General features: G+C 65.2%; 53 protein-coding genes (2 of these 53 cut by a window edge). 36 read left to right on the top strand and 17 right to left on the bottom strand.

Annotated elements, in window-relative coordinates; genetic code table 11:
- Positions 1–28, bottom strand: partial view of an asparaginase gene (locus IAU68_RS07890; protein ID WP_171192764.1) — the beginning only. Its footprint begins 866 nt before the window's first position; only the first 28 of its 894 coding nucleotides appear in the window; it begins with the start codon at positions 26–28; its stop codon lies off the left edge, out of view.
- A gap of 75 nt (positions 29–103) precedes the next feature.
- Here IAU68_RS07890 and IAU68_RS07885 point away from each other — a divergent pair, with 75 nt between their 5' ends.
- A complete protein-coding gene (locus tag IAU68_RS07885; protein ID WP_171192763.1) occupies positions 104–697 on the top strand; it encodes a hypothetical protein in 594 nt (197 codons plus the stop codon).
- Here IAU68_RS07885 and IAU68_RS07880 read toward each other — a convergent pair.
- Positions 694–1,596 carry an oxidoreductase gene (locus IAU68_RS07880; RefSeq protein ID WP_171192762.1) on the bottom strand — a complete coding sequence of 301 codons (903 nt, stop codon included), beginning with the start codon at positions 1,594–1,596 and terminating at the stop codon, positions 694–696. The genes IAU68_RS07885 and IAU68_RS07880 overlap by 4 nt on opposite strands.
- 42 nt (positions 1,597–1,638) lie before the next feature.
- Between IAU68_RS07880 and lspA the strand changes: the two genes are divergently transcribed.
- The 7 genes from lspA to dnaE all read left to right on the top strand — a co-directional run bounded on the left by lspA (position 1,639) and on the right by dnaE (position 10,920).
- A complete protein-coding gene (lspA, locus tag IAU68_RS07875) occupies positions 1,639–2,148 on the top strand; it encodes a signal peptidase II (RefSeq protein WP_171192761.1) in 510 nt (169 codons plus the stop codon).
- Positions 2,138–3,061 (top strand): RluA family pseudouridine synthase, encoded by a 924-nt coding sequence (locus IAU68_RS07870; protein ID WP_171192760.1) that lies wholly within the window; start codon positions 2,138–2,140, stop codon positions 3,059–3,061. The genes lspA and IAU68_RS07870 overlap by 11 nt, the downstream gene beginning before the upstream one ends.
- A complete protein-coding gene (locus IAU68_RS07865; RefSeq protein WP_171192759.1) occupies positions 3,036–3,524 on the top strand; it encodes a hypothetical protein in 489 nt (162 codons plus the stop codon). The genes IAU68_RS07870 and IAU68_RS07865 overlap by 26 nt, the downstream gene beginning before the upstream one ends.
- A 38-nt stretch (positions 3,525–3,562) precedes the next feature.
- Positions 3,563–5,188 (top strand): efflux RND transporter periplasmic adaptor subunit, encoded by a 1,626-nt coding sequence (locus tag IAU68_RS07860; RefSeq protein ID WP_171192758.1) that lies wholly within the window; start codon positions 3,563–3,565, stop codon positions 5,186–5,188.
- 153 nt (positions 5,189–5,341) lie between these two features.
- Positions 5,342–6,052: an ABC transporter ATP-binding protein gene (locus IAU68_RS07855; protein WP_171193000.1), complete on the top strand. Its 711-nt coding sequence runs from the start codon at positions 5,342–5,344 to the stop codon at positions 6,050–6,052.
- Positions 6,053–7,324 (top strand): ABC transporter permease, encoded by a 1,272-nt coding sequence (locus IAU68_RS07850; protein WP_171192757.1) that lies wholly within the window; start codon positions 6,053–6,055, stop codon positions 7,322–7,324. It abuts the gene before it with no gap.
- Between the two features lie 35 nt (positions 7,325–7,359).
- A complete protein-coding gene (gene dnaE, locus IAU68_RS07845; RefSeq protein WP_171192756.1) occupies positions 7,360–10,920 on the top strand; it encodes a DNA polymerase III subunit alpha in 3,561 nt (1,186 codons plus the stop codon).
- 322 nt (positions 10,921–11,242) lie between these two features.
- Here dnaE and IAU68_RS07840 read toward each other — a convergent pair whose 3' ends face one another.
- The 3 genes from IAU68_RS07840 to IAU68_RS07830 form a co-directional block, all read right to left on the bottom strand.
- Positions 11,243–11,716, bottom strand: a complete 474-nt coding sequence (locus tag IAU68_RS07840; protein WP_171192755.1) for a hypothetical protein — start codon at positions 11,714–11,716, stop codon at positions 11,243–11,245.
- Between the two features lie 30 nt (positions 11,717–11,746).
- Positions 11,747–12,211 carry a hypothetical protein gene (locus tag IAU68_RS07835; RefSeq protein ID WP_171192754.1) on the bottom strand — a complete coding sequence of 155 codons (465 nt, stop codon included), beginning with the start codon at positions 12,209–12,211 and terminating at the stop codon, positions 11,747–11,749.
- A gap of 143 nt (positions 12,212–12,354) precedes the next feature.
- Positions 12,355–14,172, bottom strand: coding sequence for a choice-of-anchor I family protein (locus tag IAU68_RS07830; protein WP_231698995.1), 1,818 nt, complete (start codon positions 14,170–14,172; stop codon positions 12,355–12,357).
- 121 nt (positions 14,173–14,293) lie between these two features.
- Here IAU68_RS07830 and ilvA point away from each other — a divergent pair, with 121 nt between their 5' ends.
- The 4 genes from ilvA to IAU68_RS07810 are packed head-to-tail and all read left to right on the top strand — an operon-like array spanning position 14,294 to position 16,852.
- Complete coding sequence (ilvA, locus tag IAU68_RS07825; protein ID WP_171192752.1) at positions 14,294–15,571, top strand: threonine ammonia-lyase IlvA; 1,278 nt, start codon at positions 14,294–14,296, stop codon at positions 15,569–15,571.
- Complete coding sequence (locus tag IAU68_RS07820; protein WP_171192751.1) at positions 15,572–16,210, top strand: YigZ family protein; 639 nt, start codon at positions 15,572–15,574, stop codon at positions 16,208–16,210.
- Positions 16,211–16,233: 23 nt separating this feature from the next.
- On the top strand, positions 16,234–16,467 hold the full coding sequence (locus tag IAU68_RS07815; RefSeq protein ID WP_171192750.1) for a hypothetical protein: 234 nt from the start codon (positions 16,234–16,236) through the stop codon (positions 16,465–16,467).
- 1 nt (position 16,468) lies between these two features.
- Complete coding sequence (locus tag IAU68_RS07810; protein WP_171192749.1) at positions 16,469–16,852, top strand: RNA-binding S4 domain-containing protein; 384 nt, start codon at positions 16,469–16,471, stop codon at positions 16,850–16,852.
- Here the strand turns inward: IAU68_RS07810 and IAU68_RS07805 are convergent.
- Genes IAU68_RS07805 through IAU68_RS07780 form a run of 6 tightly spaced genes read right to left on the bottom strand, consistent with a single transcriptional unit; the run spans position 16,849 to position 24,855 of the window.
- Positions 16,849–17,880 (bottom strand): GTP pyrophosphokinase, encoded by a 1,032-nt coding sequence (locus IAU68_RS07805; protein WP_171192748.1) that lies wholly within the window; start codon positions 17,878–17,880, stop codon positions 16,849–16,851. The genes IAU68_RS07810 and IAU68_RS07805 overlap by 4 nt on opposite strands.
- A 14-nt stretch (positions 17,881–17,894) precedes the next feature.
- The gene (gene treY, locus IAU68_RS07800; protein ID WP_171192747.1) at positions 17,895–20,120 is read right to left on the bottom strand and encodes a malto-oligosyltrehalose synthase; all 2,226 of its coding nucleotides are present in this window, start codon (positions 20,118–20,120) and stop codon (positions 17,895–17,897) included.
- Positions 20,121–20,130: 10 nt separating this feature from the next.
- Positions 20,131–20,691 (bottom strand): hypothetical protein, encoded by a 561-nt coding sequence (locus IAU68_RS07795; protein ID WP_171192746.1) that lies wholly within the window; start codon positions 20,689–20,691, stop codon positions 20,131–20,133.
- 48 nt (positions 20,692–20,739) lie between these two features.
- On the bottom strand, positions 20,740–22,104 hold the full coding sequence (locus IAU68_RS07790; protein ID WP_171192745.1) for an exonuclease domain-containing protein: 1,365 nt from the start codon (positions 22,102–22,104) through the stop codon (positions 20,740–20,742).
- The gene (gene glgX / locus IAU68_RS07785) at positions 22,105–24,267 is read right to left on the bottom strand and encodes a glycogen debranching protein GlgX (RefSeq protein ID WP_171192744.1); all 2,163 of its coding nucleotides are present in this window, start codon (positions 24,265–24,267) and stop codon (positions 22,105–22,107) included. It lies immediately after the preceding gene.
- A gap of 39 nt (positions 24,268–24,306) precedes the next feature.
- Complete coding sequence (locus IAU68_RS07780; protein WP_171192743.1) at positions 24,307–24,855, bottom strand: TetR family transcriptional regulator; 549 nt, start codon at positions 24,853–24,855, stop codon at positions 24,307–24,309.
- 209 nt (positions 24,856–25,064) lie between these two features.
- On the opposite strand from IAU68_RS07780, the gene IAU68_RS07775 reads away from it, so the two are divergent.
- The 11 genes from IAU68_RS07775 to IAU68_RS07725 are packed head-to-tail and all read left to right on the top strand — an operon-like array spanning position 25,065 to position 35,615.
- A complete protein-coding gene (locus tag IAU68_RS07775) occupies positions 25,065–25,799 on the top strand; it encodes a hypothetical protein (RefSeq protein ID WP_171192742.1) in 735 nt (244 codons plus the stop codon).
- Complete coding sequence (locus IAU68_RS07770) at positions 25,799–26,326, top strand: hypothetical protein (protein WP_171192741.1); 528 nt, start codon at positions 25,799–25,801, stop codon at positions 26,324–26,326. Before IAU68_RS07775 ends, IAU68_RS07770 begins: the two co-directional genes overlap by 1 nt.
- A gap of 29 nt (positions 26,327–26,355) precedes the next feature.
- Positions 26,356–26,532, top strand: coding sequence for a hypothetical protein (locus tag IAU68_RS07765; protein WP_171192740.1), 177 nt, complete (start codon positions 26,356–26,358; stop codon positions 26,530–26,532).
- A 1-nt stretch (position 26,533) separates the two neighbouring features.
- Positions 26,534–27,826, top strand: coding sequence for an MFS transporter (locus IAU68_RS07760; protein WP_171192739.1), 1,293 nt, complete (start codon positions 26,534–26,536; stop codon positions 27,824–27,826).
- 11 nt (positions 27,827–27,837) lie between these two features.
- A complete protein-coding gene (locus IAU68_RS07755) occupies positions 27,838–28,482 on the top strand; it encodes a type 1 glutamine amidotransferase family protein (RefSeq protein ID WP_171192738.1) in 645 nt (214 codons plus the stop codon).
- The gene (locus IAU68_RS07750; RefSeq protein WP_171192737.1) at positions 28,475–29,284 is read left to right on the top strand and encodes an inositol monophosphatase family protein; all 810 of its coding nucleotides are present in this window, start codon (positions 28,475–28,477) and stop codon (positions 29,282–29,284) included. Before IAU68_RS07755 ends, IAU68_RS07750 begins: the two co-directional genes overlap by 8 nt.
- Positions 29,274–29,933, top strand: a complete 660-nt coding sequence (locus IAU68_RS07745) for a TIGR02234 family membrane protein (protein ID WP_171192736.1) — start codon at positions 29,274–29,276, stop codon at positions 29,931–29,933. Before IAU68_RS07750 ends, IAU68_RS07745 begins: the two co-directional genes overlap by 11 nt.
- A gap of 38 nt (positions 29,934–29,971) precedes the next feature.
- Positions 29,972–30,790, top strand: coding sequence for an indole-3-glycerol phosphate synthase TrpC (locus IAU68_RS07740; RefSeq protein ID WP_171192735.1), 819 nt, complete (start codon positions 29,972–29,974; stop codon positions 30,788–30,790).
- A gap of 18 nt (positions 30,791–30,808) precedes the next feature.
- Positions 30,809–31,768 (top strand): prolipoprotein diacylglyceryl transferase, encoded by a 960-nt coding sequence (lgt, locus tag IAU68_RS07735; RefSeq protein ID WP_171192734.1) that lies wholly within the window; start codon positions 30,809–30,811, stop codon positions 31,766–31,768.
- Positions 31,761–33,185, top strand: coding sequence for a pyruvate kinase (gene pyk, locus IAU68_RS07730; RefSeq protein WP_186337523.1), 1,425 nt, complete (start codon positions 31,761–31,763; stop codon positions 33,183–33,185). The genes lgt and pyk overlap by 8 nt, the downstream gene beginning before the upstream one ends.
- Positions 33,186–33,203: 18 nt before the next feature.
- Positions 33,204–35,615, top strand: a complete 2,412-nt coding sequence (locus tag IAU68_RS07725; RefSeq protein ID WP_171192732.1) for an excinuclease ABC subunit UvrA — start codon at positions 33,204–33,206, stop codon at positions 35,613–35,615.
- 393 nt (positions 35,616–36,008) lie between these two features.
- On the opposite strand, the gene IAU68_RS07720 is transcribed toward IAU68_RS07725, so the two are convergent.
- Together IAU68_RS07720 and IAU68_RS07715 are read right to left on the bottom strand one after the other, a co-directional pair.
- Entirely contained in the window at positions 36,009–36,761 is a 753-nt protein-coding gene (locus tag IAU68_RS07720) for an aminotransferase class IV (protein WP_171192731.1), read from the bottom strand.
- Entirely contained in the window at positions 36,754–38,598 is a 1,845-nt protein-coding gene (locus tag IAU68_RS07715) for a chorismate-binding protein (protein ID WP_171192730.1), read from the bottom strand. The genes IAU68_RS07720 and IAU68_RS07715 overlap by 8 nt, the downstream gene beginning before the upstream one ends.
- A gap of 29 nt (positions 38,599–38,627) precedes the next feature.
- On the opposite strand from IAU68_RS07715, the gene IAU68_RS07710 reads away from it, so the two are divergent.
- Positions 38,628–39,086, top strand: coding sequence for a GNAT family N-acetyltransferase (locus tag IAU68_RS07710; RefSeq protein WP_171192729.1), 459 nt, complete (start codon positions 38,628–38,630; stop codon positions 39,084–39,086).
- Here the strand turns inward: IAU68_RS07710 and IAU68_RS07705 are convergent.
- From IAU68_RS07705 to IAU68_RS07695, 3 genes are read right to left on the bottom strand one after another with little or no spacing between them, the layout of a single operon-like run.
- Entirely contained in the window at positions 39,083–41,473 is a 2,391-nt protein-coding gene (locus IAU68_RS07705; protein ID WP_171192728.1) for a glycogen/starch/alpha-glucan phosphorylase, read from the bottom strand. The two genes, IAU68_RS07710 and IAU68_RS07705, sit on opposite strands and share 4 nt — an antisense overlap.
- A 21-nt stretch (positions 41,474–41,494) precedes the next feature.
- Complete coding sequence (locus tag IAU68_RS07700; RefSeq protein ID WP_171192727.1) at positions 41,495–42,748, bottom strand: amidohydrolase; 1,254 nt, start codon at positions 42,746–42,748, stop codon at positions 41,495–41,497.
- A 10-nt stretch (positions 42,749–42,758) separates the two neighbouring features.
- On the bottom strand, positions 42,759–44,099 hold the full coding sequence (locus IAU68_RS07695; protein WP_231698994.1) for a DUF4921 family protein: 1,341 nt from the start codon (positions 44,097–44,099) through the stop codon (positions 42,759–42,761).
- 31 nt (positions 44,100–44,130) lie between these two features.
- Here IAU68_RS07695 and IAU68_RS07690 point away from each other — a divergent pair, with 31 nt between their 5' ends.
- Positions 44,131–44,520, top strand: a complete 390-nt coding sequence (locus IAU68_RS07690) for a hypothetical protein (RefSeq protein WP_171192726.1) — start codon at positions 44,131–44,133, stop codon at positions 44,518–44,520.
- Here the strand turns inward: IAU68_RS07690 and IAU68_RS07685 are convergent.
- The gene (locus IAU68_RS07685; RefSeq protein ID WP_171192725.1) at positions 44,490–45,620 is read right to left on the bottom strand and encodes a glycerate kinase; all 1,131 of its coding nucleotides are present in this window, start codon (positions 45,618–45,620) and stop codon (positions 44,490–44,492) included. The two genes, IAU68_RS07690 and IAU68_RS07685, sit on opposite strands and share 31 nt — an antisense overlap.
- Positions 45,621–45,729: 109 nt before the next feature.
- Here IAU68_RS07685 and gdhA point away from each other — a divergent pair, with 109 nt between their 5' ends.
- The 11 genes in view from gdhA to ftsY are tightly spaced (at most 56 nt apart) and all read left to right on the top strand, a layout consistent with a single transcriptional unit that may run on beyond the window.
- Positions 45,730–47,076 carry an NADP-specific glutamate dehydrogenase gene (gdhA, locus tag IAU68_RS07680; RefSeq protein WP_171192724.1) on the top strand — a complete coding sequence of 449 codons (1,347 nt, stop codon included), beginning with the start codon at positions 45,730–45,732 and terminating at the stop codon, positions 47,074–47,076.
- Between the two features lie 25 nt (positions 47,077–47,101).
- Positions 47,102–47,848: a DivIVA domain-containing protein gene (locus tag IAU68_RS07675; RefSeq protein ID WP_171192723.1), complete on the top strand. Its 747-nt coding sequence runs from the start codon at positions 47,102–47,104 to the stop codon at positions 47,846–47,848.
- A 34-nt stretch (positions 47,849–47,882) separates the two neighbouring features.
- A complete protein-coding gene (locus IAU68_RS07670) occupies positions 47,883–48,419 on the top strand; it encodes a YceD family protein (RefSeq protein ID WP_171192722.1) in 537 nt (178 codons plus the stop codon).
- Positions 48,416–49,183 (top strand): ribonuclease III, encoded by a 768-nt coding sequence (rnc, locus tag IAU68_RS07665; protein WP_171192721.1) that lies wholly within the window; start codon positions 48,416–48,418, stop codon positions 49,181–49,183. The genes IAU68_RS07670 and rnc overlap by 4 nt, the downstream gene beginning before the upstream one ends.
- Positions 49,176–49,997 (top strand): bifunctional DNA-formamidopyrimidine glycosylase/DNA-(apurinic or apyrimidinic site) lyase, encoded by an 822-nt coding sequence (mutM, locus tag IAU68_RS07660; protein ID WP_171192720.1) that lies wholly within the window; start codon positions 49,176–49,178, stop codon positions 49,995–49,997. Before rnc ends, mutM begins: the two co-directional genes overlap by 8 nt.
- 10 nt (positions 49,998–50,007) lie before the next feature.
- The gene (locus tag IAU68_RS07655) at positions 50,008–50,514 is read left to right on the top strand and encodes a flavin reductase family protein (protein WP_171192719.1); all 507 of its coding nucleotides are present in this window, start codon (positions 50,008–50,010) and stop codon (positions 50,512–50,514) included.
- Positions 50,515–50,567: 53 nt separating this feature from the next.
- Entirely contained in the window at positions 50,568–52,049 is a 1,482-nt protein-coding gene (locus IAU68_RS07650; protein WP_171192718.1) for an alanine/glycine:cation symporter family protein, read from the top strand.
- A gap of 18 nt (positions 52,050–52,067) precedes the next feature.
- A complete protein-coding gene (locus tag IAU68_RS07645; protein WP_171192717.1) occupies positions 52,068–52,352 on the top strand; it encodes an acylphosphatase in 285 nt (94 codons plus the stop codon).
- A gap of 25 nt (positions 52,353–52,377) precedes the next feature.
- Positions 52,378–55,836, top strand: a complete 3,459-nt coding sequence (smc, locus tag IAU68_RS07640) for a chromosome segregation protein SMC (RefSeq protein WP_171192716.1) — start codon at positions 52,378–52,380, stop codon at positions 55,834–55,836.
- Between the two features lie 24 nt (positions 55,837–55,860).
- Positions 55,861–56,208 (top strand): hypothetical protein, encoded by a 348-nt coding sequence (locus IAU68_RS07635; RefSeq protein ID WP_171192715.1) that lies wholly within the window; start codon positions 55,861–55,863, stop codon positions 56,206–56,208.
- Positions 56,209–56,264: 56 nt separating this feature from the next.
- A protein-coding gene (ftsY, locus tag IAU68_RS07630; RefSeq protein WP_171192714.1) for a signal recognition particle-docking protein FtsY crosses the window boundary here: on the top strand, positions 56,265–57,299 show its 5' portion. The gene runs 531 nt beyond the window's last position; 1,035 of the gene's 1,566 nt are visible here — the first part of the coding sequence; the start codon lies at positions 56,265–56,267; its stop codon lies beyond the right edge, outside the window.

Here is a 57,299-nt window from a genome sequence, read left to right as displayed (position 1 = left end):
CCCCGGTTGAGACAACGAAGACGGTCATGCGCACCAGAGTGCCAGAAATGACGCATGGTGCAGTAACGTTGAGCGGGTCAATCAAGGTACGCAAGGAGAACACGTGAAAGCACAGCGATTTGCCGCGGCGCTTGCAGCGGCGGGCCTCGCACTGGGCCTGACCGCCTGCTCCGACGACGCCGCCGAGAACACCGACGAGTCGACCGCACCCGCCGAGCAGGCGAGCGCAACTGAGGCCGCGCCGGCGGCTGAGATGCCGACGGCGGACGAGCTCAACGCCGTCCTGCAGCGCGCTGCTGATCCGAACCTGCCGGCCGCGGAGCGCGCCAACACCGTCCAGGGCGGCGAGACGACGCCGGAGTTGTTCGACCTGATGTCGCAGTCCCAGCAGGAGTCCGGCGCGAACTTCCAGGTGGTCAACCCGGTGCTGCCGGGTTACACGGCCAACTCGGTGCTGGCGACGGTGAACTTCACCCGCCCTGACGCGGAGTCGCAGCTGGCTGAGGACGTGGAGTTCGTCTACGAGGACGGCAACTGGAAGATCTCCCAGTCTTGGGCGTGCTTCCTGGTCAGCAATACGCTGCCGCCGGAGCAGGTGCCGGAGATGTGCAACAGTGGTGCCCCGGCAGCCCCGGCCGAGCAAGCCCCGGCCGAGCAAGCCCCGGCCGAGCAGCCGCCGGCAGCGCCCGCGCTCTAATCGCCGTATTTCACAGCCCGCGTGACGTCTTGGATCACGCGGGTTGTTTGCTGCCCGCCGGAATACACCAGGCGGGTTGTCGCCTCGACTTCACCGGCGACCGGCAGCGGGCGAGCGAGATCGACGGTGAGGTGGCCCTCCGAGGTGGTGGAGGAGGATTCGACGTCGATTTCTTGCCCGTCGTCGAGGGTGAGCGACTGCTCGGTGGGGCGCTCCTCGACGTCGACTGCCAGATCGACGGTCTGGTCCGCTATGGACTCGACCGTGTAGGTAGTGGTGCGCACGGTGGAGTTGTCGCCGGCGACGCGGTTTTCCACCTTCCACACCCCGCCGGTGCCGATCGGCTCGGTGGGAAAGACCACGTTCTGGGTGACCAGGGCGAGCAAGGCCGGCTCGACCGTTTGCAGGCCGCGCTCTGGGGCCTCCGGCGGGGCGAGCAACTTTAAGGTGGAGAGGTTGCCGGAGTCGTCGCCACGCCAGCTCATGCGGAAACCCTCGGCGGCGGCGACATCCTGGCCGATGTCCAGGTTGGAGTGCTTGCCGGAACCGACGGTGAAGTCGATTCGTCGGGAGGCTTCTGCCTCGCTATCTTCGGGGGCGGGGGCCTCAGAAACAGCAATGTCGAGCGGCAGGGTGGTGATGTTGACGTCGCCGCCGCTCACGTCGTCGCCGACCTGCTGCGCGGTGCCAGACGACACGGCAATGGTGGTGGACCACGGCTCGTCGGCAATGTCGGCATAGGACAGCACGCGGGCGTCGTCGCCGGTTTCGACGACGGTGATTGCGGGCTCGTCGACAGGGAACGCGGGGATGCCGGCGACGGGATCGCCCTCGCTGGAGCACGCGGCGAGCGTGAGCGTGAGACCTACGGTTACGGCGGTGGAGGTAAAGCGGGACATCTTTAAGAACGTACCGCACGAAGACGCTAAGGTGGTTCGGCGATGGAGAAGGCAAGCAAACCCCGCTCGACACCCCGCTACCTCGGTGCCGTGGTCGCGGTCATGCTCGCTGTTGCGGCGCTGGACCAGGTGGTCAAGGCCGTCATGGTTTCCTGGCTCGAGCCGGGCGTGCCGCAGCCGGTGATCGGGGACTGGTTCCGCTTCTACCTGTTGTTCAACCCCGGCGCAGCGTTTTCCATGGGGCAGGACTCCACCTGGCTGTTTACCACCATCCAGCTCGTGTTTGTCCTCGGCGCGCTGTGGTTCGGCCCGCGCATGTCCACCCGGTGGGAGGCGCTCGGGCTGGCGCTTGTCGCCGGCGGCGCGCTGGGCAACCTGTGCGACCGCTTGTTCCGCCCGCCGGGCTTCTGGTTTGGGCACGTGGTGGATTACATCTCCGTGGGCGGTTTCGCGGTGTTCAATTTGGCGGATGCGGCGATTACGGTCGGTGTGGTGATCTTCGTCGTCGCCACGTTAATCGCCGAGCGGAAGGAGGCTGGACATGACGGGTAAATTCCGTGCGCTGCCGGTGCCGGAAGGGCTCGAGGGCATGCGTGTCGACGCCGCCATGTCGAAGCTCTTCGGCGTCTCCCGCTCCGTCGCCGCTGAAATCGCGGCCGCGGGCGACGTGCTTGTCGACGGCTCCGCGCCGCAAAAATCCGACCGTGTCCGCGCCGGCGCGATACTGGAGGTCACCCTCCCGGAGCCGAAGCAGGCGCCCCAGCCGGTCACCGAGCTGGTCGAGGGCCTGGAGATCCTGTACCGCGACGCCGACATCATCGCGGTGAACAAGCCCGTCGGTGTCGCCGCCCACCCCACACTCGGCTGGGAGGGGCCGGACGTGGTCGGTGGCCTGCAGGCAATGGGCGTTACGCTTCCCGACGCCGGCCCGCCGGAGCGCAAAGGCATCGTGCAGCGTCTCGACGTCGGCACGTCCGGCGTGATGATCGTCGCCGCAAGCGTGCCCGCGTACTCGGCGCTGAAGCGCGCGTTCAAGGGGCGCACCGTGGACAAGACCTACCACGCGCTGGTGCAGGGGCTGCCGGACCCGATCGTCGGTACGATCGATGCCCCCATCGGACGCCACCCGTCCGCGGGCTGGAAGTTCGCCGTCACCCAGGACGGCCGCCCGAGCGTGACCCACTACGAGGTCGCAGAAGCTTTTCGACGAGCCAGCCTGCTCAAAATCCACCTCGAAACCGGCCGCACCCACCAGATCCGGGTGCACATGTCCTCGATCGGGCATCCTTGCGTGGGCGATCCCATGTACGGCTCCGACCCGAACTTGGCGCGCGAACTCGGGCTGAAGCGGCAGTGGCTGCACGCCACCAGCCTGGGGTTCGTGCACCCGCGCACCGGCGAATACATGGAGGTCACCTCCGACTACCCGGAGGATCTCCGTGCGGCGCTGGATACTATTCGCTAGCGCTGCGCTGCTGCTGTTCTGGGGCGTGGGGCTGGCCAACCCTCCCGTGCCGCCGGTGCTGCAGGGCGACACGCTCGGCCCGGAAGACGGGGAGCGCGAGTACCTCGTGCGTGCGGAGGTATCGGTGGCGGCCGCGGAGGAGCCTGCATTTGCACTTGTGACGTTCCGCGAACCGTTGCCCGCGCGAGAGGCCGCCGATGCAGTGTCTGCGGCGCGCCGGGCGAGTGCCGTCCTCGCCGGGGCGCTGAATCCAGTGGGGGAGCCACCAGCGGGCGAGTCTCGCGACGCAATTTTTGCGCTGGCAACCGACGAGCCGATCGACGCCGTGGTGGTCTACGGCAGCGGCGAGGAGCTGCGTCAGGTGGCTCGTCGCCCGGAGGTTTGGGCTGTGGAGGCGCTGCCTTCCGACGCTGTGTGGGGCGCATTTACGCTCACCCGGAACGCGTTGGGTGGACGTGTATAGTTTTGCGGAGTTGCACGCCTTTGACGCGAGGAGAACTCTTGGCTTCCCAAACCTCACACTCCACCGGCCGACGCCGTCTCGCGCGCGCGAGTTTGGCAATCGTGACCTCTTCGGCGCTGCTGTTGAGCGCCTGCGGTTTCGGTGGTGGCGGCGAGGACGACGCCGCGGATGGCGGCCTGCAGCCCGGCGACTACACCGTCGCATCGGCTGAAGGTGTCACCGACAGCGTTGTCGTCACCGGCAAGATTGAGCCGGTGCGCCAGATCAACATCACCTCCGCGGTGCAATCCGAGGTGAAAAACGTTGCCGTGAAGGCCGGCGACCGCGTCAAGGCGGAGCAGTTCCTCGTCGCGATGGACACCGAACAGCTCGAGCGCCAGCTCGAAGTGCAGCAAAAACAGCAGGCGAATGCCCAGGCCGACGCGCAGGCGCAGGCTGAGCAGGCGCAGGCTCAGCTCGATGCCCTTCGCGCCAGCATCAACAACGGCACCCACCCGGGCATCCGTGCCGCCCAGGCACAGGTTGATCAGGCGCAGGCTGCATACAACGCCGTAGCGGGCGGTGCCGGCCCGCGCTTGGTCAACCGGGGGCTTGCCGCTGCGGAGCAGGTCGCCGGGAAGCTTTCCTCGCACGGTAACGCGACGGCGAAGCCGGGCGCGCCGAAGCCGCAGGCACCTGCGCCGATACCCGCACCCGCGCCAGGTGCGCCGGCACCGGGGTCGCAGGAAGCCGCAGTGGAGCAGTTGCTCGGCGGCGGTGGCGGTGGTGCCCCGGCCGCGAGCAAGGAAGAGGCGTACGCGGCGTTGCAGAACGCTCAGGCGGAACTCGAGGCTGCCCGCGCACAGGCGGCGCAGGAGCGCGACCAGCTCAAGGCGCAGGCCGAGGCGGCCTGGCGGCAGGCGGAGACGGCGCAGCTTGGCGACGGCGACGGCACCCTCGAATACCAAGTCCAGGAGGGCACCGTGTATTCGCCGATCGCCGGTTTGATCACCGATGTAGCCGTCCACGAGGGCGACATTCCGCAGGGCAAGCTGCTTACCGTCGCAGACGATTCCCGTTTGGTCATCCGCGCCGAAGTCCGCGAGTCCGACGTGCCGAACATTTCCACTGGCGACCGCGTGGAGTTCACCTCCACCGCCACCGGCAAAAAGAAGTACAAGGGCAAGGTCACCCGCATTGCCCCGGCCGCGAACGAGGACGGCGCGCCGTCGATGCCGGGGATGCAGGCAGGAGGAGGCGGTGGCTCGCAGGGCTCGTCCGAGGTGACGTTCCCGGTCGAGATCGAGATCACCGGCAACAAGGAGGGCCTGCTGCTCGGCGGCAGCGCCCGCGCCGAGATCGTCACCGCCGAGGCGAAGGACGCGCTCAACGTCCCGCTCGACGCTGTCTACGAGGACGGGGACGCGAAGAAGGTGCTTGTTTTGGCCACCGACGGCGACGAAGCGACCTCAGGCAAGGTTGAGGAGCGCACCGTGAAAACGGGTGCCTCCAACGACGTCGACATCGCCGTGACAGGCGGCGACCTGAAGGCCGGCGACATCGTGGTCAACTGGCCCGACGAGTACCGCGAGCGAATTGGCGAGACCGTGTCCATCAACGATCCGGGCTTCTCCGCGGACAAGGTGCGCGAAGCGCGCGATTCGGACGGCAAGAAGGAGCAGTAATTGTTCCGTAAACCGAAGCACTCGCGTGACGGCGACACCTTCGACGACGCCCCTGACACCACCGACCCGTTCTTCCTCGAGGAAGAGGACGCGGAGGAAGAAGAGGTAGAAGAAGCACCGGCGCCGGCTCCGGTCGTCGATACGCAACCGCGCATGGACAACACGGGCCGTCTCATCGACATGCGGCGGGTGGTGAAGACATACAACGTCGGAGAACCCAGCGAGCTGACCGTGCTGCACGGGGTGGATTTCTACGCCGACCAGCACGAGTTCGTGTCCATTGTCGGCCCGTCCGGCTGCGGCAAGTCCACGCTGATGAACCTGATCGGCATGCTCGACCGGCCCACTGAGGGCGCATACGCGTTCAACGGAGAACCCGTCTACGCCAAAGAAGACAAGGAATTGGCGCAGTACCGCAGCCGCAACATCGGGTTCATCTTCCAAAACTTCAATCTCATCGGTCGCATCGACGCGCTGCAGAACGTGGCCATGCCGATGATGTACGCCGGCGTGCCCCGCAAGGAACGCGAGGAGCGCGCAGCGGAGCTGCTCGACAGGATGGGCATGGGCGATCGCCTGCACCACAACCCCAACGAGCTCTCCGGCGGCCAGAAGCAGCGCGTAGCCATTGCGCGCAGCTTGGCTAACGATCCGGACTTGTTGCTTGCCGACGAGCCAACCGGCGCCCTCGACTCCAAAACCGGGCGCATGGTGATGGACCTGTTCCACGAACTCAACCAGGATTTGGGCAAGGCGATCGTGTTCATTACCCACAACCCGGACCTCGCTGAGGAGACCTCGCGTGTGGTGGAGATGATGGACGGCCAGATCGCCGGTGTGCGCCGGCCGGACGGGGTGAAATAGGTGAATATCCGCGAATCGCTGCGCCTTGCGCTGTCGAGCCTGAACGCCAACAAACTGCGTTCGCTGCTCACGCTGCTCGGCATCATCATCGGCATCATGGCCGTGATCATCATCATGACGCTCGGCCGCGCGCTGGAAAACGACGTGATGGGCGGGCTGGAGGACGCCGGCACCACCACCTACCCGGTGATGGTGCACGAGCGGCCCGAAGACGGCGAGGAGAATTCCGACGACCCGTTCGCTGGGTTCAACCTCGCCCCGCCGACGGACGAGAACAACGCAGTCACCTTCGACGAACTCGACGAGCTGCAGGCCTCGTTCGGCGACCGCGTCCGGGGTGTGGACTTGGACATGTCGGGCGACGGCGAAGCGCAGTTGGACGATGAGACCGCCAGCGTGTCGGTGTACCCGTCGCTGGCGAGCTCGCTAGACATGCGTGGCCTCGACGTGCAGTTCGGCCGCGGGTTCGACCAGGACATCATCGACAGCCGCCGCCCCGTCGCGGTGGTTTCGCCGGAACTTGTCGAGGCGCTGTTTAACAACGACGCTTCGCAGGCCCTCGGCTCGCGCGTCGACTTGAATGTCGACGGCACACCGGCCGTGTTCACCATCATCGGTGTGCTCGACCGCTCCGACAGTGAGCCGGCGTTCGGCCAGTCGTCGTTCGCGGACGTGTACATTCCCGCCACCGCCGCGGACCGGGTGGGGTTGGAGACCAACTGGGTGGCGTCGTTTAGCGTGCGCTCCTCGCCCGAGGAGGACCCAGAGGTGTTCCGCAACGACCTGCAGGCGTACCTCGACCGCATGTACGCAGGTAACGAGGATTACGAGGCGGAAGTCTTCGACATTTCCGCGAGCCTGGAGGGCTTGACGACGATCTTCCGCACCCTGTCGACCGTGCTCTCGGCCATCGGCGGCATCTCGTTGCTCGTTGGCGGCATCGGCGTGATGAACATCATGCTCATCACCGTCACCGAGCGCACCCGCGAAATCGGTGTGCGCAAGGCGCTGGGCGCGACGCACAACGATATTCGCGTGCAGTTCATCGTCGAGGCGATGTTGGTCTGCCTCATCGGCGGCGTCATCGGCGTGATTCTGGGCGGCATTGTCGGCCTGATCGCGTCGTCGGCGGTGCTCGAGATGACGTGGCCGCCGGTAAGCGCGGTGGTCTTCTCACTGTTGTTCTCGTTGGCCACCGGTGTGTTCTTCGGCGCGTATCCAGCGTCGAAGGCGGCGAAGATGCAGCCTATCGACGCATTGCGCTACGAGTAATTTTCCGCGTCGGCGGGCAGTCTATGATGACCCGCATGGCGAAAAATTCCTCCTTTGTGCACCTGCATAACCACACCGAATTTTCCATGCTGGACGGCATGGCGAAGGTGGACATGCTCGCCGAGGAGGTTTCGCGTCAGGGCATGCCCGCGGTGGGCATGACCGACCACGGCAACATGTTCGGCTCGAACGCGTTCTACCGCCGCATGGTCGACGCCGGGGTGAAACCGATCATTGGCATCGAGGCGTACATGGCGCCCGAGTCGCGCTTTAACAAGAAGCGCGTGTTGTGGGGCACGCCGGATCAAAAGCGTGACGACGTCTCCGCGTCCGGCGCGTACCTCCACCAGACCATGCTCGCAGAGAATGCCACGGGGCTGCGCAACCTGTTCAAGTTGTCGTCGTTAGCTTCCTACGAAGGCCAGCTGGGCAAGTGGCCGCGCATGGACGCGGAACTCATCGCCGAGCACGCTGACGGCATCATTGCCACCACCGGCTGCCCGTCCGGCGACGTGCAGACGCGTCTGCGGCTTGGGCAGTACGACGAGGCGCTCGAGGCAGCGGCGATGTGGCAGGACATCTACGGCAAGGACAACTACTTCCTGGAGTTGATGGACCACGGCCTGCACATCGAGCGTCGCGTGCGCGAGGACCTGCTACGCATCGGCGAAACGCTCGACCTGCCGCCACTGGTGACCAACGACTGTCACTACGTGCTCGAGTCCCAGGCGCCGGCGCACGAGGCGATGCTGTGTGTGCAAACGGGCAAGACGCTGCTGGACCCGGACCGCTTCAAGTTCGACGGCTCGGGCTACTACATCAAATCGGCCGAGCAGATGCGCGAGCTTTGGGATTCCACGGTGCCGGACGGCTGCGACAACACGCTGTGGATCGCGGAGCGCGTCGGCGACTACGGCGAGCTGTGGGAGGAGCACCCGCATGACCGTATGCCGATCGCGGACGTGCCCGAAGGCCACACCCCGACTACCTGGCTGCGCGAAGAGGTCCATCGCGGCCTGACGGAGCGGTTCAACGGGGGAGAGGTGCCCAACGAGTACCTCGAGCGTGCCTCTTACGAGATCGACGTCATCGACATGAAGGGCTACCCGTCCTACTTCCTCATCGTCGCGGAGCTGATCAAGCATGCCCGCGAGATCGGCATCCGTGTGGGGCCGGGCCGTGGCTCGGCGGCAGGTTCCCTCGTCGCGTACGCATTGACGATTACCAACATCGACCCGATGGAGCACGGCCTGCTTTTTGAGCGATTCTTGAACCCGGAGCGCCCGTCCGCACCGGATATTGATATCGACTTCGACGACCGCCGCCGCGGCGAGATGATCACCTACGCCGCCGAGCGTTGGGGCGAGGACAAGATCGCGCAGGTGATCACCTTCGGCACCGTGAAGACGAAGCAGGCGATTAAGGACTCGGCCAAGGTGAACTTCGGCCAGCCCGGCTTCCAAATGGCCGACCGCATCAACGGCGCACTGCCACCGGCGATTATGGCCAAGGACATCCCGCTGTCCGGTATCACCAACCCGGAGCACGAGCGCTACGCGGAGGCCACCGAGGTGCGCTCGCTTATCGAGACCGACCCGGACGTAGCAAAGATCTACGAAACCGCGCGCGGTCTCGAAGGCGTGGTGCGCCAGGCCGGCGTCCACGCGTGTGCGGTGATTATGGCGTCCGTCCCGCTGATGGAGCACATCCCGATGTGGAAGCGCCCCGCCGACGGCGCAATCATCACCGGCTGGGACTATCCGGCTTGCGAGGCCATCGGCCTGCTGAAGATGGACTTCCTCGGTCTGCGTAACCTCACCGTCCTCGGCGACGCGTTGGAGAACGTGCAGAAAAACCGCGACGAGACCATCGACCTGGAGGCGCTGGACACCGACAACCAGGCGGTCTACGAGTTACTATCGCGCGGCGACACCCTGGGCGTGTTCCAGCTCGACTCAGGCGGCATGCAGGAGCTGCTGAAGCGCATGAAGCCAACTGGCTTCAACGATATTGTCGCCTCCCTTGCCCTGTACCGCCCGGGCCCGATGGGTGTGAACGCCCACTGGGACTACGCCGACCGCAAGAACGGTCGCAAGCCGATTACGCCGATCCACCCGGAGCTAGAAGAGCCGCTCAAGGAGATTCTCGACGAAACCTACGGCCTGATTGTCTACCAAGAGCAGATCATGAACATCTCGCAGAAGGTGGCGAACTACACAGCCGGCCAAGCAGACGGCTTCCGCAAGGCCATGGGTAAGAAGAAGCCCGAGGTGCTGGCGAAGGAGTACGAGACCTTCTCAGCCGGCATGTTCGAAAACGGCTACTCCAAGGAGGCCGTCGATGCGTTGTGGGGCACGATCGAGCCGTTCGCGTCCTACGCGTTTAACAAGTCCCACGCCGCCGGCTACGCCTTGGTGTCCTACTGGACCGCGTACATGAAGGCGAACTACACCGCCGAGTACATGGCGGCGCTGCTGACGTCTGTGGGCGACAAGAAGGACAAATCCGCCATTTACCTGTCCGACTGCCGCCACCTGGGCATCAGCGTGTTGCAGCCGGACATCAACGAGTCCGAAGAGAACTTCATGGCTGTTGGCGACGACATCCGCTACGGACTCGCCGCCGTGCGCAACGTCGGCGCGGAAGTGGTGGAATCCATCAAGGAGACCCGCAAGACGAAGGGCAATTTCACGAGCTTCTCGGACTACCTGGACAAGATCGACCTGCTGCCGTGCAATAAACGCATCACGGAATCGCTGATCAAGGCCGGCGCCTTCGACTCCCTCGAGCATCCACGCAAGGGGCTCATGCTCATCCAGGAAGACGCCGTGGACTCTGTCTTGGCGACGAAGAAAGCCGCCGACAAGGGCCAGTTCGACCTCTTCGCCGGCATCGGCGGTGACGAGGGCGGCGATAACAACGCTTTCGCGATCGAAGTGCCTGACGACGAATGGGACCGCAAGCATATGCTCGCCCTCGAGCGAGAAATGCTCGGCCTGTACGTCTCCGGCCACCCGCTCGACGGCTACGAGGAGGCCATCGACGCACAGACCGACACCCAGCTCACGACCATTTTGTCCGGCGAACTCCGCAACGGTGCTGAAGTGACCATCGGTGGTCTGATTTCGAACGTCGATAGGCGCTTCTCCAAAAAGGACGGCTCACCGTGGGCGATCGTCACCATTGAGGACCACCACGGCGCCCAGGTAGACGTGCTGCTGTTTAACAAGGTCTACGCCCTCGTCGCGCCACAGATCGTGGAGGACAACATCATCCTGGTGAAGGCACACGTGTCCATCCGCGACGAACGCATGAGCCTGTTCGGCGACGATGTGAAGGTCCCCGAACTCGGCCCCGGCAACGGTGCTGGACTGCCGCTTCGCCTCACCATGCGCACCGAGCAGTGCACTATCGACAACATTTCGAAGCTCAAGGGGGTGCTGTCCAACAACCCGGGCGATTCTGATGTGTACCTCAACCTGATCAACGGCGAGCACAGCCAGCTCATGATTCTTGGCGATCACTTGCGTGTGCACCGCAGTGCCAGCCTGATGGGCGACCTCAAAGCGGCGCTCGGTGCGGGGATTCTTGGTTAGCGACTATGCAGTGGCATAGTTCGAAGCGTCCGGCCCGGTCGGCTGGGATGTAGAGACTATGCAGTGGCATAGCGTACTGGCGCGGTGTGCGTCGTGGCGATTATGCAGACGCATACTGCGCGGACTTGTTTTGCAGTTGTGATGACTATGCAGCGGCATAGTTCGAAGCGCCCGGCCCGGTTGGCGGGGATGCAGTGACTATGCAGCGGCATAGTGTGTCGGCGTGGTGTACGTCGGGGCGACTATGCAGCGGCATAGCGCGAACGCAAAAGCCCGCTGCACCACATTGGTGCAGCGGGCTGAGCCGGTTAGAGCGTAATTCTTACTGGTTGAAGAACTTACGCAGGGCCTCACGGCCACCTGGGATCGAGTTGATGAACACGATCAGGCTGGAGATGCCGGCTGCGAGGGTCGTCACCACGATAGAGATCTTGGCGATCGCTTCGAGGATTTCCTGCTCGTTCTCTCGGGGCTGCAGCCACTTCGGGGCAGTCGAGGATGGAGCCGTCGAGGTTGCAGTGACACTGGTGGTGGTCTCGGTCGCCTTCGGTGCCGAAGTCACCGTCTCCTTTACAGTAACGGTGACGGTCGGCGCCGGCTCCTTGGCGGAGGTGGTCGTCGTCGGGGTGGTCGTCGCCGGGGTGGCGGTTGCCTTCGGCGTGGTGGTGGCCACAACGGAGGTGGTAGCCGAAGCCGAAGTGGAGGAAGTGGTCTCGGCAGCGATAGCTGCGGGACCCAGAGCGCCGGCAGCGACTGCGGTACCTGCCGTAGCGACCATCAGAGTGCGGAGCTTCATGTGTAAGCCTTCCTTGGGGAGTTGTTCGGGTTAGAACGGGAGCTGGAAGTTCGGGAGCTGAACCTGCGGCACGTGAACGTGCGGCAGACCCAGGCCGAAGTCGCGGTTCAGCGCGTCGATGATCTTGTTGATGCCGCGCGGGTCGGACAGGACGATCAGGCTGGTGGTCAGCACAGCGCCGAGGGTACCGGAGATAGCGGCAATGAGGTGGCCCTGGGAAGAACCGGAGGAGCCGCCCTGCTGCTTCTGCGGAGCCGGCTTGGTGGTCGGGGTCGGCTCGGCCGGCTTTTCGACCTCGACGGTCTTCTCGACGGTCTTTTCCGTGGTCTTCTCGGTCACAGTCGCGGTCGTGGTCGGCTCGGACGGCTGAGCGGTCGTGGTCGTCGCAGTCGTGGTCTCCGGAGCGGAGGTGGTGGCCTCCTGAGCGTGAGCCGGGGAGACTGCCAGGGTCAGCGCGGTCGCGGCGGCGACCGTAGCGGCGGTGATGCGCTTCATACTTTAAAAACTCCTCATGGAAAGTTCGGGGGTTCGTCGCTGTCGGCAATGGGCCGGACAGAGCACTCGGATGAACCTAGCAGGTTCGTGGTTAAAAATGTAGTGAAGTTGGACACTTATATCCACGTCACAGCTGTCACTTTTTAACGACGTTCCAGAAGGCTGTTCAGAATGTGACCTATCCCACCGAGAATGCCGATGCAGGCAGCCACCGCGGCCAGTGCGATCGCGATAACGCCGCCCTTGCTTAGCGACGACTGCGCCGAGTCGGTTTCCGGCGCCGCGGGTTCAGCAGGCGGCTCGATGAGCGAATCGACCTGGAACACTGTGGTGGTGCCGGACACCTCGTTGCCGACGAGCAAAAGGTTTTCCCCGTTGGGGGAGTCCTTCGCCGGTACGAAGGTGAGGCCCTCGGCGCCGAGGTCGCCGGCTTGGTTGAGGCCGGTGGTGAGGGCGTCGTCGTCAAGCGCTTCCATGTTCACGGAGAAATCGCGGTTGTTGATGTACGCCTGGTAGGTGGCGTTTGCGGGATCGGTGATGTCGTAGACCATCACGCCGCCGATGCGCTCGAAGCCGATGAAGGCGTAGGTGCGGCCGTTGATCTCGCCGACGGTGATGCCTTCCGGTTCGGGGCCCTTGTCGTCGGAACGCGACTCGAACTCGTTTTCCGTGTGGTTGGTGTTGAAGTGCTCTGGGAGCAGCTTCGCGGTGATCTTCTCGAAGTCGGCGCCGGAGTCGAAGACGCGCTTGCCGTCGGCGGTGAAGATGGAGAAGCTGCGCCCGCCGTAGGTGTAGAGGTCGTCGTAGCAGTTCTTGTCTTCGTTGAGGCCGAACGCGGTGGTGATCTTCAGCCGGCCGGCGTTTTCGTCGGACTGGAAGTCCTCGATTTCGGAGGCGGTCATGCCGGCGTAGCCCTCGCAAATCGGCGGGAGCTTCTTGCTGCCGAGTTTCTTGATGCGCTCCTCCTCGGAGTACGCCTCCCAGTCGCGGGCGTCGCCTTCGTTGGCGAGGACGAGGTAGGTGGTGCCGTCGACGTCGTAGGCAGCGATGGAGTCCGGCTGCAGGATGCCCTTGACCGGCGCGGTGCGGATGTCGATTGTGCCGTCCTTGTCGGAGGTATCCATCGGCACCTCGCGTCGGTCGGTGTAGCCCAGCGGCCAGACGTCTTCAACAGTGGCGGTAGCGATGTCGACGACTGCGATCGCGTTGTTTTCCTGCAGCGTGACGTAGGCCTTGCCGCCGGAAACGGCGATGTATTCCGGCTCGAGGTTTTGCGCCTCGGTGGTGGAGTCGCCGACCTGGCCGTAGATGTGCACGCCCTTGTCTGCCAGGGTGCCCTCGAAGGCGCGGAAGTCGGCGGTGCGCACATCGGACTGCGTGGCGGCGGCGACGGCGGAGGGGAGCTTGATTACGGAGACAGAGCCCTCCGGGTCGAAGGAGTAGTCCTCAGCCGGCTCGCCTTCGTTGGCGACGAGCGCGTACGCCCCGTCCGGGGTCACCGTCACCATGTCGGGCAGCGCGCCGACCTCGACGCGGCCAAGCACCTCGCCCGGGTTGGCGGCGTCGAAGAAGATGACGGAGCCGTTGTCCGTCTTGTTTTCCGGCTCGACGGTGGCCACAGCGAGGCCGTCTGGGCGCACCGACACCGAGTTAATGGTGGTGTTCTCGCCGCCGGAGACCTCGCCGATCTTCTTCGGCGCGGTCGGGTCGGCCGCGTCGAGGATGTCGATGCGGCCGCTGTTCGCGTTGACGGTGAGAATGCGCTTGGTTGCCGGGTGGAACGCCACGATCTCGGCGGCGGACTCGTTGAACACGCCCGTGCCGTAGGAGCCGATCACGGAGATGTCGGCGGTGGCGTCCGTGGCACGGTCGTGCACGGGCGTATCGACGACTGCGGCGTGGGCCACCGAAGTCAGCGCCAGGCTGGTGGCGCATACGGCGGCCAAGCCTGCGCGGGACATGCGGTTCATAAGAGGCCTTTCGGTTAAGGAGGGCGGTTTGAATCATGCTTACAGCCTGAATATTTGCGCAGAGTTACATCGGAATGAACAGGTAATGAACGCGCGCGTAGACTGATCGACCATGGGTTCATCCGAGCAGTTCCGAGAAGTCCACGCCGCCGACATCCAGTACGCGCAGGGGCGGATTTCTTCTGTGATTACCCCCTCGCCGCTGCAGTACTGCCCGCGACTGTCGCAGCAGTACGGGGTGGACGTGTTTCTCAAGCGTGAGGACCTGCAGGATGTGCGCTCCTACAAGATCCGCGGCGCCTACTTCGGTATCTCGCAACTTACCGCCGAGGAGCGCGAGGCCGGTGTGGTGGCGGCATCGGCCGGCAACCACGCCCAAGGCGTGGCGTACGCGTGCCGTGCGCTGGGGATCCAGGGCAAGATTTTCGTGCCCAAGCCGACGCCGAAGCAGAAGCGCGACCGTATCAGGGTCCACGGTGGCGATGCGATCGAGCTCGTCGTCACGGGCAACACGTTCGACGAGGCCGCGCAGGCCGCCCGGGAGGACGCTGAGGCGCGCGGAGCGAAGGTGATCGAGCCGTTCAACTCGCGCAACACGGTGATGGGGCAGGGCACCGTTGCAGCCGAGATCGTTGCGCAACTGTCCAGCCTGGGCAAGCAGGCCGACACCATCCTGGTGCCGGTCGGCGGCGGTGGGCTGATGGCCGGGGTGCTTTCGTATGTGGCGGACATGTCGCCGGCGACTCGGGTGGTGGGTGTTGAGCCGGCGGGGGCGTCGTCGTTACGCGCGGCGATCGACGCGGGTGAGCCGGTGACGCTGGAAACGATCGACCCTTTTGTCGACGGCGCCGCGGTCAAGCGCGTCGGCGAGGTGCCGTGGCAGGTGTTCCAGGCGCACACGGACCGCGCGCAGGTGCTCACTGCGGACGAAGGTGCGGTGTGCACTGAGATGCTCGCGCTGTACCAGAACGAGGGCATCATCGCGGAGCCGGCGGGCGCGCTGTCGGTGGCGGGGCTTGCGCAGGCGGAGCCGGGTTCGACCGTGGTGTGCATCATCTCAGGCGGTAATAACGATGTGCTGCGCTACGCCGAGGTCATGGAGCGCTCGCTTGTGCACCGCGGCCTGCGGCATTACTTTTTGGTCAACTTCCCGCAAGAGCCGGGGCAGCTGCGCAGTTTTCTGTCGGACATCCTGGGCGCTGAGGACGACATCGTGCTGTTCGAGTACCTGAAGAAGAACAACCGCGAGACGGGAGCGGCGCTTGCCGGCATCGAGCTGGCGCGCGCCGAAGACATCACGCCGCTGCTCGAGCGGATGGAAGCTTCGCCGATTGCTTGCCGACGACTCGAGCCCGGCACCCCCGAGTACGACTTCATCGTTGCAGGGTAAATGGTTACCGAGTACACGCGCCCGGTGGAAGGCGAGACAGCCACCCACGAAATTGAGATCAAGCGCTCCCGGTTCATCACCTGGATCGCGCGCGCAACCTCCGAGGAGGAAGCCCGCGCGGTCATCCACGCTGCGCGCGAAGAGTTCCCGGACGCGCGGCACCACTGTTCGGCGTTTATCGTGCACGTCGACGACGCGCAGCCGATCGAGCGCTCTTCCGACGACGGCGAGCCGTCCGGCACGGCGGGCAAACCGATGCTTGAGGTGCTCAAAGGCTCGGGTATGTACGACATCGTCGCTGTGGTGATCCGCTACTTCGGCGGCATCAAGCTGGGCACCGGCGGGCTGGTCAGCGCGTACACGAACGCGGTGTCGGAGGCGCTGCCTGCGGTGCAGACGGCCACCCGCGCGATGCGCGAGCAGGTCACGGTGGATCTGCCGCACGCGGAGGCCGGGCGCATCGAGGCGGAGCTTCGCAACGCCGGCGTGGACGTGGTCGACGTGGCCTACGGCGCGGCCGCGACGTACACGCTCGCGTTCGTGCCGGGGCAGCGCGAGCGTATCGACGACCTGTTGGCCGCCGCCACCCAAGGCCGCGCCGAAACGAAAACGCTCGGACCGCGGTGGGTCGAACTGTAGGCGGCAGGCTAGAATTGCGTGCCATGACCATGCAGCCGCGCCCCCATAATCCGATCGAGCAGCGAAAAGCAGCCGTGCGCAAGTACTCGCGCGACGCGGCGTTGTGGGCCGGCGGCGGTGTCGCCGGAGGCATCGCGCTGGGCCTGTTGATGGGCTCCTGGACCATCTTTATCCTCGGCCTCGTCGTTGCCGTTGCCGGCGGGCTGGTGAATTGGAACAAGGTCCAAAAGATCGTCAACCACCGCGACAACTACTAAATTGACCCAACCCACCGGAAAGGCAGTTCGCATCGACGCGTGGCTATGGGCCGTGCGCATCTTCAAAACGCGCAGCCTAGCGGCCGAGGCGGTGCGCGCCGGCCACGTGAGGATCGACGGCAAGGCCGTCAAACCCGCAGCCCAAATCGTGCCGGGCGAGACGGTACGGGTGTGGAAGGACCACCGCGAGTACATCCTCGAGGTCACCGCGACGGTGCAAAAGCGCGTCGGCGCCCCGGTGGCGCGGACCTGCTACATCGACAAGTCCCCGCCGCCACCGCCGCGCGAGTTGTTCGCCGCGCCGCCGGTGCGCGACCGCGGTGCGGGCCGGCCGACGAAGAAGGAGCGGCGGGAGATTGACCGGCTGATGGGGCGCCGTCGCTAAGCGGAGCCCCGCAACTTGGACAGGCGGCTGGTGAGGCGCTTGCGGCGCAGAACCGGACGGTTGCCGGCATCCCAGGTCTTGTCGATGTGCTCGGTGCCGAAGCGGTTGAGCAACAAATCGTCGATAATGCGCACCTGCCCCGGCACGAACGGGTAGTTCAGCGAATTCGACACTGCCTCGATGTCGGCGGGGTTGGTGAGCTCCGCGACGTCGGAAACCATCTCGATGCCGTGTGCGCGCAACAGTTCGGTGAGGAAGCGGTAATCGCCGGCGCGCGAGAGAGGGAACTGGCTGCCGAGCAGCACAGTGAGGATGCCCGGCAGGGTGTCGGGGGAGATCTCCGCGTCGACGTCGGTGTTGACCTTCTCGCGCGGGTCGGCGAGTGTGGAGATCTGGTCGAACTGCTGGTCAGCGAGCTCGATCAGCCCCGCGGCCAGGGTGAAGGCGCGGTCGACCTGCGGATCCAGGTTGTCGGTGGCGCGCTTGTAGCGGATGTCGTGCTCGAACTCGGCCCACGCGTGCTGCAGTACCGTGCGGATCTGCACCTCGAAAACCTGTCCGGCAAACTCCTCCAGGCCTTCCGAGTGCTCCTCGACCCGCACGACGAGGTGGTGGGAGCCGTAGCCGAACCCGCCCGCGATGCGTGTCTCTTCCGCCTTGTCCACGCTGCGCAGCACCTCGAATTGGTCGGCGAGCAGGCGCTGCACCGCCGGGATCTCAGTGGAGTGCAGCACGGTGATGCGCGCGCCGACAATGTCTTTGATGTCGTGCCACGGGTCGGGGTAGAGCAGTTCGCCGTCGTCACGCGTTTTGCGCGCCTTTTCCTTCAGCGAGGTCCAGGATTTCACGCGCGCGTCCACACGGTCGAAGTTGATGCCGGCATCGCGCATGAGCTCGTGGAGGACGTGGCGGAAGGTGGTGGCCGCGTCCTCGTGCTCGTTGACCCAAGCGAAATACGTCGAGCCGAGACGCGCGATGGTGTCGTCGGCTTCTTTGTTGCGCTTGCTGCGGTGTCTGGATGTGCTCATAACGGCCGGTGAGTTTACCCGCGCTGTACCAGTAGCGCAGTAGGCAGGTCTGCAAGCAGTTCTCGGACCGTTGTCACACCGTAAAACACATGCCCGGTGAGCTGGTCCGTCCACGTCCCGTCCAATTTGATGGTGGTGTCGCCCCAGCCGCCGCGGCGCTCGAGGGAAATCGGCAGCCGGGTAGCCACCGCGATAACGTTCGTGCGTTCCATGCCGATGAGGTGCCGGGCCGCTTCACCACAGGCCAATACTGGCCGGTAGCCGCGGAAGTACTCGGGGTGATCGCGTCGCAACGTAAGCGCTTCCCGGACGATGCGGTGCTTGGCACGATCCGCGGCTTGCTCGTGCGGTCCGTAGTCCACGAATCGCCGGTTGTCTGGGTCCACGAGCGAGAAGTCGAAGCCCTCCTGGCCCTGGTACACGTCAGGAATACCGGGGCCGACGAGGTGCAGCAACTTGCGTCCCAGCGATACCTGCTCGCCTGCGCGGTTGAGGCGCAGCGCGAAGGCTGCTACTTGGTCGCTGCCGACTACTTTCGCGACCCACTCAGTGATGTGCGCCTCGTATTCGGCATTGTTGTCGGTCCAGCTCGTGTGCCGGTCTGCCTCGCGCACGGCCTTCAGGGCGTAAGCCTGCATGCGCTCGAGGAAGTCCTTCTCGTCACCGCGCGGCCATGCGCCGAGGATGTTCTGCAGGAGAAAATGGCCAGCGGCCTCGTCTGGCGGCGGAGTTTCCGCGAAAACGTCGCCGGCGAGGCATAGGTACTCGTCGGGCAGCTCGCTAATCCCGATAATGCGGGCGCGGGTGTCTTCGGAGCGTTTCGTGTCGTGGGTGGTCAACGTGGTCATCGCGCGCGGCCAGTAGCGCTCGCGCTCCGCCTGCAGCAGGTGGAATTCGGCCGGGGAGACCCCGAAGCGTTCCGGCGCACCGCCGACTTCCTGCAGCGCGACGAGTCTGTGTAGCCGGTAGAACAGCGTGTCCTCCACGCCTTTGGCCATCACTGCGCCGCTGACCTGGGCAAAGCGGGTGGCTGCCTCGTCATTGTTCGCCAGCGCTGCGGTGATCGTGTCAAGTGCTGGGCATCGGTGCGGCTCGCGCATCGCAATGTCCGCCACGATGGTGGCGGTCACCCGGGAAAGCGACGGGTAGTCGGCGCGGTAAACGGGCAGGTGCGACAACAGCTGGATAAGGGTGTCGGTGACGTCCTCGCCACCGATCACGCGGGCAAGCCGGCGGATCTCCGGTGCGAGCTCGCTTTGCGCCATTCGGCGTTTCATCGCCGCCGCACTGGATTCGGCTTCAGGGAGCACGGTCGCGGCTGCCGGGTCCACGAACACGCCGTCGAATTCACGCAATGCGTCGTAGCCTGTGGTCCCGTCGACGGGCAGCTGCGCATCGAGTGGTTCGTCCGGGGCGAGGATTTTCTCCACGATGAGCCACCTGTCGGGCCCGATCATCTTCCGCAGCGCTTTGAGGTAGGAGAGCGGGGCCGCCAACCCGTCGGGGTGGTCGACGCGGACGCCGTCGATGAGGTTGTCGTCGAGAAGCACTCGCAGCCCCTGATGCGTCCGTTCGAACACATCCGGGTCCTCCTGCCGCAGGCCAGCGAGCCCGTTGATGGAGAAAAACCGGCGGTAGGACACGTCTCCCTCGCGCCAATACGTCAACGCGTAGGCCTGCTTTTCGTGCGCGGATTGGGCGGTGGGGTAGGTGCCGGGAGCAAGCGGGAATATGCGGTCGTGGTAGCGCAGCACCCGCTCGCCGTCGGATGTGCTGTCGATACGCAGCGCGGCCGTGTCGTCGGGGGAGCCGAGCACCGGAAGATTGATCTTGCCCGCAGACCAATCGATGTCGAAGAAGTGCGCGTACTCGGAGTCTCGGCCGTGCTTGAGCACGTCCCACCACCACCGGTTGAGGTGCGGACTTTCCACGCCGAGGTGGTTGGGCACGATATCCACGATGAGCCCCATGCCAGCCTCGTGGGTGGTTTGTGCGAGCTCGCGCAGCCCATCGATGCCTCCGAGCGCCGGGTTGACCTGGTTCGGGTCTGTGATGTCGTAGTTGTGGCTCGATGTGGGCGGTGCGGTAAAAATCGGTGACAAATAGAGGTGCGATACCCCCAGATCGCGTAGATACGGCACCTGCTCAGCGGCCTCAGCAAACCCAAACCGGCGACCGGCCGGGTCCGCGTCGGGGCCGCGCAGCTGCAGGCGGTACGTGGAAGTGATCGGTCGGCGCATGGGGCCAACACTAGTGGTGCATGAGCGGAAAACCCACGGAATACGTCAGAATGCTGGCGCGTGGGGCAAGCGCCCGCACGTCCGCAATGGGTGCGTCGAAGACAAAAAGATCGCGGTCGTTGCGTGTCACGTACATCAGCTCATTGCGAGGTTTAAGCACCGACTCGAAGTGGCGGTGCAGCACCGTAAACGTTTTCGGGTGCGCGAGCCATGACGCAGCGGGAGCCCCGTGTCCGTCCACCTCGTAGCCGCGCAGCGGGGAATGCCCGAGTGCGGCGGACGGACAGCGCACCAAAAACTCAACGCCGGTATCCACAAGCGCGCGCCGGGTGAGACGGTCCGCGGATTCGTTCCACAATTGGCGGGCGCTGGGTGCGGCTTCGCCGACCTGCTGGTGTGTCAGGGCCAATCCATCGGCGCCTGCGAAGACGCACACCAGTCCCGGGGACAGGTTGATAAACGCGGTTGACGTGCTGTACCCCGGCGTGAGCCAGGTGCGTGACGACGACTCCATCCGGGCCAGCCGGGGTTCAGCGAGTTGGGCAGTGGGGCGGGTTTCTACGACATGCATGCTCTTTAGACGCACGCAACCCGCCGCCGGTTCCATGGGAACTACAAATTAATTGATCCCGAGCGTTTCCAGCAGTTTGTGCGCCGGCCAAATCTGGATGTCTTGACCCTTATCCTGCAGTTCGCGGGCGCGTTTCTCCTTCGAGGTCATGTTCGCCCACTCGCCGACAACCAGAATGGTTGTCTTCTTGGTCACGTTCTTGCCCACCTGGGCGCCCTGCTTGGCAATTGCCTGCCACAGCTCGCCCTTGTCGTGGGGTTCGAACTCGCCGGTGAGCGTGACGTGCTCGCCGTAGAGGGGGGAGTTCGGGTCGGCATCGGCCGCCGGCTCCGGGACGGTGTCGGGGGTGGCAACCGACTGCCACGGCGCGGGCTTGCGCTCCTTTTTCACCGGTCCGGCCTGGTTCGAGCCGCGAGGCTCGGCTGTGGCAGCCACGGCGGCAGCCACGCCGCCCTGGGCAACCTGCTCAGACTGCAGGGCTCGGCCGGCGCCGGAGCGGTCGCGCAGCACCGGGGTGACGCGGGCGTCGTCGATCGAGCCGAGAGTGAAGCCGGCATCATGGACGAAGCCCATCAGGCTGCCGGTGTAGCCGGCGCCGCGGGCCAGAGCCACTATCACACCGGCGCAGGCGGCGGCGTCCTCGCATGCGTCGTGGTGGTTGTCCAAGGACAGCCCGAAGTGCTCCACCAGGGTGGGCAACTTGTGGTTTTTCACGTCCAGCTTCGTCGCGCGCGCCTGGGCGAGCGTGCAGGCGAACAGCATCTTCGGGACCGCAGTGCCGGTCGCACGGCACGCGTCGCGCAGCGCGGAGGCGTCGAACTGAGCGTTGTGGGCCACCAACGGCAAGTCGCCGACGAACTCGGTCATCTGCGCGATGCGCTCGTCCACACCCGGCGCGCCGGCGACGTCCTCGGCGGTAATGCCGTGGATGGCCACGTTGCCCGGGTCGAACTCGGCCAAGTCCTTCGGGGGTGTGCACAGCCAAGAGGCGCGGTCGACTTCCTCGCCGTCGATGATTTTGACCAGGCCGATCTGGCAGATGGAGCCCCAACGGCTGTTCGCGGTCTCCACGTCGAATCCGACGAACGAGAAGCCGGGGATGCCAGCGCCGCCGGCGACTGCGGCGGTATCGGGGGCGTTGCCGTGCTTGGCGTCGTCGAGAATCGAGCGCAATCGCGCCGCACCCTCGGTATCGCCGGGGACGAAGGATATGGTCACCGGGTCGGCCGCGGTGGTGAGCGTGACGTGGCTCGGCGACCACGCGTCACCGTCGGTAACGTCCACGCCGGTGATGTCGGCGATCGGGACGACCCGGGTGGCGGACGAGCCGCGCAGGGATGCAAACAGTGGGGTGGGAGTGACGGTGAGCTCGTCGTTGGTGACGGTCAGCGTCGCGCCGTGGGCGGAAATCATTTAGTCGTTGCCTTCCTTTCGGCCCTCACCTGCGGGCGGTTGTGTGCGGCGCAGCACGACAGTGGAGCGCTGGCCGACAGTAACAGTCGCGCCGGGTTGCACGGCATCGGCCTGATCGCGGTAGCCGAGCGGCTCAGTTGTGTCGACGACAAATTCCCATTCGCTGCCAAATTCTTCGCCGGGGACGGTGAAGTCGATGTCTTCGAAGTGCGCGTTGAACATGAGCAAAAACGAATCGTCCACCACGCGCCGGCCGCGAGCATCCGGCTCGGCGATGGCCTCGCCGTCCAAGTGGACCATGAGCGCCCGGCCGAACGGGGCGTTCCAATCGTCCTGCGTCATCAACGTGCACTCGGGCGTGAGCCAGGCGATCTCGTGGTTGTCGTCGCCAAGCGCACCGCCCGCGGGGAAACGACGCCGGCGGAACACGGGGTGTTCGCGGCGCAGCTCGATGAGCCGCCGGGTGAAATCGTGCAGGTCGGTGGCCTCATCAAGGCGCGACCAGTCCATCCAGGCGATCTCGTTGTCCTGGCAGTAGACGTTGTTGTTGCCGCCCTGAGTGCGCGCGATCTCGTCGCCGTGATTAAGCATCGGCGTGCCTTGCGACAGCATCAGCGTGGTCAGGAAATTCCGGCGCTGGCGGGCGCGCAGTTCGAGCACCTCCGGGTCGTCCGTGGGGCCTTCGACACCGCAGTTCCAGGAGCGGTTGTGGCTTTCGCCGTCCCTGTTGTCCTCGCCGTTGTCCTCGTTGTGCTTTTCGTTGTAGGACACTAAGTCGTTGAGCGTGAAGCCGTCGTGGGCGGTGATGAAGTTAATCGACGCGGTGGGGCGGCGGCCGTTGTGCTGGTACAGATCCGACGACCCGGTCAGCCGGGACGCGAACTCGCCGAGGGTGGAATCCTCGCCGCGCCAGAAATCGCGAATGGTGTCGCGGTACTTGCCGTTCCACTCGCTCCACAGGGCGGGGAAGTTGCCCACCTGGTAGCCGCCCTCGCCGACGTCCCACGGCTCGGCGATGAGCTTGACCTGGCTGACCACCGGGTCCTGCTGCACCAAGTCGAAGAAGGTGGCTAGGCGGTCCACGTCAGAAAATTCTCGTGCCAGGGTGGAGGCCAAGTCGAAGCGGAAGCCGTCGACGTGCATCTCGGTGACCCAGTAGCGCAGCGAATCCATGATGAGTTGCAGCGAGTGCGGATAGCGCACGTTAAGCGAGTTTCCGGTGCCGGTGTAGTCCATGTAGAGGAACCGGTTGTCGTCGACAAGCCTGTAGTACGCCTCGTTGTCGATGCCGCGGAACGCGATGGTCGGGCCCATGTGGTTGCCTTCGGCGGTGTGGTTGTACACCACATCCAGGATCACCTCGATGCCGGCCTCGTGGTAGGTGCGCACCATCTGCTTGAACTCGGCAACCGCATCGCCGGGGGCGTCGGAGGAGGCGTAGCTGTGCTCCGGGGCGAAAAAGCCGAACGTGTTGTAGCCCCAGTAGTTACGCAGCCCCAGGTCGCGCAGGCGGTCGTCTTGGAGGAACTGGTGCACCGGCAGCAGCTCAATCGACGTCACGCCCAAGTCTGTGAGGTAATCCACCATCACCGGGTGCGCCATGCCCGCGTACGTGCCGCGCAGCTGCTCCGGGATGTCCGGATGCGCCTGCGTCATGCCTTTGACGTGGCATTCGTAGATCACCGTTTCGTCGTCCGGGATCTTCGGCGTGCGGTCGTCGCCCCAGTCGAAAAACGGATTGATCACCACCGACAGCATCGTGTGGCCGAGCGAGTCCTCCTCGTTGCGGCCCGTGCCGGGGTCCTCGGCGTGCACGTCGTAGGAAAATAGTGAGGAGTGCTGGTCGAACGCGCCGTCGAAGGCGCGTGCGTACGGGTCGACGAGCAGCTTGTTCGGGTCGCAGCGCTTGCCATTGTCCGGGTCCCACGGACCGTGTACCCGGTAGCCGTAGCGCTGCCCGGGGTGCACTCCCGGCAGGTAGGCGTGCCAGACGTGGTTGTCCACCTCGTCGAGCGGCACGCGGGTTTCCTGGCCGGAGTCGTCGATAAGGCAGAGCTCCACTTTCTCGGCGACGCCGGAAAACAGCGCGAAGTTGGTGCCGGCGCCGTCGAACGTCGAGCCCAGCGGGTAGGCGGAGCCGGGCCACACGATGGTCTCACTCATGGCGCCAGAGCTTAGTGCACCGCCACGACACCGCCCGGGCTACGAGTGTCGTGCCAGGCCGTCGAGCAGGTAGCCCACCGCTTGTTCGTGCAGCGCGGCCGCGTCGTCGTCTGTGGGCTGGTCGCCGTGCGTCGCCTCAGCCAGTTGGGCGCCTGCTTGGTGCACGGCGGCGTCGCCGAGCGTGAGGTGCAAAATCCCCAACGCGGCTGCGCGCACATCGCTTGACGACGACCCCGCGTACGCCCCAACCGCTTCCACAAACGTCTCCGCCAGCACCGCGCGCACCTCCGCGTCCGGCTGGCTCATCGCCGCGACCAGCACTTCTGCACCGTCGCGTACGCCAAGCACCGCGTCGCGCAGTTGGCGGCTTAAATCGGCGGGGTGGGGCAGTGGGTCGTCGATAAGCGGTTGCACGATGGCGAGCCCCATCGCCGCGATCAACTCTTGCTTGTTGGCGATGTGCCAGTACAACGCGGCGGGCGCGACGGATAGTGACGAGGCGACGCGGCGCATGGACACATCGGCCAGGCCGTAGCCGGCGAGGATTTCCAGCGCGGCTTTCGTGATGCGCTCGCGGGACAGTTGCATGAGATACCACCCTAGATCCAACGGCGGGTGCGCACATCTACGAAAGCTCACAGGAACCATTCAGAGCAATCGCACCATGGTCGCACCAGTAGACAAGAATGACATTGGTACTGTTTCTCAAGAACCCCGTCGCGGTACCTTATGCCGCAGCAGACGGCTGCCCGGATTCAGCAATCGGCCGGGCGCAACCAAGGAAGGTAGTGAACACAATGAAGACGCAGACTACGACTGGCATGGCTGCCTTTATGGCGGCAGCGGTGCTCGTGCTTCCGCTTTCAGCGTGCGGTTCCTCCGACGAGGGCGAGTCTGGCGGCCTGTCCACCGCCGCCGAGGCAGCGCCTGCCGACACTGAAGTCGACGCGACCGCATCCGAGAAGTCCGACAACAAGGGCGATAAGGAAAACAAGGACGACGCCGACAAGAAGAAGGACGACAAGGCGGACAAGGAAAAGGACAAGAAGTCCTCCTCCAAGAAGCCGGAGCAGCAGGGCGGCGGCAACGAGGGCGAGGGGGCCCCGACGCTGGCGAACCCGTTTGAAAATGGCATGCCGGAAAACACCAACAAGCCGATCGAAGGCGGTGAAGAGGGCAGCGAAGAGGATGCCCGCCAGATGGAGGAGACCGGTCGCGCGGTGCTCAACCCAGAGTCCTTCGCTGGCTGGACCCGCACCATTTTGGACAACTCCTGCAAGGCTGTCGCCGACCCGATGATGGAAGAGCTCGAGCGCCAGGGCCTGACCCTGGAGCAGGTCGAGGAAGCCGGCCGCGTTGCGGAGCAGCAAGGCCAGGCGCTCGAGATTCCGCGTTCCGAGGTCAGCATTTCCGACGTGCGCGTCGACGGCAACCGTGCGTCCGCCAACCTGACCGCGAAGAACGACAGCGGCGAAGAGACCCACGTCATGATCTTCGAGAAGGAAGACGGACGCTGGAAGCTCTGTAACTAGTGATTGGTTCTGGCGCAGGGCTGCTCGCGCTCGCCCTGCTGCTCGGCATCGGCGCAGGATTCGCCTGGGGCGCGCTGCGTCCCGCCTACGTGGGTGAGGTCTCCGACGGTGGTGCCGTGATCGATCAGGCCGCAAGCCCCGCGAACGTGCAGTTCACGGGGTTTGCGTGGTTTGTGATCCTAGCCGCCCTGCTCGGGCTGGTCGTCGGCATCGTCGCCTGGCGTGCCGTGGGGCGGAAGCGCTTCCGCGGCGGTGTGTGGTGGATGGTGTGGGCGATGGTCGTAGCTGCGCTCGGTTCCATCGCGGTTTATTTGTTCGGCAACTGGTTCGCGCTGCGGCTTACCCCCGTACCCGACCACGACGCGCTGTCGGACGGCGCGCAGTTCTCGCTCGTGCCGCCGATCGCCCCGGGTGCCGCCTGGGCAGTCGCGCCGTTAGTGGCCGGGCTGGTGTACTGGTTTGCCAACCTGGCCGCCTACACCCGCGAGCGCGATGAGATCTCGGAAGTGGCTACACTGTCGGCGTAATTGACCCGGAGAGGTAGGAGGTTCACACGTTGGCAGGTGCCGGAAACTCGATATTTGTCATCTTGCTGTTCCTCCTGACCGGGATGCTCGTCGGCGGCGTGTGGTCGACCTACCAGAACGGCTCCAAGACAGCCACCGCTGTACTCGCCGTATTGGCGGTGGTGGCCGCACTGTTCGCCCTGCTGATGATGCTGGAGGTGATGTGAGGTGGCCTTTTCCCGCCGGCCATTAACCCGCCAAGAGGTCGATTCGCTGACGAATGTGTGGCGCGCCCGCGGCCTGATCCCGGTGCTCGTCGCCGTCGCAGCGGCCTTTGCCGCGTGGGCGCTTTTGCTTCCGGTGGTGCCCACCGCCGTGATCGATGCGGGCCAGCCCGCATCGCTGGCGGGGTTGTCTACCGGTGTGTTCATGCTCGCCACAGTGCTGACTCAGGTGTGCATGCCGTTGGCGCTACGTAAGTTGGGCTACCGGCTGGTCATGGCGGTGTCCTCGCTGCTGCTCGGTATCCCGGCGCTGGGCTACATGATCGGCATGGACGCGATGCCGCTACTGACCATCAGTGCGATCCGCGGCATCGGCTTCGGCGCCCTGTCTGTGGCGGAGGCCGCCATCATCGCCGAGCTTGTTCCGCTGCGTCTGCTCGGTAGCGCTACCGGCATCTTCGGCGCCGTCGTCGGTTTGGCGCAGATGGTGGCGCTGCCGTCGGGGCTCGCGCTTGTCGACGTCATCGGTTACAACGCCGTCTACGCAATCGCCGCCGCCATTGGCGGTGTCTCGCTGGTGGCCTGCATGGCAATCCCCACCATCCCGCCGCCGGAGGCTGAGCCGGAGACGGCGAACATGGTGCACGTGCCCATGTGGCACCTCGTGGTCGTGCCTGCACTGGCCTTGATGTTTGTCACCACCGCGTACGGCGCCATCACCAACTTCCTGCCGGTGTCTATGCGCGAACTCGACCCCGTCACCGGCGCCGCGCTCGGCGGGCTGATGCTGGGTGTGATGAATTTCGCCTCCATGATTTCGCGCTACATCGCTGGCAAGATCATGGACCGCCGCGGCGAGCCCGGCACCGTGCTCATCCCGTGCCAGGTCATTTGCGCGATCGGTGTGGCCATGATGGCGGGCATCCTCGCGCTGGAAATGCCGGCGTGGACGATGCTCATCGCGGCGCTGTTCTACGGAGCCGGCTTCGGAGCGGTGCAAAACGAGGCGCTGACGATGATGTTCTACCGCCTGCCGCGTTCGAAGACGTCCGAGGCGTCCGCGGTGTGGAACATCGCCTTTGACGGCGGCACCGGGTTGGGCTCGACGTTTTACGGCATGCTCATCGCTTCGATGGCGTTCGCGCCGATGTTTGGCATCGCCGCCAGCGTGATCGCGATCGGGCTTATCGTCACCCTGCTGGACCGCCAGCTGGGTCGCCACCGCGTGGTGGAGGTCAACAACCTCGCGGTGCGGCTGAAGTCCGTGCAAGCTCCGCGCCGCTACCCGCGTAAGTAAGCTACGCAACCATGACGGATACGCCTGTACGCCCCACAGTTGCGGTGCTCGAGCACTCCGCCGGGGTAGAGCCCCTTGTCGCAGCACTGTCCGCCGCAGGGGCGGACGCGTTTTCGACCACCGACCCCAACCAGGCCGCTGCGGCCAGCGGTCTCGTGCTGCCGGGCGGTGCGGATTTCGATCATGCTGTTGCGGGTCTTAAGCGCTTCAAGGGGGAGCGCATCGTCGGCCAGCGCCTCGCCGGCGGCCGCCCGTTGCTCGCGGTGGGCACCGGCATGCACGTGCTGTTCGACCGCGCAGTTCGCGGCCGGCGTGAGACAGCCGGTCTGGGGGAGTGGCCCGGCGACGTCGTCGAGATCGACTTTGCTCCGGGCGACTACGCAGTCGAGCCCGCAGCGGGATCGAGGCTGTTCGCCGATGCGGACACGTTCGCCTTCGACGGTCCCCTCGCGGTGCAGGCGTTTCCGCTCGCGGAGGACGACTTCATCGCATACCCCAAACTCACCTGGGCCGACGTTAACGGCCAGCGCGTGCTCGCCGCTGTGGAAAACGGTCCGCTGTCGGCGGTGGCCTTCAACCCGGCCGACTCCGGTGAGGCTGGCCTCAAGGTGCTGCGCAACTGGATTACGCAACTGCCGGAGCCCACCCATGCGTGATCTGGCCGGCTACCTCGAGGCCGCGAAGCGTGCGGTTGATGCGGGGCGTGAGGTGTTCGTGGACAAGCTAGGTGCCGCGCCCGCCCTGCACAAAGGCCCAGGTGACTTCGCCACCGAGGCTGACCTCGCCATCGAGCAGATCCTGCGCGAACAACTGACGGCAGCCACCGGCATCGCCGTGTACGGCGAGGAGCAAGGCGGCGCCTTCGACCCGGCTGCGTGCTGGGTGGTCGACCCGATCGACGGCACCTCGAATTACTCGTCGGGCAACCCGAATTGCGCCATTTTGTGCACGCTCATGCTCGACGGTGCGCCTGTGGTGGCCATTACCGACGCGCCGTTGCTGGACATGCGGCTCACCGCCATCGACGGTGGGCAAGTGATGCTTAACGACGACCCCCTGCCTCCGGTCAACGCCGACACCGCCGCAGCTGCCCAGGTGGGCATCGGCTCGCTCGCGTCTGCGGACCGGCAACGGTTCCCGGCGTCGTTCCGCCTTGACCTCGCGGGGGTGTTAACGGAATCGCACCTGCGCCCGCGGATTAGCGGCTCGGTCGGTGTGGACCTCGCGTTTATGGCGCAGGGGATCTACCAGGCAGCGGTGAGTTTCTCGCCGCACATCTGGGACAACGCCGCGGGTGTGCTGTTCGCGCGGTGCGCCGGGGCAACCGTGAGCGGTCTCGACGGGGCGGCGTGGACCCCGCAGACCAGCGGTGTGGTTGTTGGCACCGGCCGGGCGCACCGTACGGTGATGGACGCAATTGGCAAGTCAACCCGAGGAGGCACGGCAGATGAAGCGTAACCGGACCGGCGCGTTACTGACCGCCATCGCGGGGGCGGCGATGTGGGCGTTTTCTCGCATGTCGTGGATCTCCGCCGAGTACAACGACGACCTTTCCGGAACCGGCCAGGCCTTTATTACCGGTGCGGAGTGGTCCACCGAGATCACCGCGGTGGCGGTGCTACTCATCGCGGGCGGGGTTGCGGCGTTCGCGCTGCGCAAGGTTGGCAGGCGCGTCGTCGGCGCGATCTGTGCGTTGGCCGCCGCGGGCGCAGCTGTGCCGGCCGGCCTGCTGCTTGCGCGTGGCGCCGACCACGAGCGCATCCAGGCCATCCTGACCGCGGGTGCGGAGGAGGCGGCGACGGACACGTCGTCGTCGACAATCGCGAACTGGGCGGAGATTACTGGTGCCGATGTCGCAGCGTTAGGGCCGGTGCTCACCCTGCTCGGCTGCGTGCTGGGTCTCGTGGGTGGTGTGTACCTCGCGCTCAAGCCCGGCGACGACGCGCCGCGCCAGCACAAGTACGAAAAGGAAGCGGTGCGCAAGGAAACGATCCGTAGCGACCTGAAAGAGGAGCCGGATTCAGGCCGCGTGATGTGGGACGCGCTGGACGCGGACATCGACCCGACGGCTGAGGGGGATTTCCAGTCCCCGCGACCCACCAGCTAGCCTTAACAGGCGAACGCCGATTCCCCGGGAGGTAAGGCATGCCGGCACCGAGCGCAATGTCTGACGTTGTCGCTGGTGTGCTCCGCGATGTTGAAAAACGCGAGGCGTCCGTCTCTTTCAAAGAGATCAAGGCGCGCTCGCGCGATATGCCGCCCACCCGCGACGCTAAGGCCGCGCTGCTGCGCCACGGTTGTGGCGTGATCGTGGAGATCAAACGAAACTCGCCGGTGTTCGGCCCCACCGGGGTGAACCAGGAGAGGCTCGAGGCCGTGGCCCAAGACATCGAGCGCGGCGGCGCGCACCTCATTGCCTGCCAGACTGAGCGATTGCGTTTCGACGGGTCACTCGCCGACATGGCCCAAGCCCGCGCCGCCGTTGAGCTGCCCATGGTGTGCCGCGACGTGATCGTGGACCCGTACCAGATTCACGAGGCCCGCTGCTACGGCGCTGACGTGCTGCCGCTGCAGGTGGGTATCCTCGAGCAGGCGCGCCTGGAGGCGTTGTTGGACCGGGCGGAGTCGCTCGGCATGGTTGCGGTAGCGGAGGTGCGCAGCCCCGCCGAGGCGGACCGTGCGCTGCTTGCGGGGGTGAGCGTGGTGGCGGTGAACTCCTGGACCTTCGACACCAACGACCTCAACCGCCACGCGTTTGCGGAGATCGCGCCGGGGCTTCCTACCGAGGTGATCAAGATCAGCCTGGGTGGTGTGACCACTCCGCGCGACCTTATCGACGCCGCCGCCTGCGGGGCCGATGCCGTACTCGCGGCCGAAGCGGTGATGGCAGCCGATGATGTGTACGCCGCCACACGCTCGCTGGCGGCGGCGGGCCAGCATCCAGCCTGCCCTTCGCGGCGCTGAGCTGGCACACTGTGTGTCGTGCAAGAAACGATTTTGGCGAACATCCCGTCCCCGCCGCAGGGCGTGTGGTACCTCGGACCGATCCCGATCAGGGCGTACGCGCTGTGCATCATGGCCGGCATCGTCGTGGCGCTGATGATCTCGTTGCGTCGCTACAAGGCGCGTGGCGGCAACCCCGACACGGTGTGGGACGCCGCGATTGTGGTCATCCCGGCCGGCATCGTCGGCGGGCGTCTCTACCATGTGATCACCGACCACGATAAGTACTTCGGGGAGGGCAAGAACCCGTGGAAGGCGTTCGACGTCACCGCTGGTGGTCTTGGCATCATCGGTGCGGTCGCGCTCGGTGCCCTCGCCGTGTGGGCGCTCATGCGGCACAAGGGCCTGCCGATCGCGCCGCTTGCCGACGCCATCGCACCCACCGTCATCCTCGCCCAAGGCATCGGCCGATTAGGAAACTACTTCAACCAGGAGCTCTACGGTGCCGAAACCGATGTTCCGTGGGCGCTGGATATCTACTACCGCGTCAACGAGGCCGGCCAGTACGCCCCGCTGACCGGACGCTCCACCGGCGAGGTCATCGCGAGCGTGCACCCGACGTTCCTCTACGAACTCATTTGGAACGTCGCCGTCTTCTTCTTCCTCATCTGGATCGACCGACGCAGGCGCCTGGGCCACGGCAGCGTGTTTTGGCTCTACGTCGCCGGCTACACCCTGGGCCGGTTCTTTATCGAGCTGATGCGTAGCGACGAAGCCACGCTGATCCTCGGCCTGCGCGTGAACACCTGGGTCACTGCGATCCTGTTCATCGTCGCCGTCGTGATCTTTTTGCGCCTGCCGAAGGACCGCGAAACCCCGCAGGAGGTGGACCCGGAATACAACGCTTCGCCCACGGCAGATTCACAGGATCGGGAGTACCGTGGGAATCTGAATGACACGACGGAGACCTACGAAGGTGAGGTTGGAACACGTGGATAGGAAAACAAAGATCGTCTGCACCCTCGGCCCGGCTGTGGCCAGCAAGGAGGCGATCCTGGGGCTGGTGCGCGACGGCATGGACGTCGCGCGTCTGAACTTCTCGCACGGCGACTACCCGGACCACGAGAAGAACTACCAGTGGGTGCGCGAGGCCACAGACGAGACCGGCCACGCAGTCGGCATCCTGGCCGACCTGCAGGGCCCGAAGATCCGCCTCGGCCGCTTCGAAGGCGACGGCAAGACCTACTGGGAGACCGGCGAGACCGTCCGCATTACCGTCGACGACATCGAGGGCACCCACGACCGCGTGTCCACCACCTACAAGCAGCTGGCAGCGGACGCGAAGCCGGGGGACCGTTTGCTTGTCGACGACGGCAAGGTCGGCCTCGTCTGCACCGAGGTCGACGGCAACGACGTGGTCTGCAAGGTCACCGAGGGCGGCCCGGTGTCAAACAACAAGGGCGTCTCGCTGCCCGGCATGGACATCTCCGTCCCGGCGCTGAGCGAGAAGGACAAGGAAGACCTGCGTTTCGCCCTCAAGCTCGGCGTGGACATCATTGCGCTGTCGTTTGTCCGCTCCCCGGCGGATGTGGAGCAGGTCCACGAAATCATGGATGAGGTCGGCAGGCGTGTGCCGGTCGTAGCAAAGCTGGAAAAGCCAGAGGCCGTCGACGCGCTCGAATCGATCGTGCTGGCGTTCGACGCCGTCATGGTTGCGCGCGGCGACTTGGGCGTGGAGATCCCGCTCGAGCAGGTGCCGGCGGTGCAGAAGCGCGTGATCCAGATTGCGCGTGAGAATGCGAAGCCGGTGATCGTCGCTACGCAAATGCTCGACTCCATGATCGAGAACTCGCGCCCGACGCGCGCGGAGGCCTCCGACGTGGCCAACGCGGTGCTCGACGGCGCGGACGCCGTGATGCTCTCCGGCGAGACGTCGGTCGGCGTAGATCCGCACAACGTGGTGCGCACCATGAGCCGCATCGTGCGCTCGGCGGAGCAGATGGGCAGCGTGCCGCCGCTGAACCACATCCCGCGCACGAAGCGTGGCGTGGTGTCGTACTCCGCCAACGACATTGCGCAGCGCCTCAACGCTCGCGCGATTGTCACGTTCACCACCTCCGGCGACACGGCCCGCCGCGTGGCGCGTCTCCATCCGGACCTGCCGCTGCTCGTGTTCACCCCGGTGCAGCAGGTGCGCTCGCAACTCGCGATGACGTGGGGCGCGGAGACATTTCTTTGCGACGAGGTGCATAACACCGACGACATGATCAAGGTCGTCGATAAGCAACTGCTCGCGATGGAGCAGTACGAAGAAAACGACACCATGGTGATGGTCGCCGGAACCCCGCCGGGCATCGCGGGTACGACGAACACGATTCACGTGCACCAACTCGGGGAGAGCACGCGTCGCGCGTAAATGGTTACGCTGGTGGGCATGCCTGAAACTGGAATCCAAGTCCGCGACGCCCACCTGCACAACCTCCGCAACGTGGATGTGGACATCCCGCGCGGCACGCTCGTCGCGGTGACGGGTGTGTCCGGCTCGGGTAAGTCGTCGCTCGCCTTCGGCACCATCCACGGCGAAGGACAGCGCCGCTACCTCGAATCGGTGGCGCCGTTCGCCCGCCGCCTCATCGGCTCCGCGGTGGACCCCCAGGTCGGCTCGGTCGAGGGGCTGCCGCCGACCGTGGCGCTGGAACAGTCCACCTCCGGCGGCGGGGCGCGCTCCACCGTGGGCACCGTCTCGGCGCTGTCCAACAGTATCCGTCTGCTGTACTCGCGCTCCGGCGACAACCCGAAGGGGCTGTACTCCGACTCGTTCTCCCCAAACACGCCCGAGGGCATGTGTCCGACCTGCCAGGGCACCGGTGTGGTGCACGAGCCGACCGAAGCATCGATGGTGCCGGATCCGTCGCTATCAATCGAAGACGGCGCGATTCAGGCCTGGCCGGGTGCGTGGGCCGGAAAGAACTTCCACGACATCCTGGCCACGCTGGGCTACGACCTCGACTCGCCCTGGCAGGATCTGCCGAAGAAGGACCGCGACTGGATCCTGTTTACCGACGAGCGCCCCGTGGTCACCGTCAAGCCCCTGCGCGGCGAGGACCAGATTCAGCGCAACTACAAGGGCACGTGGCGCTCCGTGGAGTCGTACCTGACCAAGACACTCGCGGAGACGAACTCCGACACCCTGCGCAAACGCGTGCTGTCCTACATGGAGTCGCGCGTGTGCGAGACCTGCCACGGCCGTCGTCTCAACCCGGAGGCGCTCAAGGTCACCTACGCTGGCATGCCGATCGACGAACTCGGTGCGCTACCGCTGGATAAGGTCTACGACGTGCTCGCAGACCAGGAACCCTCCGAGGGCTCGGCCGAGGACCTGCTGCTCAAGCAGATCCTGCCGGCGCTGCAGTCGGCGCTCGACCTCGGCCTTGCGCACTTGAGCCTCGACCGTCCGGCCCCGACGTTGTCGGCCGGCGAGCTGCAGCGCATCCGCCTGTCGGCTCAGCTGCGTTCTGGCCTGTTCGGCGTGGCGTACGTGCTCGACGAGCCGTCGGCCGGCCTGCACCCGTCGGAACGCGGTGCCGTGCTGGATATCTGCCGCCGCTTCATCGACGCGGGAAACTCTGTTCTGCTTGTCGAGCACGACATGGAACTCGTCGCCCAGACCGACTGGCTCGTCGACGTCGGCCCACTCGCCGGCGAGCGTGGCGGCGAGGTTGTCTACTCCGGTCCCACCAGCGAGTACACCGGCGACGCACCCACTGCACAAGCGTTGGCGAACCGGGCGCCGTCGCTTAACGACGACCCCCGCACCGCCAGCGGCGAACTAACCTTGTCTGGTGTTTCAGCGCGTTCCATCGACGGCATGGATGTCTCGTTTGGGCTGGGGCAATTCACCGCAGTGGCCGGCGTGTCCGGCTCCGGCAAGTCCACGCTGGTCAGCACGGTGCTCGCCGGGGTGCTGCGCGACGCCGCGTCTTCCGTTGTTGATGAGGACGATGAGGTGGCGCAGGACGGCGAGTGGGTCGTCGATAAGCAAGAAGGCTTCGACGCTGTGAGCCGTGTCGTGCAGATCACCCAAAAGCCCATCGGGCGCACGCCGCGCTCGACGCTCGCCACGTACACCGGGTTGTTCGACGGCGTGCGCAAACTCTTCGCCAACACTGACGAGGCGAAACGTCGCAATTGGACCGTGTCGCGCTTTTCCTACAACGTGAAGCAAGGGCAGTGCCCGACCTGCGGTGGTGCTGGAAAGATCGAGGTGGAGCTGGTGTTCCTACCTGGGTCGTACACCACCTGCCCCGACTGCGGCGGCGCGCGCTACAACGACGAGACCCTCGAGGTGACCTGGGAGGGTCTCACCATCGCGGAGGTGCTGGACCTGACTGTCGACGAAGCCGCGGACGTGTTCGCCAGAGTGCCCAAGATTCTGCGCGCCGTGGAAACCCTGCAGGCGGTGGGGCTGGGTTACCTGCGTCTCGGTCAGGGCGCGCCGGAACTCTCCGGCGGCGAGGCGCAGCGCATCAAGCTGGCCACGGAGTTGCAGCGCTCCCGCAACTCGCGCCGGGGCCACACGGTGTACCTACTGGACGAGCCGACCACCGGCCTGCACCCCGCAGACATTGCACTTTTGGTGCAAGAACTCAACAGCCTGGTCGACGCGGGTCAGACCGTGATCGTGGTCGAGCACGATGTCTCCGTGATCGCGCAAGCGGACCGCGTGATTGAGATGGGCCCGGGCGCCGGCGCCGAGGGTGGGCAGATCGTCGCCACCGGCACCCCGGCGGAGCTGGCCAAGTGCGACACCGCGACCGGGAAGGTGCTCGCCGAGCGTTCGGCATAGGTCGCTGTGGGTTGTATTGACTATGCAGTGGCATAGTCGCGGTGGGCCGTTCGCTATATTTCGCGGATGTGGGTGACTAAACGAAATGTGCAAAAGTTGACAATGGGTACGGTCGTTCAGTTTTAAAACTGCAGGTCAGAAGTTTATAAGCATTGTTGCATGTAAATTCGTACAAACTCGAGCTGGCGAGAGGGCCCGCTCACTATGCAGCGGCATAGTTTTTGGGCTCGGCCGGTCCGTGTCACTGGAGATCGGTTCAGCGTCGTTGACTATGCGGCTGCATAGTCAAGCGGGGTGGGTTCGCTATGCGGCGGTATAGTCTTGCAGGCCGATTTCACTATGCGACGGCATAGTCCCCGTGGGTCCCGGCCAAGTTCCGCGTCGGCGGCGGTGCTAGTCGTCGAACTCGATGCCCTCTTCTTCGACCGTGAAGCCACCCCACCACCAGTCGCGCCACTCGTTGAAATCAGGGTGTGCCGGGGGCGTGATTACGGCGTCGCTGACGTGCAGGTCGCGAACCGGGCTGATGCCGTGCAGGGAGTTGAGGAACCACAGTGGGCGTTCGGCAGCGAGCTCGGGCGTGATACGGCACTGCTTCACGCGGGTACCTAGCCGTTCGGCCCGCGAAACAACCTGGTGCAGGGTGATGCTCGGCAGCCACACACCGTCGGGCAGACACAGGGTGTCGCCGTCCCACATCACGAGCGCGCCGGTGGTGGTCTCCAGCATGGCGCCATGCTTATCGACGATTACCGTGTCGTCCGTGCCCTCAACCTGGTACCGCGAACGGTATGCGTGAAACGCGGCGAAGTCGGGGCCTTTCACCTCGGGCTGGGTGCGCGGGTCCGGGGCAGGCGCATATGTCAGTGAAGTGGTGGGGCGAGGGGGAGGGGCGGGCCGGACGTCGAGAAGCAAAAGCCCTTGCGACAACGCGATGCGGGGAAAGAGTTCGCCGGTGCTGAGCAGCGGAAGCATCGTTTCGACGAACCCGTCGGGCAGCGGTCCAGCAGACCGGGCGAAACGCTCGAGGTGCAGGTCGAGACCGTTGGTGCGGCCGTTCAAATGGCGCCAGGAGTCGGCCACATCGAGGGGGCTGTCGGGGACGTCGCACTCGACGAAGTCGCCGCGCCAGACATAGCTACGCATCCCATGCTCCCAGCACGGATTGTGCTTTGAGGTTGCGCTCGGCAAGTTCGGACTCGGGGTCGGAGGCCAGCACGATCGCCCCGCCCGCGCCCACCGTCACGGTGTCACCTGCGCGTACGGCGGTGCGGATCACCACCGACAGATCGGCCTGACCGTCGAAGCCGAAGTAGCCCAGCGCGCCGGAGTAAACGCCGCGTGGGGAAGTCTCTAAGCGGTCGATGATCTCGCAGGTGCGCAGTTTCGGCGCACCGGTCATGGAGCCAGGCGGGAACGTCGCGCGCACGGCGTCGACGGCGGTGCACCCTTCGCGCAGGCGGCCGGTGATGGTGGAAACCAACTGGTGCACCGTCGCGTACGACTCCACCTGCATCAGCCCGGGCACGCGCACGGTGCCGGGGTCGCAGACGCGGGCAAGGTCGTTGCGCAAGAGGTCGACGATCATGAGGTTTTCGGCGCGGGTTTTGTCGTCGTTAAGCAAGTCGGGATCTTGGTCGGCCGCGATGGTGCCCTTGATCGGTTTGGCCTCCACGTCGCGGCCGCGCACGGTGAGGAAGCGTTCGGGCGAGGCGCTGGCGACCTCGACGCCGTCGAAGATGAGGTGCGCGGCGTACGGCGCGGGGTTGTGTTCGCGCAGGTTGGAGTAGATATCGCCGGTCGCTTCGGCGGTGTAGGTGTCGGTTAAGCACACCTCGTAACTCTCGCCCGCGCGCAGCAGATCCTGGGCCTCTTCGATGCTGGCGAGGTAGTCGGGGTTGCTCCAAGAGCCGTTGCTTACCGACGAACCCCCGTCCGCCGCCACCCCCTGCAGCGCCCGCTCGAGCCGGTCGAGGAGGTCGTCCGCGCCGTCGCCAGAAAGCGCGCACAGGTGGGCGGTTTCGTCCTCGTGGTCGTAGACGATAAACGACTGCGGGCGCACGAAGTAGGCGTCCGGGTACGGTGAACGGTGGCGCAGCGTGATCGGCAGCGTTAGCTCCGTGCACTCGTAGCCGAGGTAGCCGATCACGCCGCCGGTAAACGGCAGGTCGGGGGCGTCGAACACGGGCACGGCCAGTTCGCGGTCGAGGGTGGTGAGGATATCGGGGTCGTCGTCAAGCGAATAGCGGATGGAGCGCGACAGGGCGCCTGCGGTGTCGCCGAGGATGGAGTAGCGCCCGCGGGCGTCGGCGGAATCGAGGAAGAATGCGTCGTGGCCGTCGCGCTTGATCGCGTTGAACACGCGTTGGCAGTCGAGCGCGCCCGGGACTTCGCGGTGAAGCACGCGCCAGCCGCCGAGGAAGTTGCGCATGATCGCTGCGCCGTGCTGGGTGAGCACCGACTCGGGGTGGAATTGCACACCCCAGTGATCGAGCCCATCGACCTTGAGCGCCTGGATGACGCCGTCCTCGCTGCGGGCGTGCACCGTGATGCCGGGGACTTCTTCGACGTGCAGCGAGTGGTAGCGCACCACCTCGAAATCCTGCGGGAGGCCCGCGAAGATGCCCTCGCCGGAGTGGGTGAGGGTGGAGACGAACCCGTGGCGCGGCTCGGGGGAGCGGGTCACCGCCGCACCGGCGAGCATGGCCAAGCCCTGGTGGCCGAGGCACACGCCGAGCAACGGAACGTCCGCGTCGGCGGCTGCCTCAATGACGCGCCGGGATGCGCCGAAATCCTCATCGCTTTCGGGGGTGCCGGGGCCGGGGGAGATGACGACGTGGCTGAACTCGCCGCCGCGCACGCGGTCCGGCAGGTCGCAAGCCTCGCCAGCAGGCACGACGAGGGGCTCGCGCCCGGCGGCTTCGGCGATCAGGTGGGCGAGGTTGAACGTGTATGAGTCGTAGTTGTCTATGAGTAGGATCATTCTGCCGGAATCGTATAGCGTTGCACGGCATGGATACCACCATCCGCCCAGCGGGCCCCGACGACGCCGCTGCGATCGCCGACATGCACTACCGCTCCCGCAAGCAAGCCTTCCAAGGCCACATTGCCGACGAGATCCTCGACGACCTTGAGAAACTCGAGCGCGACTGGGACGCGTTTTTCCGTGCACCCGACGGGCGCGTCGCGGTGGCGGAACTGGACGGCGAAATCGTAGGCCTCGCCTACGGTATCCCCGGCGAGCGCACCGAGCTGCGAAACCTCTACCTGCTTGAGAGCGTTTCCGGCTCCGGGGTGGCGCAGCGTCTCCTCGACGGTGTGATCCACCCGGGGGAGTCCGCATTTTTGTGGGTCGCGGACTTTAACGACCGCGCTCAGGCCTTCTACACCAAGCTCGGTTTCACCTTCGACGGCGAGACGAAAAGGCACCAGGGCGACGACATCGTGGTGAGCCGGATGGTGCGCGGTTAGTCGATTGGAGTCGGGGCGATGTTCCAGACTTCTTCGGCGTAGTCGCGGATTGTGCGATCGGAGGAGAACCGGCCGGATTCGCAGATGTTGATCCAGCACCTGCGCGCCCAGTCGTCCGGGTCGGCGTAGTAGTCGGCGGCCATTGTGTCGCGGGCGTCGCGGTAGGCGGCGAAGTCGCCGAGGACGTAGAAGACGTCGCGTTCGCCGTAGCCGTTGTCGTCGAGAAGCGAAGCTCGCAGGTCGTGGAAGGCGCCGGTGCCACGGTCGTCCAAGGTGCCGTCGACGAACGCGTCGAGCGCGCGCATGAGCCCCGGCGTCTGTTCGGCGACCTGGCGCGGGTTGTAGTGCGCCTTCAGCTCCGGCAGTTCCTCTTCGCGGGCGCCGAAGATGTAGGCGTTGTCCTCGCCGACGGCGTCGACGATCTCCACGTTCGCGCCGTCCATGGTGCCAAGCGTCAGTGCACCGTTCATCATGAACTTCATGTTGGACGTGCCCGAAGCCTCCTTGCCGGCGGTGGAGATCTGCTCTGAGACGTCGGTGGCCGGGATGATGTGCTCGGCCGGCGAGACGTTGTAGTTCTCCACGAACACCACGTGGATGTATTCGGAGGCGACCGGGTCGTTGTTCACCAGCTCCCCGATGGTGTTGATGAGTTTGATGATGCCTTTCGCCGCGACGTAGCCCGGTGCCGCCTTCGCGCCGAAGATGAACGTGCGCTTCGGGATGTCACGCTCGCCGTCTTTGGTGATGCGGAAGTACAAGTCGAGGATGTACAGCGCGTTCATCAGCTGGCGCTTGTACTCGTGCAGGCGCTTGATTTGGGTGTCGAAGATGGAGTCCGGGTCAATCTCGGCGCCCTGGCGCTCGTTGATCCACTCGGCGAAGTCCCGCTTGTTCGCCGCCTTGATCTCGCGCAACTCGCGTAGAACCTCCGGGTCGTCGGCGAAGTGGCGCAGGTCCTGAAGTTTGGCCAAGTCGGTCACCCAGTCGTCGGAACCCGCGAGGCGGTCGAGCAGTGCGGACAGGCGCGGGTTGCACATCCGCAGCCAGCGGCGCGGAGTGACACCGTTGGTTTTGTTGTTGAAGCGCTGCGGGTACAGCCCGTGCCAGAAACCTAAGGTGTCGCGTTTGATGATCTCCGTGTGCAACGCGGCCACGCCGTTGACGGAGTAGGAGGCGTAGCAGGCGATCCACGCCATGTGCACACGCCCGTCGTGGACCGGGGAGTAGTAGTGGGCGGTCTCCGCGTCGACGCCACGGGCCTCCATGTCCAGGCGGTAGCGGCGATCGATCTCCTCCACGATCTCCCAGATGCGCCAGAACAGCTGCTTGAAAATCGACTCCTCCCACGTCTCCAGCGCCTCCTGCAGCACCGTGTGGTTGGTGTAGGCGAAGGTGCGGGTGGTGACCTCCCAGGCGTCGTCCCAGCCGAGGCCGTGGTCGTCCATAAGCAAACGCATCAGCTCGGGGATGCCCAGCACCGGGTGGGTGTCGTTCAACTGAATCGAGTTGTATTCGTGGAAATGGCGCAGGTCGTTGCCGTGGGCGGCGATGTAGTCGTCGATAAGCTCCTGCAGCGACGCGGAGCAGAAGAAGTATTGCTGGCGCACGCGAAGGAGCTTGCCGGCGTAGGTGGTGTCGTTCGGGTAGAGCACGCGCGTGATGTCGTGGACGGCCTCGCGCTCCAGAATGGCGTCGGCAAAGCGCTGGGAGTTGAACGCGTCGTAGTCGAACTCGTCGATTGGCGAGGCGTCCCACAGACGCAGCGTGCCCACGTTGGTCGTGCCGTAGCCGGTGATCGGCATGTCGTAGGGGATCGCGCGGACATCCATGTCGTCGAAGTGCACGATGCGCTGATCCGAGCCACGGCGGATAATGAAGGGGTAGAACGATTCTTTCCAGCGGTCCGGGTGCTCGCGCTGGAAGCCGTCCTCGAACTCCTGGCGGAACAGGCCGTAGCGGTACAGCAGGCCGTAGCCGGTCAGCGGGTAATCCTGCGTGGCGGCGGAGTCGAGGAAGCAGGCGGCCAGGCGGCCGAGACCACCGTTGCCCAAGGCGGCGTCATGTTCGGCCTCGAGGACATCCGTTAGGTTGTGGCCCAATTCTTCCGTGGCGGCCTGCGCCTTATCGACGAGGCCCAGGTTGGTCAGGTTATTCAGCAGCGCGCGACCCTGGAGGAACTCCGCGGAGAAGTACGCGGCGCGACGGTGGTTCTTGTACGCATTGCGGGTTCTATCCCAGTCGTCCGCGATCTGCTCCATGACCGCAGCTGATAGGCCCGTCCAGAACTTCTTCACGGTGGAGTTGTTCGGGGCCTTACCGGAGAAGCCTCGGACGTGGCCTGCGATGGTCTGCTCGAATGCGGGTGCCTGGTTGGGGGAGGTCATGGCGCCCAAGCGTACCGGCAGCTAGCGGGCGAGGTAGGTCAATGCGGCCACGGCTGCGGAGCGCGTCGCGGCGTCGATGGTGGGCTCGTACTCCGGCAGGAAGTTCGCCATGTGGTTCACCGGCACGTCCTCGGCCACCCGGTCCTCCTCCACGGCGCGGTCCCACACGTCGCGCGGGGTGCAGCCGATGAGCCAGAAGAAATACGGCGCGCCGAACGCCTGGCCGATGATGGGGAAGTCCTCCGAGACCGTCTTCGGGTCGGAGGTGGTGGACTCCGGGCCAAAGATTGCGTCAAAGTTCTCGCGCACGGCGGAGTAGATGGCGGCGTCGTTATCCAGCAGCTCGCCGTGGGCGAAGTACCCGATGGTCGCCTTGCCGGACGCGCCCGAGGCTGCGACCTCGGCGTGGACGACGCGCTCGATGGCGGCGTAGACGCGGGCCTTGACCTTGTCGCTGTAAAAGCGACAGTTGAGCACCAGCTCGGCCTCGTTCGGGATGATGTTGATCGCCTTGCCGGCGCTCATGGAACCGACGGTGACCACGGCGAAATCTGCCGGGTTCACCTCGCGGCCGACGATCGCCTGCAAGCGCGCGATGATCATCGCAGCCGTAAACGTCGGATCCACTGAATTGTGCGGCATCGAGCCGTGCGCGCCGCGACCAGGGATGTGCACGCGAATGGAGTCGCAGGCGGCGAACTGCGGGCCCGGCTTGGACATCACCTCCCCGGCGCGGCCCGACATGACGTGCAGGCCGAGTACCACATCCGGCGTGGGCACCTTGTCGGCGAGCCCGTTGTCCGCCATGTCCTGCGCGCCGGCGGCGATCTCCTCGCCCGGCTGGAACAGTGCGATAAATGTGCCGGACCACTTGTCGCGGGTGTTGTCCAGGACGCTGCACAGGCCGAGCAGTGCTGCAGTGTGGATGTCGTGTCCGCAGGCGTGCATCGTGCCCACGGTGTCGCCGTCGGCGGTGGTGACCACCTTGCGAGACGCGAACGGCGCGCCGGTGCGCTCGGTGACGGGAAGGCCGTCGAAATCGGCGCGGTAGAGCACTGTCGGGCCCGCGCCGTTTTCGAACACCGCGCAGATGCCGTACTTGCCGATCGGGGCGACGATCTCGCAGTCGAACGCCTCCAGCTCGCGCACAATGAGCTGGTAGGTCTCCTCTTCGTGCATGGAGAGCTCCGGGTTGGCGTGCATGTGTTCGTACAGCCGACGCAGCCACGATGCATCCAGTTCGAAAGACGCGAGGATGTCGGCGATGTTGCTCATAATCGGTGTTCTACCTCTCCAAGTTCGGGTTGTAGCGCAGCAGGTTCGGCGCGGGGACGCACTCCTCCGCGATACGGATATGGGGCGCAATTGCGCCCTGGTCACGCAGATCGCGCAGCGTGGCCGTGACGCGGTCGCGCACGTCGAACGGGGATAGCGTGTTGACGTAAATCTGCGTGCCGCCCTCGAAACCGGCGACGGTGGAGATGCGCCACTTGACGTTGATGCGCCACGGCATGGGCACATCCAAGTCCACAGGCTTGTAGTGCCACTCTTCGTTGCTGGCCACCTGGGTGCCGGTGGCGGCGTGGGCGGCGTGCAACAGGTCGGACACCCCGCGGGTTTCCGCCGCCGAGTGCAGCCACGGCTCACAGGCAGCGGACTTCGAGTACACCGTCATCGTGGGGTAGCGGTGACCCACACCGGCGACGAGGATCGCGTGGTCGGTTTCCGCGATGACCAAGTTGCGGTAGATGGCATGGTTGACACCCCAGTCGTTGTACAAGTTCAAGTTCTGGCGCAGTTTCGCGGTCTCGGTCTCGGCGTTGACGCCGCGCTCGTCGATAGCAACCAACTGCTTGTGCAGGTGCTCGAACGACGCGCCTGCGGGGGCCAGCCAGTTTTGGAACACCACCACGTAGCGGGCGTAGGAGTTCTGCTCCACCAGGTCGCGCAAGGAATCGACCGTGAACGCGATAAAACGGTAGTGCTCCTCCGGCGTGAGCGATCCCGAGCCCGCTAGCTGGTCTGTGGTTTCCGCGCCATCCGCGTAGTGGCGCCGCGCGATGATCACGTCGTGGCCGCCGCCGAAGTACGACGGGGCGAGTTGCAGCAGGCCATCCTCGCTGATGTCAGGGTCCTGCCCGGAGGCGGCGAGGCGGGTGCGCACGATGTCGAGGACGTGGGCGCGGCCGGCGTCGTCGGCAAGATAGCGCTCCATGTGTTCGCGGCGCGCGGTCGGCATGGTGTAGCCGTAGTTTTCGCGCCAGTAGTCGTAGGAGACGATCTCGAACAGGTTGGGCACGCGCCGAAACTCCGCCTGAGTGGTGTCCAGGTCTTCCGGCATCACGTCGCGCAGGATCTCGAAGCCGGTGCCGGTGGCCACGAGCCTCGACTTCTCCGGTGGCGTGCGCAGTTTGCGCGCCTCGCAGAAGTTGCAGGTGTCGGTGCGCGCGCCGGGCGCGAGCGGGGCGGGGGTGTCCGCGCGATGGCTCAACGGCCGGTTGCCGCGGCCCGGAACGGTCCACACCTCGGTCCCGGAGAAAGGGTTGATCTGCTTGAGCGTCCCGTCGGCCATGGTGCGCAGCGCAACGTGGTACGAGTGCACCGGGTTGACTGCAGCGTTAAACATGCCCGTCACCCTACCGTCTAGCCTGGTGGCCATGTCTGTGATTCAGTTCGACGTTCTCGTCCCGCCCGCCCAAGCACCCGAAGTACGCGACGCATTCCAGCGCGCCCTCGACATCCTCGTGCGTCGCGAGATGCTCACGTCCGGCGCGGTGGCGATGGAGCAGGTGCGTATCGACGACACCACCCACGCCCAGCTCGCCGAAACTTACGAGCGCGACCGCGGCGAGCCTGCCGACGACGCCGAAGTACACCGCTTACGCGTGGAAGCCGAAGGAGCGGACAGCGTTAACCGCCTCGCGATGGGGCTGTCGCGCATCCTCACGCCAAAGGCGGATTTGCCGCGCGACCCGGTGGCACTCGAAGACCAAGACCGGTTTGAAACGCCGTCGATCTACCCCTGGACGGTCGAGGTGTTGAGATAGGCCACGGCGATCTCCGCGCCGGCCTGGACTAACTGCTCGCGCACGTCGTCGACTTCGGGCAGGGTGACGGCGATGGTGCCCTCGGCCGGTTGTTCGTCGAAACGCCCGGCGGCAACTGCAAACACCGCGCCGGCGTCGCTGGCTAGCTCGCCGACGACCGAGGCGACCTTGCCGGTGCCGGTCTGACCGTCGAAGCGCCCCTCGCCGGTAATCACGAGCGCGGCACCGTCGACCTGTTCAGTCAGCCCGTTCGAGTCCGCCACCACGCGCGCGCCGGGCACGATGTGCACGTGTTCGTCATTGCCGTGGAGCATGGTGGACAGCCACATTAGGCCGATGCCCACCCCGCCAGCGGCGCCGAGGCCGGGCGTTTGCGGGTCGATTTCGGCGACCTCGCACAGGCGGGCCAGGCCGCGGTCGAGGAGCTCGATGTCCTCGCGGGTCGCGCCCTTCTGCGGGCCGAACACATGCGCCGCGCCATCGTGGCCGGTCGCCGGGGCGGTGGTGTCGGTGAGCAGCACCCACTCGAGGGCGCCGGCGGGCACGTTGACCTTTGCTGTATCGAAACCCGCGAGGCGCTCGAGCGAGCCGCCGCCTGGCTTCAACTGGTAGCCGGCCTCGTCCAACGGATTGACGCCGAGCGCCACCAAGATGCCGGTACCGCCGTCGACCGTTGCGGTGCCGCCAAGACCCAGCACGATGCGCTTCGCGCCGCGGGTCTCCGCGTCGGCGATCAGCACGCCGGTGCCATAGGTGTCGCCGGTCAGCGGCGCCGGGTTGTCCTCCACTGCGGGCAGGCCCGAGGCTGCTGCGACGTCGATGTAGGCGGTTTCGGTCGCGGCGTGGAAGGTGTATTCGGCTTCGGTGAGGCGGCCGTCGGCGGTGGTCGTCGGCAAGCAAACGCGCTCGCCCTCGAAGAGAGCTGAAGTGCCTTCGCCGCCGTCGGCCATGGGGGCCAGAATGATCTGGGCGTCGCGGATGACGCTGCTCACGCCCTCGGCGAGCCACTCGGCTGCCTCGTCGGCAGACGCGGTGGACTTGAATGAATCCGGGGCGATGACGATCTTCGGCGACGGTGCCGGGTCAAACGAGGAAGACATGCGGGCAAGTCTAACGGCGCAGGGCCAATGTTCCGCGGGTGGCCGGTGCGTGATGTAACATCTTTTTGTTAGTAAAACTGCACACCTATAGATATCGGAGGATGGGCGCATGAGCACGATCGACCAGGAAGTTGCTGGCTACTACGACAAGGTCCTGAAGCGCAACGCAGGCGAACCGGAGTTCCACCAGGCTGTCGCCGAGGTGCTCGAGTCGCTCAAGATCGTGCTGCAAAAGGACCCGCACTACGCCGACTACGGGCTCATCGAGCGGCTGTGCGAACCCGAACGCCAGATCATTTTCCGCGTGCCCTGGATCGATGACGACAACAACGTGCGCGTCAACCGTGGCTTCCGCGTGCAGTTCAACTCTGCACTTGGTCCCTACAAAGGCGGCCTGCGCTTCCACCCGAGCGTGAACCTGGGCATCATCAAGTTCCTGGGCTTCGAGCAGATCTTTAAGAACTCGCTGACCGGCCTACCCATCGGCGGCGGCAAGGGCGGCTCCGACTTCGACCCCAAGGGCCGCTCCGAAGCCGAAATCATGCGCTTCTGTCAGTCCTTCATGACGGAACTGTGGCGCTACATCGGCGAATACCGCGACGTGCCCGCCGGCGACATCGGCGTCGGCGGCCGCGAGGTGGGCTACATGTTCGGCCAGTACCGCCGCCTGGTGAACCAGCACGAATCCGGCGTCCTCACCGGCAAGGGCTTGACCTGGGGCGGCTCGCTCGTGCGCAAGGAAGCCACCGGCTACGGCACGGTGTACTTCACCGACGAGATGATGCGCGCCAACGGCGACTCCCTCGACGGCGCCAAGGTGATCGTCTCGGGATCCGGCAACGTGGCCACCTACGCCATGCAGAAGGCCCAGGAACTCGGTGCGACCGTGGTGGGCTTCTCCGACTCCTCCGGGTGGGTGGAAACCCCGAACGGGGTGGACATTGAGCTGCTGCGTGACGTCAAGGAAAACCGCCGCGGCCGCGTGTCCGAGTACGTGGAGGAGACCACCGGTGCGACATTCCACAAGGACGGCTCCATCTGGGACCTTTCGGCGGATGTCGCCCTGCCGTGCGCAACCCAGAACGAACTGAACGGTGACCACGCGAAGGCGCTCGTCGACAATGGCGTGAAGTACGTCGCGGAAGGCGCGAACATGCCGTCCACCCACGAGGCGATCGAGCTCTTCCGCGCGAAGAAGATCTGCTTCGGCCCCGGCAAGGCGGCGAACGCTGGCGGCGTGGCCACCTCCGCGCTGGAGATGCAGCAGAACGCTTCGCGAGACTCGTGGTCGTTCGACTACACCGACAACCGACTGCGCGGCATCATGTCCAACATCTTCAACATAGCCGCTAACACCGCCGAGGAATACGACCGTGCGGGCGACTACATAATCGGCGCCAACATCGCCGGATTTAAAAAGGTTGCCGACGCGATGCTCGCGCAGGGCGTGATCTAGGTTTTTTCCAGTACGCTGTGCAACCATGTACCGCGTTTTCGAAGCCCTGGATGAATTAGTGCAGACGCTGGAGCAGGCATACGGCGTGCCGATGACCTCCAACTGCATGGTGCCCCGCAACGAGATGCTCGCGCTTCTCGACGACCTGCGCAACGCCCTGCCCGTCGACCTCGACGACGCGCAGGACGTGCTGGACAAGCAAGACGAGATCCTGCGCGGCGCTCAAGACCGCGCCGACGTGCTCGTCGGCGATGCGGAGGAGGATGCCCGCCGCATCGTCTCCGATGCGCACTCCGAGTCCGAGACCATGCTCAACGACGCGCAGGCGCACGCCACCCAGCTGGTCTCCGACGCCGAAGAGGAGTCGCGACTGATGGTCACCCGCGCCCGCGACGTGGCCGAGACCACCGTGAACAACGCCCAGCGTGAGGCGGACCACCTCGTGGATTCGGGCAATCAGGAATACCAGCGCTCTGTGGACCAGGGCCTGGCCGAGCAGAAGCGCCTCATTTCCGAATCCGAGGTCATGCGCCGCGCTGACGAGGAAGCCCACCGCTTGGTCGAGGAAGCACACGGGGAATCCTCCCGCCTGCGCACCGAGTGCGACGACTACGTCGACTCGAAGCTCGCCGAGTTTGAAGAGACGCTCACAGGCGTTTTGCGCACCGTCTCCTCCGACCGCTCCGCACTTCGTCGAGGCGCCGGCGTGTCCGGCGGCGGACGCGGAGACTACTACGGTCGCAGCCGCCGTAGTGAAAGCGACGAGTACTAGCGGGGGAGCCGTTTCGTTGTAGTCTGTGGGGGCTATGGCTAACAATCCCTTCGAATTCGATGTCTCCGGTGTTTTAAACGGCGATGGCCTGCCGGAGACTGTCACGCACACGGGGCCGTCCCCGTCGCGGATAGGCCCGGAAATGATCGCTATCCCGGCCGGCCGGGAGGTCGAGGTGGAAGCCACGCTGACCCCGCTCGGCTCGGGTGTGATGGTCGATGCGACCCTCACCGCCCAGCTCGAAGGCCAGTGCGTGCGCTGCCTGAAAGAACTCACCCCAACTGAGACGCTGCGAATCTCCGAGGTCTACGCCGCCGACGACGACTTCATCACCGGCGATGCCGAGGAGGAAGAGGACCAGGGCTCTGGTGACGAGATCGGCTGCGTCGAGGGCGACACTGTCAATCTCGAGCAGGCTTTTGTCAACGAGGCCGGGCTGACTCTCCCGTTCAACCCGACCTGCCAACCCGAGTGTGAAGGCGACACCGACGTACCCACACCTGACGGCATTTCCGGCGAAGAAAACAACCTCGTCGACCCGCGGTGGGCGGATCTGGAGAAGTTTCTGTGAGCCGGTCGCGACGAAAGCCGGAGGACGCGGACAAGGCGTGGGAGGAAGCGTTCTCGGCGGTCGACCACACGCCGCTGCTGTCAAAGCTGGGCGTTGAGGTCTCCCGCGACAATTTGAAGCTGGCGTTGACACACCGGTCCTTTGCTAACGAGCACAACCACCTGCCGAACAACGAGCGTCTCGAGTTCGTCGGCGACGCCATCCTGGGGCTCATTGTCGCTGCGAAGCTTTTCGAGCTCTACCCGTCGCGGCCTGAGTCCGACCTGTCGCCGATGCGCGCCTCCATCGTGTCGCGCTACGGGCTGGCTGACATCGCCCGTGAGATCGGACTGGGCGAACACGTGCTCATCGGAAAGGGCGAGGAACACACCGGCGGCCGCGAAAAGGAGTCCATCCTGGCGGACACCACCGAGGCGGTCCTTGGTGCGATCTACCTCGAGCACGGCTTCGAAACCGCACGTGGCGTGATCCTGCGGCTGTTCGACGAGAAGATGCGCCACGCCACCGTGAGCGCGAAGAACAAGGATTGGAAGACCGCCTTGCAGGTGCGACTGGCGGAGCTGAAGCTTCCTGTGGCGGAGTACCGCTCCGAGGCGACCGGCCCGGACCACGACCAGACGTTCCACTCCGAAGCGCTGGTCGACGGCGTTCCGCGTGGCACCGGCATCGGGCCGAACAAGAAGCTCGCCGAACAGGAGGCTGCGCAAAAGGCTTTGGCGTACCTGCGCGACCACGCCGCGGAGGCCACGCTGGGCCATGCCTGAACTTCCTGAAGTTGAGGTGGTTCGTCGCGGCCTTGACCGCCACGTCGTCGGGCGCACGTTTCGGGGCGTCGAAGTGTTGCACCCCCGCGCCGCCCGCGGTAATGATGTCGACCTCGAGCAGGTCCTGCCCGGCCGCACCATTGTGGGGACCGGCCGCAGAGGCAAGTATCTCTGGCTTTTACTTGACGACGACGCCGCGTTGCTCGTTCACTTGCGGATGAGCGGCCAGATGCTCGTCGGCAAGCACGGCTCCGTGCAGTCGCCGCACGTGCGGATTCGGGCGGACCTGGGGGAGGTGGAACAGTGCTTCGTCGACCAGCGCACCTTCGGGTTCTGGCAGTATACGCAAGTGGTTGGCGGTGTGCCGGCGCCGGCGGGGCACATCGCGCCCGACCCGTTCGAGCCAGACTTCGATCTGCGTGAGACCGCGCGGTTGATACGGCGGAAGAACTCCGCGCTGAAAACGGTGTTGCTCAACCAGGAAGTGGTCAGCGGCATTGGCTCCATTTACGCCGACGAAGCGATGTGGGCGGCCCGGCTCAAACCTTGGCGCACGGCCCGAACGATGAGGCAGCGCGACGCGGAAGCGGTACTCGACGCCTCCCGTGACGTGATGGCCCGCTCGCTGGAACAGGGCGGCACCAGCTTCGATGCGCTGTATGTCAACGTCAACGGTGCGTCCGGGTACTTTTCTCGCTCGCTCAACGCCTACGGACAGGCTGGCGAACCGTGCTCGCGCTGCGGGACGCTTATCGCTCGCACCGTGGTCAATGGCCGCTCGAGCTACTACTGCCCGGTTTGCCAAGTGCTCTAGGTTGGAAACCATGGTTGATCAGCAGGCGTTCAAAGATGCGATGTCGCAGCTCGCTGCCGCAGTCGCGATTGTGACAACAGGAACCGCCGAAGCCCCGCACGGCACGACAGTGAGCGCGTTCATGTCGTTGTCCCTCGATCCGCCGATGGTGCTCGTGTCGTTGGATAAGAGATCGTCGTTACTGGCGCAACTGGGGGTTGGTGCGCCGATAGGCATTAACGTGCTTTCCACCGAGCAAGACACACTCGCGCGCCGCTTTGCCAGCAAAGGCATCGACCGGTTTGCAGGGGTGGAATGGGCGATTGTCGACGACGCGCCACAACTCGACGGCGACCACACCTGGGTGGCAGGCACGGTCGGGCGCATAATTGAGGCGGGGGATCATTTTCTCGTCCTGGTTGATGTGCACTCAGCCGACGTCAACACCAATTGCCCGCTGCTGTACTGGCAACGAGAATTCGGCACCCACGGCATGATCCAACCCGGCAACGTGTGCACCGAAACAATTGAGGGGTAGAGCTACGTTCCGTCGTTGTGTGATTTGGGCAACCTAGGGATAAGCTCCCCGCCATGGAAACCGCCACCACATTCGTTGAAGACTCGCTCAACGGCCTGATCTGGAACATTGTCCCCGTGTTCCTCATCGGCGCAGGCGTGTACTTCGGCCTGCGCACTCTGTTCGTTCAAATCCGCATGTTCCCGGACATGCTCAAAGCGGTCACAGAGACCCCGAAGGGCAAAGACAGGGACGGGCGCGACTTGGACGAAGAATACGGCGGGCTCTCCGCCTTCAAGGCCTTCACCATTTCCGCGGCGTCGCGAGTGGGCACCGGCAACATCGCCGGTGTCGCACTTGCTATCTCCATCGGCGGGCCGGGAGCGGTGTTCTGGATGTGGATGCTTGCCTTACTCGGCGGCGCTACCGCGTTCGTGGAATCGACGCTGGCGCAGCTGTGGAAGACCAAGGACTCGGACGGCAACTACCACGGCGGGCCGGCGTACTACATGACCCGCGGCCTCGGCTGGAAGCCGCTTGCCGTGCTGTTCTCCGCGTTCCTCGCCATCACTTACGGCTTTGTCTACAACGCTATCCAGACCAACTCCATCGCCGAGTCTGTCGGTGGGTCCCTCGGCACGGACTCGTTTGCGGTGAAGGCCGCAGTGGCTGGGGCGATCGCCATCCTGACCGCGCTGGTGATCTTTGGTGGCGTGACCCGCATCGCCTCCTGGACACAGATCATCGTGCCGTTTATGGCGGGCGCATACATTCTGATGGGCGTTGCGGTGCTTGTGATCAACTGGCGCGAAATCCCCGGCATGGTTGAAGTCATCGTCGGCCACGCTCTCGGCGTGAAGCAGGTGGCTGGCGCTGGCGTGTGGGTGGCGTTCACCCAGGGCATGCGCCGCGGTCTGTTCTCTAACGAGGCCGGAATGGGCTCGGCCCCGAACGCGGCGGCCACCGCGACCGTTTCCCACCCGGTCAAGCAAGGCCTCGTGCAGACCCTCGGCGTGTACTTCGACACCTTGCTCGTTTGTTCCATCACCGCGTTCGTGGTGCTGCTCGGCCCGGCTGTAACCTACGGCCGCGACGATATCCAGGGCGCCTCCCTGACGCAGTCCGCGCTGGCTGATTCCATCGGCGCGTGGGGTGCGCACGCCATCACCTTCATCCTGTTCTTCCTGGCGTTTTCCTCCGTGATTGGCAACTACTACCTCGCGCAGGCGAATCTGGAGTACCTCACCGACTCCAAGACCGCCCTGACCGTTTTCCGCATCGTGGTCATCGGCTTCGTCATATTCGGTGCGTTCGGCTCCGTACCGCTCGTGTGGGCGCTCGGCGACACCATGGCCGGCCTCCTCGCCATCTTCAACATCATCGCTATCGTCCCGCTCTGCGGCGTGGCGCTAAAACTGCTGAAAAACTACAACCAGCAGCGTCGCCGCGGCCAAGACCCCGTATTCCACCGCGACATGCTGCCGGAGATTCAGAACGTTGAGTACTGGGACGGCTCCGACCCGGTCACGCGACGCAGCATCGAAGACCGCATCTAGCCACTACGATTGGGCAGCATGGCTGATGCACGCATGACTGCACACGTCCACGGCAACGTTCAGGGAGTCGGGTTCCGGTGGTGGACCCGCTCCCGCGCCCTCGAGTTGGGCCTTGCTGGATACGCGAAAAACCTTGCGGACGGCCGGGTCGAGGTTGTCGCAGAGGGGGAGCGAGGGGTCGTCGAGAAGCTAGAGACGCTTTTGCGGGAAAGTCCGTCTTCTGAGAGGCGGCCGGGAAGCGTCGACCACGTGCAGGCACAATACGGCCCGGCAAAGGGGACCCAAGGTTTCGAAGAGCGGTAAATCACCGCCGGGTAACATTGCGTCAATGCACCTCAAATCGCTGACGCTCAAGGGATTCAAGTCCTTCGCGTCGGCGACGACGATGAAATTCGAGCCCGGCATCTGTGCCGTCGTCGGGCCGAACGGCTCCGGAAAGTCAAACGTTGTCGACGCGCTGGCCTGGGTGATGGGCGAGCAGGGCGCGAAGAACCTGCGTGGTGGGAAGATGGAGGACGTCATCTTCGCCGGTGCGGGTGGCCGCAAGCCGCTGGGGCGCGCCGAGGTGACGCTCACGTTTGACAACACCGACAAGCGTCTACCGATCGACTACACCGAGGTGGCGATCACACGCCGGATGTTCCGCGACGGTGCCAGCGAGTACGAGATCAACGGCTCGAAGGCGCGCCTGATGGACATCCAAGAGCTGCTGTCGGATTCCGGCATCGGCCGCGAAATGCACATCATCGTCGGGCAGGGGAAACTCTCCGAGATCCTGGACTCGCGGCCAGAAGAACGTCGTGCGTTCATCGAGGAAGCGGCTGGCGTGCTCAAGCACCGCCGCCGTAAAGAAAAGGCGCAGCGCAAACTCACGAGCATGCAGGCGAACCTGGATCGCCTCACTGACCTGACGGACGAACTGGGTAAGCAACTTAAGCCCCTGGCGCGCCAGGCTGAGGCGGCGAAGCGCGGCGCTGCGGTCCAGGCCGATTTGCGCGACGCGAAGCTCAAACTCGCCGGCGACCAGGTGGTCCGGCTGCGCGCCAAGCTTTCCGACGCCGCCCGCGCCGCCGAGCTACTCGAAGAGCAGGTGGAGACCGTCACCGCCCAACTCGAGGAATACACCGAGGCGCAGGAAGCGATTGAGGCTCGCCAGCAGGAGGTGCAGCCGAAGGCAGCGGAGGCGCAGCAAGTGTGGTTCGCGCTGTCCACCCTGGCGGAGCGTGCAAGCGCAACTGAGCGAATCGCGTCGGAGCGGTCACGCAGCCAGAACACCGACGTTGCCTACGCGGGCCAGGACCCGGAGGACCTCGAGGCGCGTGCGCGGCTTGCCGACGAGCGCTACGCCGAAGCAGTCGAAGCAGCCGAAGAAGCCGCGGAGCAACTGGAAACTGTGCGTGAAGAGGTCGCGGAACGTCAGGCCGCCTTCGACGAAGCGGAGCGCGAGCACATGGCGCAGCTGCGTGCCATCGCCGACCGTCGCGAGGGGGTTGTGCGCTTGCTCGCGCAGGAGGAGTCCCATGCGCAGGCTGTCGAGGCCGCCGAGGAAGAAATTCGCCGCTTCGACGAAACGCTGCAGGAAACCCGTGAACGCTCGCGCCAAGCTGACGCCGAGGTGGCCGTGGTGGAGGAGCGCATCGCAGGCTTCGAGGCGGAGCGGGCACCTCTCGACGCCGCGTTCGCCCGCGCGCACACCGAATCCGATGCAGCGGAGAAGCGCCTCGAGCAGCTGCGCGCGGAGCAGCGCGAGCACGAACGCAAAGTTGCGACGTTGGAGTCGCGGATTACTACGTTGTCCGAGCAAGCCCCTAAGGCGGACGCGGCCGACGTGCTTGACGGATTTGCGCCGCTGGCAGGGCTGGTCACCGCGGAGGCTGGGCTTGAAACCGCGCTGGCGGCGGCACTAGGCGACTATGCGGAGGCGCTGGCCGGCGCTGTGTCATTGGAGACAGTGGCGAAGTTGGGGGAGGCGAGCCGGACGGTGGTCGTCGATACGCGAGGCGGCTCCGCGTGGCGGCTGGACACTGACGTTGAGGTGGATTGGCTGCTCGATCATGTGACGCTAAGCGATGCGGTGGTCGGGCCGGTGACGCGTCTGCTGGCGGATACGGTTGTGGCACCCGACGTCGCTAGCGCACGTTCGCTGGTTGAGCAGGATCCGCGGCTGCGTGCGGTGACCCGGGATGGGGTGCTCGTCGGCGAAGGCTGGGTGGCCGCCGGATCAGGGCAGGCGAGCACAGTTGAGGTCACCGCCCGCATCGAGGCGGCCCGCGCGGAGCTGGAAATCGCGAAACATCACCTCAGCGAGTTAGCCGGCACGTTCGAAGGCGCGAAGGTGGCAGCGGAGGAGGCACGGGTGAACGCGGCGTCAGCACGCGCGTCCCTGCGTGAGCACGACACCGAACTCGAGTCGTGGCGCCGCGATCGCGCGCGGCTGGTGAAGCAGGCGGAGGCGAACAAGTCAGAACACGAACGCGCCGCACAGCGGGCGAACGAGGCGGATGCGCGCCTCGCCCAACGTCGTGCTGATTTAGAGGAAACCCGCGACCGTCTCACCCGCGTGGACACAGATGTTTCGGCATCGCCGGAGGAACCATCCTCGGCAGAGCGCGACGCCGCGAGAAATGCGTTGAACCAGGTGAAATCCATGGAAATGGAGGCAGTGCTCGCCGCCCGTACAGCACAGCAGAAGGCCGAAGCGGAATCGGGCAAGGGGGATGCGCTCCGTCGCCAGGCTGAGCAGGAGCGGCAGGCGAAGGCGCGGCATGACGCCGCAATGGCGCGGCGTAGGGCGGAGGCGGAGCTGGCTGGGGTCGTCGAGAAGCATGCGCGCGACCTGTCGGCCCGGATCGAGGACGCGTTGGTGCGGGCGACAGCGGAGCGCGACGAATTGAATGCGCAGTCGGCAAGCCTGCAATCCCAGCTGCAGCAGGCGCGTCAGCAGGTCAACGCCACGCGCCAGCGGTTGTCCCGCCTGACGGACAACGCACATGCTTCTGACATTGCGCGTTCGCAGGCGCAGGTGCGTATCGACGAAGCCGAGGCCAACATCACGGCTTCACTCGGCATCGCCGTAGCGGACTTGCTTGAGGGCTACACCCCGGGCGACGACTTCGACCGTGAGGCGGAGGAGAAGCGACTCAAGCGGGCGGAGAAGGATCTGCGCGCTCTGGGCAAGGTCAACCCGTTGGCGCTTGAGGAATTTAAGGCGCTGGAGGAGCGGTACTCGTTCTTGTCCACGCAGCTCGACGACGTGATCCAGGCGCGCAAAGACCTCACAGGCGTGATCGAGGACGTCGACGCGCAGATCCTGCAACTGTTCACCGACGCATGGGCGGACGTGGAAGCAGAGTTTCCGCGGGTGTTCCACACGTTGTTCCCGGGCGGCGAGGCGCGGCTGGTGCTCACGGAGCCCGACGACATGTTGGCCACTGGCATTGAGATCGAGGCGCGTCCGCCGGGGAAGCGGGTGAAGCGGTTGTCGCTTCTGTCGGGCGGTGAGAAGTCGCTGACTGCGCTGGCGTTCCTCGTCGCGATTTTCCGCGCACGGCCGAGTCCGTTCTACGTGCTCGACGAGGTCGAAGCGGCGCTTGACGACGTCAACCTGCGCAGGCTGATCGCGCTACTCGAGGAGCTGCGTCAAGATTCGCAGCTGATCGTGATCACGCACCAGAAGCCGACGATGGACGTGGCGAATGTGCTTTATGGCGTGACTATGCGCGGTGACGGTGTGACTCGGGTGCTGTCGCAGCGCATGCAGCCTGCTGGTGTGGCACCCGCGGTGTAACATCATTCGAAAGTAGGAGAAAGGATGGATATGTCTATATCGCGTGGCTTCGCTGCTGCGAGTGTTCTTGCGCTGGCTCTCTTCACTGGCGGATGCTCCACCTCGGCGGATTTGAGCGGCACCTACACCAAGGTTGAATCAGCTGGTGAGGAGAAATTGACCAGCACACTAACCATCGACGGTAGCGACTGCACGTTCCACCACGTTGCCGAGCCCGGGGATGTTGAAGACAACGAGGTGTGCACCGTCGACGGCGATAACCTCGTTTTCACTAAGGATGGCGCAGAAACAAGACTGCCGGTCATTGAAACTGACGGGGGAGATTTGCAGATCGGACTCGGGGATGGGGAGCTTTACCAAAAGAGCCACTAAGGGCTTCCTGGAGCCCGTCCCCGCGTGATGTCGGTAGTGCTGGCACACTGGAACGCATGAACACCACTGTCCTATGGATTGTCATTGCGGTCATCGTCATCGCGCTGATCATCGCCGGCATCATCGTCGCCGGTAAGAAGCGCAAAGACGCGAAGACCATCTCGTTTGAAAAGCCGGAGGAGCCCAAGGAGCTCACGCAGCAGGAGAAATCCGGCAATTACCAGGCCAAAGGTGGCTTCAACTTCGCTCCGGCGGATGCGCAGGAGAAGCAGCCGGAACCGATCCGTCGCGAGCAGCCTAAACCGAAAGCCGAACCGAAGGCGGCCGCAGCGCCCATCCCGCCGGCTGAGGATGAGCAGCCGGAGACGGTCGTTGAGCGGGCCATTGCGCGTGACGACGAGCCCGTGCTTGACGACGGCACCACGTCGCCGACTCCGGAACCGACCCCGGAGCCCACGGTCGAGCCCAAGGCAGAGCCGGTCGAGCCCGAGCCCGCAGCCGAGCCCAAGCCTGTGGAGAGCGAACCGGTAGAGCCAGTCGTCGAAAAGCCTGATGCGGCCGACAAGGCTGAGACGGAGGAAGCCGCCGCAGCAGCTGCCGCCGCGCAGGAGCGCGCAGATGAGGCACTGCAGGACGGTGCTGAGGTGTCCGACGACGCGGTTGTCGTGGAGGCGCCCGCTGACGAGCCGCTGGACGACATCGCCCCAGCTGCCGGCCGCATGGGCAAGCTGCGTGGCCGTCTGTCCCGCTCCCAGAACGCGATCGGGCAGGGCCTGCTCGGCATCCTGACCGCCGGTGACCTGGATGAGGACGCCTGGGAGGAGATCGAGGACACGCTGATCATGGCGGACCTCGGCGCCGAGCTGACGATGAAGGTCACCGACAACCTCCGCGAGAAAATCGCCGAGCGTGGTGTGGAAACCGAGGATCAGGCTCGCGCGATGCTGCGTGAGACGCTGATTGAGGCAGCCCGCCCTGAACTGGATCGCTCGATCAAGGCGATGCCGAACGACGGTAAGCCGGCCGTGATTCTGGTCGTCGGTGTCAACGGCACCGGTAAGACGACCACTACCGGCAAGCTCGCCCGCGTG

Source organism: Corynebacterium lujinxingii, from assembly GCF_014490555.1.
GTDB lineage: Bacteria > Actinomycetota > Actinomycetes > Mycobacteriales > Mycobacteriaceae > Corynebacterium > Corynebacterium lujinxingii.
This window is presented reverse-complemented; position numbering and strand designations above follow the sequence as displayed.

Bases quoted from the DNA above. Each gene is read 5' to 3' on its own strand.
- IAU68_RS07880 (WP_171192762.1), bottom strand. From the start codon at position 1,596: ATGTCCCGCTTTACCTCCACCGCCGTAACCGTAGGTCTCACGCTCACG.
- lspA (WP_171192761.1), top strand. From the start codon at position 1,639: ATGGAGAAGGCAAGCAAACCCCGCTCGACACCCCGCTACCTCGGTGCC.
- IAU68_RS07870 (WP_171192760.1), top strand. From the start codon at position 2,138: ATGACGGGTAAATTCCGTGCGCTGCCGGTGCCGGAAGGGCTCGAGGGC.
- IAU68_RS07855 (WP_171193000.1), top strand. From the start codon at position 5,342: ATGGACAACACGGGCCGTCTCATCGACATGCGGCGGGTGGTGAAGACA.
- dnaE (WP_171192756.1), top strand. From the start codon at position 7,360: ATGGCGAAAAATTCCTCCTTTGTGCACCTGCATAACCACACCGAATTT.
- IAU68_RS07840 (WP_171192755.1), bottom strand. From the start codon at position 11,716: ATGAAGCTCCGCACTCTGATGGTCGCTACGGCAGGTACCGCAGTCGCT.
- IAU68_RS07835 (WP_171192754.1), bottom strand. From the start codon at position 12,211: ATGAAGCGCATCACCGCCGCTACGGTCGCCGCCGCGACCGCGCTGACC.
- IAU68_RS07830 (WP_231698995.1), bottom strand. From the start codon at position 14,172: ATGTCCCGCGCAGGCTTGGCCGCCGTATGCGCCACCAGCCTGGCGCTG.
- ilvA (WP_171192752.1), top strand. From the start codon at position 14,294: ATGGGTTCATCCGAGCAGTTCCGAGAAGTCCACGCCGCCGACATCCAG.
- IAU68_RS07820 (WP_171192751.1), top strand. From the start codon at position 15,572: ATGGTTACCGAGTACACGCGCCCGGTGGAAGGCGAGACAGCCACCCAC.
- IAU68_RS07815 (WP_171192750.1), top strand. From the start codon at position 16,234: ATGACCATGCAGCCGCGCCCCCATAATCCGATCGAGCAGCGAAAAGCA.
- IAU68_RS07805 (WP_171192748.1), bottom strand. From the start codon at position 17,880: ATGAGCACATCCAGACACCGCAGCAAGCGCAACAAAGAAGCCGACGAC.
- treY (WP_171192747.1), bottom strand. From the start codon at position 20,120: ATGCGCCGACCGATCACTTCCACGTACCGCCTGCAGCTGCGCGGCCCC.
- IAU68_RS07795 (WP_171192746.1), bottom strand. From the start codon at position 20,691: ATGCATGTCGTAGAAACCCGCCCCACTGCCCAACTCGCTGAACCCCGG.
- IAU68_RS07790 (WP_171192745.1), bottom strand. From the start codon at position 22,104: ATGATTTCCGCCCACGGCGCGACGCTGACCGTCACCAACGACGAGCTC.
- glgX (WP_171192744.1), bottom strand. From the start codon at position 24,267: ATGAGTGAGACCATCGTGTGGCCCGGCTCCGCCTACCCGCTGGGCTCG.
- IAU68_RS07780 (WP_171192743.1), bottom strand. From the start codon at position 24,855: ATGCAACTGTCCCGCGAGCGCATCACGAAAGCCGCGCTGGAAATCCTC.
- IAU68_RS07775 (WP_171192742.1), top strand. From the start codon at position 25,065: ATGAAGACGCAGACTACGACTGGCATGGCTGCCTTTATGGCGGCAGCG.
- IAU68_RS07755 (WP_171192738.1), top strand. From the start codon at position 27,838: ATGACGGATACGCCTGTACGCCCCACAGTTGCGGTGCTCGAGCACTCC.
- IAU68_RS07750 (WP_171192737.1), top strand. From the start codon at position 28,475: ATGCGTGATCTGGCCGGCTACCTCGAGGCCGCGAAGCGTGCGGTTGAT.
- IAU68_RS07745 (WP_171192736.1), top strand. From the start codon at position 29,274: ATGAAGCGTAACCGGACCGGCGCGTTACTGACCGCCATCGCGGGGGCG.
- IAU68_RS07740 (WP_171192735.1), top strand. From the start codon at position 29,972: ATGCCGGCACCGAGCGCAATGTCTGACGTTGTCGCTGGTGTGCTCCGC.
- IAU68_RS07725 (WP_171192732.1), top strand. From the start codon at position 33,204: ATGCCTGAAACTGGAATCCAAGTCCGCGACGCCCACCTGCACAACCTC.
- IAU68_RS07720 (WP_171192731.1), bottom strand. From the start codon at position 36,761: ATGCGTAGCTATGTCTGGCGCGGCGACTTCGTCGAGTGCGACGTCCCC.
- IAU68_RS07715 (WP_171192730.1), bottom strand. From the start codon at position 38,598: ATGATCCTACTCATAGACAACTACGACTCATACACGTTCAACCTCGCC.
- IAU68_RS07710 (WP_171192729.1), top strand. From the start codon at position 38,628: ATGGATACCACCATCCGCCCAGCGGGCCCCGACGACGCCGCTGCGATC.
- IAU68_RS07705 (WP_171192728.1), bottom strand. From the start codon at position 41,473: ATGACCTCCCCCAACCAGGCACCCGCATTCGAGCAGACCATCGCAGGC.
- IAU68_RS07700 (WP_171192727.1), bottom strand. From the start codon at position 42,748: ATGAGCAACATCGCCGACATCCTCGCGTCTTTCGAACTGGATGCATCG.
- IAU68_RS07695 (WP_231698994.1), bottom strand. From the start codon at position 44,099: ATGTTTAACGCTGCAGTCAACCCGGTGCACTCGTACCACGTTGCGCTG.
- IAU68_RS07690 (WP_171192726.1), top strand. From the start codon at position 44,131: ATGTCTGTGATTCAGTTCGACGTTCTCGTCCCGCCCGCCCAAGCACCC.
- IAU68_RS07685 (WP_171192725.1), bottom strand. From the start codon at position 45,620: ATGTCTTCCTCGTTTGACCCGGCACCGTCGCCGAAGATCGTCATCGCC.
- gdhA (WP_171192724.1), top strand. From the start codon at position 45,730: ATGAGCACGATCGACCAGGAAGTTGCTGGCTACTACGACAAGGTCCTG.
- IAU68_RS07675 (WP_171192723.1), top strand. From the start codon at position 47,102: ATGTACCGCGTTTTCGAAGCCCTGGATGAATTAGTGCAGACGCTGGAG.
- IAU68_RS07670 (WP_171192722.1), top strand. From the start codon at position 47,883: ATGGCTAACAATCCCTTCGAATTCGATGTCTCCGGTGTTTTAAACGGC.
- mutM (WP_171192720.1), top strand. From the start codon at position 49,176: ATGCCTGAACTTCCTGAAGTTGAGGTGGTTCGTCGCGGCCTTGACCGC.
- IAU68_RS07655 (WP_171192719.1), top strand. From the start codon at position 50,008: ATGGTTGATCAGCAGGCGTTCAAAGATGCGATGTCGCAGCTCGCTGCC.
- IAU68_RS07650 (WP_171192718.1), top strand. From the start codon at position 50,568: ATGGAAACCGCCACCACATTCGTTGAAGACTCGCTCAACGGCCTGATC.
- IAU68_RS07645 (WP_171192717.1), top strand. From the start codon at position 52,068: ATGGCTGATGCACGCATGACTGCACACGTCCACGGCAACGTTCAGGGA.
- smc (WP_171192716.1), top strand. From the start codon at position 52,378: ATGCACCTCAAATCGCTGACGCTCAAGGGATTCAAGTCCTTCGCGTCG.
- IAU68_RS07635 (WP_171192715.1), top strand. From the start codon at position 55,861: ATGGATATGTCTATATCGCGTGGCTTCGCTGCTGCGAGTGTTCTTGCG.